This window comes from Lelliottia amnigena, from assembly GCF_019047465.1.
Classification (GTDB): Bacteria; Pseudomonadota; Gammaproteobacteria; order Enterobacterales; family Enterobacteriaceae; genus Enterobacter; species Enterobacter amnigenus.
The window spans coordinates 2,358,709-2,415,231 of the sequence record NZ_CP077236.1 but is presented as its reverse complement, the minus strand read 5'-3'; the positions used below and the strand labels follow the sequence as shown (position 1 = coordinate 2,415,231).

General features: G+C 51.9%; 59 protein-coding genes (2 of these 59 cut by a window edge). 38 read left to right on the top strand and 21 right to left on the bottom strand.

The window, feature by feature from the left end; translation table 11 throughout:
• Positions 1–45, bottom strand: the start of a protein-coding gene (locus I6L74_RS11340; RefSeq protein WP_059180243.1) for a DUF1435 domain-containing protein. It extends 225 nt beyond the left edge of the window; 45 of the gene's 270 nt are visible here — the first part of the coding sequence; the start codon lies at positions 43–45; its stop codon lies beyond the left edge, outside the window.
• Between the two features lie 216 nt (positions 46–261).
• Between I6L74_RS11340 and I6L74_RS11335 the strand changes: the two genes are divergently transcribed.
• Both I6L74_RS11335 and fhuF read left to right on the top strand, forming a co-directional pair.
• Positions 262–1,326 (top strand): GGDEF domain-containing protein, encoded by a 1,065-nt coding sequence (locus I6L74_RS11335; RefSeq protein WP_059180210.1) that lies wholly within the window; start codon positions 262–264, stop codon positions 1,324–1,326.
• A gap of 97 nt (positions 1,327–1,423) precedes the next feature.
• A complete protein-coding gene (gene fhuF / locus I6L74_RS11330) occupies positions 1,424–2,212 on the top strand; it encodes a siderophore-iron reductase FhuF (protein WP_059180211.1) in 789 nt (262 codons plus the stop codon).
• A gap of 79 nt (positions 2,213–2,291) precedes the next feature.
• Here the strand turns inward: fhuF and I6L74_RS11325 are convergent, their stop codons facing one another.
• Entirely contained in the window at positions 2,292–3,635 is a 1,344-nt protein-coding gene (locus I6L74_RS11325) for a PTS sugar transporter subunit IIC (protein WP_059180212.1), read from the bottom strand.
• Positions 3,636–3,963: 328 nt separating this feature from the next.
• On the opposite strand from I6L74_RS11325, the gene I6L74_RS11320 reads away from it, so the two are divergent.
• On the top strand, positions 3,964–4,422 hold the full coding sequence (locus I6L74_RS11320) for a YbaK/EbsC family protein (RefSeq protein WP_059180213.1): 459 nt from the start codon (positions 3,964–3,966) through the stop codon (positions 4,420–4,422).
• Between the two features lie 45 nt (positions 4,423–4,467).
• Here I6L74_RS11320 and bglJ read toward each other — a convergent pair whose 3' ends face one another.
• Both bglJ and I6L74_RS11310 read right to left on the bottom strand, forming a co-directional pair.
• Complete coding sequence (bglJ, locus tag I6L74_RS11315) at positions 4,468–5,103, bottom strand: DNA-binding transcriptional activator BglJ (RefSeq protein WP_059180214.1); 636 nt, start codon at positions 5,101–5,103, stop codon at positions 4,468–4,470.
• A gap of 11 nt (positions 5,104–5,114) precedes the next feature.
• Positions 5,115–5,837 (bottom strand): LuxR C-terminal-related transcriptional regulator, encoded by a 723-nt coding sequence (locus tag I6L74_RS11310; protein ID WP_059180215.1) that lies wholly within the window; start codon positions 5,835–5,837, stop codon positions 5,115–5,117.
• A gap of 377 nt (positions 5,838–6,214) precedes the next feature.
• Here I6L74_RS11310 and I6L74_RS11305 point away from each other — a divergent pair, with 377 nt between their 5' ends.
• The 9 genes from I6L74_RS11305 to opgB all read left to right on the top strand — a co-directional run bounded on the left by I6L74_RS11305 (position 6,215) and on the right by opgB (position 13,704).
• Complete coding sequence (locus I6L74_RS11305; RefSeq protein ID WP_059180216.1) at positions 6,215–6,991, top strand: threonine/serine exporter family protein; 777 nt, start codon at positions 6,215–6,217, stop codon at positions 6,989–6,991.
• Positions 6,982–7,455, top strand: coding sequence for a threonine/serine exporter (locus tag I6L74_RS11300; protein ID WP_059180217.1), 474 nt, complete (start codon positions 6,982–6,984; stop codon positions 7,453–7,455). Before I6L74_RS11305 ends, I6L74_RS11300 begins: the two co-directional genes overlap by 10 nt.
• 66 nt (positions 7,456–7,521) lie before the next feature.
• Positions 7,522–8,163 carry a TetR family transcriptional regulator gene (locus tag I6L74_RS11295; protein WP_059180218.1) on the top strand — a complete coding sequence of 214 codons (642 nt, stop codon included), beginning with the start codon at positions 7,522–7,524 and terminating at the stop codon, positions 8,161–8,163.
• A gap of 41 nt (positions 8,164–8,204) precedes the next feature.
• Positions 8,205–8,657 (top strand): MarR family winged helix-turn-helix transcriptional regulator, encoded by a 453-nt coding sequence (locus tag I6L74_RS11290; protein WP_059180219.1) that lies wholly within the window; start codon positions 8,205–8,207, stop codon positions 8,655–8,657.
• 83 nt (positions 8,658–8,740) lie between these two features.
• A complete protein-coding gene (locus I6L74_RS11285; RefSeq protein ID WP_012015928.1) occupies positions 8,741–9,169 on the top strand; it encodes an organic hydroperoxide resistance protein in 429 nt (142 codons plus the stop codon).
• Positions 9,170–9,294: 125 nt separating this feature from the next.
• Positions 9,295–9,840 (top strand): primosomal protein DnaT, encoded by a 546-nt coding sequence (gene dnaT / locus I6L74_RS11280; RefSeq protein WP_059180220.1) that lies wholly within the window; start codon positions 9,295–9,297, stop codon positions 9,838–9,840.
• A complete protein-coding gene (gene dnaC / locus I6L74_RS11275; protein ID WP_012015926.1) occupies positions 9,837–10,574 on the top strand; it encodes a replicative helicase loader DnaC in 738 nt (245 codons plus the stop codon). Before dnaT ends, dnaC begins: the two co-directional genes overlap by 4 nt.
• 84 nt (positions 10,575–10,658) lie before the next feature.
• Positions 10,659–11,141, top strand: coding sequence for a YjjA family protein (locus I6L74_RS11270; protein ID WP_059180221.1), 483 nt, complete (start codon positions 10,659–10,661; stop codon positions 11,139–11,141).
• 271 nt (positions 11,142–11,412) lie between these two features.
• Positions 11,413–13,704, top strand: coding sequence for a phosphatidylglycerol--membrane-oligosaccharide glycerophosphotransferase (opgB, locus tag I6L74_RS11265; protein WP_059180244.1), 2,292 nt, complete (start codon positions 11,413–11,415; stop codon positions 13,702–13,704).
• A 60-nt stretch (positions 13,705–13,764) separates the two neighbouring features.
• Here the strand turns inward: opgB and tsr are convergent, their stop codons facing one another.
• Positions 13,765–15,429, bottom strand: a complete 1,665-nt coding sequence (tsr, locus tag I6L74_RS11260) for a methyl-accepting chemotaxis protein (RefSeq protein WP_059180222.1) — start codon at positions 15,427–15,429, stop codon at positions 13,765–13,767.
• A gap of 238 nt (positions 15,430–15,667) precedes the next feature.
• On the opposite strand from tsr, the gene I6L74_RS11255 reads away from it, so the two are divergent.
• The 4 genes from I6L74_RS11255 (at position 15,668) to yjiA (ending at position 20,199) form a co-directional block, all read left to right on the top strand.
• Positions 15,668–16,579, top strand: coding sequence for a helix-turn-helix transcriptional regulator (locus I6L74_RS11255; RefSeq protein ID WP_059180223.1), 912 nt, complete (start codon positions 15,668–15,670; stop codon positions 16,577–16,579).
• 203 nt (positions 16,580–16,782) lie between these two features.
• Positions 16,783–18,936, top strand: a complete 2,154-nt coding sequence (locus tag I6L74_RS11250; protein ID WP_012015921.1) for a carbon starvation CstA family protein — start codon at positions 16,783–16,785, stop codon at positions 18,934–18,936.
• A gap of 95 nt (positions 18,937–19,031) precedes the next feature.
• Positions 19,032–19,235 (top strand): YbdD/YjiX family protein, encoded by a 204-nt coding sequence (locus I6L74_RS11245; protein WP_059180224.1) that lies wholly within the window; start codon positions 19,032–19,034, stop codon positions 19,233–19,235.
• A 10-nt stretch (positions 19,236–19,245) separates the two neighbouring features.
• Positions 19,246–20,199 (top strand): GTPase, encoded by a 954-nt coding sequence (gene yjiA / locus I6L74_RS11240; protein ID WP_059180225.1) that lies wholly within the window; start codon positions 19,246–19,248, stop codon positions 20,197–20,199.
• 137 nt (positions 20,200–20,336) lie between these two features.
• Here yjiA and I6L74_RS11235 read toward each other — a convergent pair whose 3' ends face one another.
• The gene (locus I6L74_RS11235) at positions 20,337–21,707 is read right to left on the bottom strand and encodes an NAD-dependent succinate-semialdehyde dehydrogenase (RefSeq protein ID WP_059180226.1); all 1,371 of its coding nucleotides are present in this window, start codon (positions 21,705–21,707) and stop codon (positions 20,337–20,339) included.
• A 149-nt stretch (positions 21,708–21,856) separates the two neighbouring features.
• On the opposite strand from I6L74_RS11235, the gene I6L74_RS11230 reads away from it, so the two are divergent.
• A complete protein-coding gene (locus I6L74_RS11230; protein ID WP_059180227.1) occupies positions 21,857–23,155 on the top strand; it encodes a DUF445 domain-containing protein in 1,299 nt (432 codons plus the stop codon).
• Here I6L74_RS11230 and I6L74_RS11225 read toward each other — a convergent pair.
• From I6L74_RS11225 to I6L74_RS11210, 4 genes are all read right to left on the bottom strand, one after another.
• The gene (locus I6L74_RS11225) at positions 23,125–24,201 is read right to left on the bottom strand and encodes a DUF2955 domain-containing protein (RefSeq protein WP_059180228.1); all 1,077 of its coding nucleotides are present in this window, start codon (positions 24,199–24,201) and stop codon (positions 23,125–23,127) included. The genes I6L74_RS11230 and I6L74_RS11225 overlap by 31 nt on opposite strands.
• Before the next feature lie 2 nt (positions 24,202–24,203).
• Positions 24,204–25,268, bottom strand: a complete 1,065-nt coding sequence (locus I6L74_RS11220; protein WP_059180229.1) for an HlyD family secretion protein — start codon at positions 25,266–25,268, stop codon at positions 24,204–24,206.
• Positions 25,269–25,270: 2 nt separating this feature from the next.
• The gene (locus tag I6L74_RS11215) at positions 25,271–25,735 is read right to left on the bottom strand and encodes a MarR family winged helix-turn-helix transcriptional regulator (protein ID WP_059180230.1); all 465 of its coding nucleotides are present in this window, start codon (positions 25,733–25,735) and stop codon (positions 25,271–25,273) included.
• Positions 25,736–25,912: 177 nt separating this feature from the next.
• The gene (locus tag I6L74_RS11210) at positions 25,913–26,392 is read right to left on the bottom strand and encodes a carboxymuconolactone decarboxylase family protein (RefSeq protein ID WP_059180231.1); all 480 of its coding nucleotides are present in this window, start codon (positions 26,390–26,392) and stop codon (positions 25,913–25,915) included.
• Positions 26,393–26,496: 104 nt separating this feature from the next.
• On the opposite strand from I6L74_RS11210, the gene pdxR reads away from it, so the two are divergent.
• Positions 26,497–27,888, top strand: a complete 1,392-nt coding sequence (gene pdxR / locus I6L74_RS11205) for a MocR-like pyridoxine biosynthesis transcription factor PdxR (protein WP_059180232.1) — start codon at positions 26,497–26,499, stop codon at positions 27,886–27,888.
• Between the two features lie 100 nt (positions 27,889–27,988).
• On the top strand, positions 27,989–28,243 hold the full coding sequence (locus tag I6L74_RS11200; protein WP_059180233.1) for a DUF4282 domain-containing protein: 255 nt from the start codon (positions 27,989–27,991) through the stop codon (positions 28,241–28,243).
• A 50-nt stretch (positions 28,244–28,293) separates the two neighbouring features.
• Here the strand turns inward: I6L74_RS11200 and I6L74_RS11195 are convergent, their stop codons facing one another.
• Positions 28,294–28,455, bottom strand: a complete 162-nt coding sequence (locus I6L74_RS11195; RefSeq protein ID WP_072241945.1) for a DUF1127 domain-containing protein — start codon at positions 28,453–28,455, stop codon at positions 28,294–28,296.
• A gap of 176 nt (positions 28,456–28,631) precedes the next feature.
• Between I6L74_RS11195 and I6L74_RS11190 the strand changes: the two genes are divergently transcribed.
• A complete protein-coding gene (locus I6L74_RS11190; protein WP_059180234.1) occupies positions 28,632–30,047 on the top strand; it encodes an aminotransferase-like domain-containing protein in 1,416 nt (471 codons plus the stop codon).
• Positions 30,048–30,426: 379 nt separating this feature from the next.
• Positions 30,427–31,575 carry an integrase core domain-containing protein gene (locus I6L74_RS11185; RefSeq protein WP_059180804.1) on the top strand — a complete coding sequence of 383 codons (1,149 nt, stop codon included), beginning with the start codon at positions 30,427–30,429 and terminating at the stop codon, positions 31,573–31,575.
• Positions 31,576–31,855: 280 nt separating this feature from the next.
• Here the strand turns inward: I6L74_RS11185 and foxA are convergent, their stop codons facing one another.
• From foxA to I6L74_RS11170, 3 genes are all read right to left on the bottom strand, one after another.
• Positions 31,856–33,964 (bottom strand): ferrioxamine B receptor FoxA, encoded by a 2,109-nt coding sequence (gene foxA, locus I6L74_RS11180; protein ID WP_096759568.1) that lies wholly within the window; start codon positions 33,962–33,964, stop codon positions 31,856–31,858.
• A 121-nt stretch (positions 33,965–34,085) separates the two neighbouring features.
• Positions 34,086–35,063, bottom strand: coding sequence for a helix-turn-helix transcriptional regulator (locus tag I6L74_RS11175; protein WP_059180035.1), 978 nt, complete (start codon positions 35,061–35,063; stop codon positions 34,086–34,088).
• An 86-nt stretch (positions 35,064–35,149) separates the two neighbouring features.
• Complete coding sequence (locus I6L74_RS11170) at positions 35,150–36,271, bottom strand: ribosomal protein uL16 3-hydroxylase (RefSeq protein ID WP_059180034.1); 1,122 nt, start codon at positions 36,269–36,271, stop codon at positions 35,150–35,152.
• Between the two features lie 204 nt (positions 36,272–36,475).
• Between I6L74_RS11170 and I6L74_RS11165 the strand changes: the two genes are divergently transcribed.
• Entirely contained in the window at positions 36,476–36,772 is a 297-nt protein-coding gene (locus tag I6L74_RS11165) for a hypothetical protein (RefSeq protein WP_059180033.1), read from the top strand.
• Between the two features lie 30 nt (positions 36,773–36,802).
• On the opposite strand, the gene I6L74_RS11160 is transcribed toward I6L74_RS11165, so the two are convergent.
• Together I6L74_RS11160 and I6L74_RS11155 are read right to left on the bottom strand one after the other, a co-directional pair.
• Positions 36,803–37,408: an ATP-dependent Clp protease proteolytic subunit gene (locus I6L74_RS11160; protein WP_059180032.1), complete on the bottom strand. Its 606-nt coding sequence runs from the start codon at positions 37,406–37,408 to the stop codon at positions 36,803–36,805.
• 64 nt (positions 37,409–37,472) lie between these two features.
• Entirely contained in the window at positions 37,473–38,243 is a 771-nt protein-coding gene (locus I6L74_RS11155; protein WP_059180031.1) for a DeoR/GlpR family DNA-binding transcription regulator, read from the bottom strand.
• Between the two features lie 85 nt (positions 38,244–38,328).
• Between I6L74_RS11155 and I6L74_RS11150 the strand changes: the two genes are divergently transcribed.
• From I6L74_RS11150 to trpS, 4 genes are all read left to right on the top strand, one after another.
• Positions 38,329–38,502: a hypothetical protein gene (locus I6L74_RS11150; protein WP_156421721.1), complete on the top strand. Its 174-nt coding sequence runs from the start codon at positions 38,329–38,331 to the stop codon at positions 38,500–38,502.
• Complete coding sequence (locus I6L74_RS11145) at positions 38,499–38,885, top strand: VOC family protein (protein ID WP_059180030.1); 387 nt, start codon at positions 38,499–38,501, stop codon at positions 38,883–38,885. The genes I6L74_RS11150 and I6L74_RS11145 overlap by 4 nt, the downstream gene beginning before the upstream one ends.
• A 43-nt stretch (positions 38,886–38,928) precedes the next feature.
• A complete protein-coding gene (locus I6L74_RS11140; protein ID WP_059180029.1) occupies positions 38,929–39,741 on the top strand; it encodes a GNAT family N-acetyltransferase in 813 nt (270 codons plus the stop codon).
• A gap of 197 nt (positions 39,742–39,938) precedes the next feature.
• The gene (trpS, locus tag I6L74_RS11135; RefSeq protein WP_059180028.1) at positions 39,939–40,943 is read left to right on the top strand and encodes a tryptophan--tRNA ligase; all 1,005 of its coding nucleotides are present in this window, start codon (positions 39,939–39,941) and stop codon (positions 40,941–40,943) included.
• Between the two features lie 19 nt (positions 40,944–40,962).
• Here the strand turns inward: trpS and I6L74_RS11130 are convergent, their stop codons facing one another.
• Positions 40,963–41,502 (bottom strand): helix-turn-helix transcriptional regulator, encoded by a 540-nt coding sequence (locus I6L74_RS11130; RefSeq protein ID WP_059180027.1) that lies wholly within the window; start codon positions 41,500–41,502, stop codon positions 40,963–40,965.
• A 636-nt stretch (positions 41,503–42,138) separates the two neighbouring features.
• Here I6L74_RS11130 and I6L74_RS11125 point away from each other — a divergent pair.
• The 6 genes from I6L74_RS11125 (at position 42,139) to qatC (ending at position 50,117) form a co-directional block, all read left to right on the top strand.
• Positions 42,139–42,840 carry an oligogalacturonate-specific porin KdgM family protein gene (locus I6L74_RS11125; protein WP_059180026.1) on the top strand — a complete coding sequence of 234 codons (702 nt, stop codon included), beginning with the start codon at positions 42,139–42,141 and terminating at the stop codon, positions 42,838–42,840.
• A gap of 70 nt (positions 42,841–42,910) precedes the next feature.
• Positions 42,911–44,620, top strand: coding sequence for a pectate lyase (locus I6L74_RS11120; protein WP_059180025.1), 1,710 nt, complete (start codon positions 42,911–42,913; stop codon positions 44,618–44,620).
• 385 nt (positions 44,621–45,005) lie between these two features.
• Positions 45,006–45,875, top strand: a complete 870-nt coding sequence (locus I6L74_RS11115; protein ID WP_059180023.1) for a phosphorothioated DNA-binding restriction endonuclease — start codon at positions 45,006–45,008, stop codon at positions 45,873–45,875.
• Positions 45,876–46,111: 236 nt separating this feature from the next.
• Positions 46,112–47,971, top strand: coding sequence for a KAP family P-loop NTPase fold protein (locus tag I6L74_RS11110; RefSeq protein ID WP_059180022.1), 1,860 nt, complete (start codon positions 46,112–46,114; stop codon positions 47,969–47,971).
• A 2-nt stretch (positions 47,972–47,973) separates the two neighbouring features.
• Complete coding sequence (gene qatB, locus I6L74_RS11105; protein WP_059180021.1) at positions 47,974–48,837, top strand: Qat anti-phage system associated protein QatB; 864 nt, start codon at positions 47,974–47,976, stop codon at positions 48,835–48,837.
• Entirely contained in the window at positions 48,834–50,117 is a 1,284-nt protein-coding gene (gene qatC, locus I6L74_RS11100; protein ID WP_059180020.1) for a Qat anti-phage system QueC-like protein QatC, read from the top strand. The genes qatB and qatC overlap by 4 nt, the downstream gene beginning before the upstream one ends.
• A gap of 228 nt (positions 50,118–50,345) precedes the next feature.
• Here the strand turns inward: qatC and I6L74_RS11095 are convergent, their stop codons facing one another.
• The 3 genes from I6L74_RS11095 to sid are packed head-to-tail and all read right to left on the bottom strand — an operon-like array spanning position 50,346 to position 51,903.
• The gene (locus I6L74_RS11095; RefSeq protein ID WP_059180019.1) at positions 50,346–50,912 is read right to left on the bottom strand and encodes a phage polarity suppression protein; all 567 of its coding nucleotides are present in this window, start codon (positions 50,910–50,912) and stop codon (positions 50,346–50,348) included.
• Positions 50,909–51,172 (bottom strand): ogr/Delta-like zinc finger family protein, encoded by a 264-nt coding sequence (locus I6L74_RS11090; RefSeq protein WP_059180018.1) that lies wholly within the window; start codon positions 51,170–51,172, stop codon positions 50,909–50,911. Before I6L74_RS11090 ends, I6L74_RS11095 begins: the two co-directional genes overlap by 4 nt.
• Positions 51,169–51,903, bottom strand: coding sequence for a capsid size-determining scaffold Sid (gene sid, locus I6L74_RS11085; RefSeq protein WP_059180017.1), 735 nt, complete (start codon positions 51,901–51,903; stop codon positions 51,169–51,171). Before sid ends, I6L74_RS11090 begins: the two co-directional genes overlap by 4 nt.
• 41 nt (positions 51,904–51,944) lie before the next feature.
• Here sid and I6L74_RS11080 point away from each other — a divergent pair, with 41 nt between their 5' ends.
• From I6L74_RS11080 to I6L74_RS11055, 6 genes are all read left to right on the top strand, one after another.
• On the top strand, positions 51,945–52,124 hold the full coding sequence (locus tag I6L74_RS11080) for a hypothetical protein (RefSeq protein ID WP_164841560.1): 180 nt from the start codon (positions 51,945–51,947) through the stop codon (positions 52,122–52,124).
• A 330-nt stretch (positions 52,125–52,454) separates the two neighbouring features.
• On the top strand, positions 52,455–52,721 hold the full coding sequence (locus tag I6L74_RS11075; RefSeq protein WP_059180016.1) for a helix-turn-helix transcriptional regulator: 267 nt from the start codon (positions 52,455–52,457) through the stop codon (positions 52,719–52,721).
• A complete protein-coding gene (locus I6L74_RS11070; protein WP_059180015.1) occupies positions 52,718–53,269 on the top strand; it encodes a host cell division inhibitor Icd-like protein in 552 nt (183 codons plus the stop codon). Before I6L74_RS11075 ends, I6L74_RS11070 begins: the two co-directional genes overlap by 4 nt.
• Entirely contained in the window at positions 53,266–53,493 is a 228-nt protein-coding gene (locus tag I6L74_RS11065; RefSeq protein ID WP_059180014.1) for a hypothetical protein, read from the top strand. The genes I6L74_RS11070 and I6L74_RS11065 overlap by 4 nt, the downstream gene beginning before the upstream one ends.
• Positions 53,490–53,810 carry a DUF5375 domain-containing protein gene (locus I6L74_RS11060; RefSeq protein ID WP_059180013.1) on the top strand — a complete coding sequence of 107 codons (321 nt, stop codon included), beginning with the start codon at positions 53,490–53,492 and terminating at the stop codon, positions 53,808–53,810. Before I6L74_RS11065 ends, I6L74_RS11060 begins: the two co-directional genes overlap by 4 nt.
• A 14-nt stretch (positions 53,811–53,824) precedes the next feature.
• Complete coding sequence (locus tag I6L74_RS11055) at positions 53,825–56,158, top strand: primase-helicase zinc-binding domain-containing protein (RefSeq protein WP_059180012.1); 2,334 nt, start codon at positions 53,825–53,827, stop codon at positions 56,156–56,158.
• Positions 56,159–56,318: 160 nt separating this feature from the next.
• On the opposite strand, the gene I6L74_RS11050 is transcribed toward I6L74_RS11055, so the two are convergent.
• On the bottom strand, positions 56,319–56,523 hold the end of the coding sequence (locus tag I6L74_RS11050) for a tyrosine-type recombinase/integrase (protein WP_059180011.1). Its footprint extends 1,055 nt past the window's final position; only the last 205 of its 1,260 coding nucleotides appear in the window; its start codon lies beyond the right edge, outside the window; it ends in the stop codon at positions 56,319–56,321.

Below are 56,523 nucleotides of genomic sequence, written 5' to 3'. Positions count from 1 at the left end.
CAACATGGTTTGCCCTCTCAACACGATAATGATAACCAATATCATATGATAGGTTTTCGCATTTGTCAGTCTATGTCGCAACAATCTCATCACCTTTACCTTTCCTGTAATGACAGGAAATGAGGAAGGTGATAAATTGCACACCTGTTAACTACACGTAACTATTTCCTGATTATTAAGTCCCTGATTATTTCTCAGTTTTACATTCAAATCGGCTGCCATTATTTTGATTTAATTAAGAATTAATAAAAACATACCGACATGACATCACAATCCTGGCGCTCATTACGCCACAAGAAATATCAGTTATCGTTACGTTTATTTTTATTCCTGAACGCCGTTTCAGCACTTTTTACTCTGCTGAACCCGCTGTACAACGTGCGTATGCTCACGCTCCCTGTCGTGTTAATTTTTACGCTCAGTGTGGCATTGCTTATCTGGCATTGGAGAAATAAAACCAGGAAGATCAATATTTCAGTGATTTCCCTGACCTTTGGTGGAATATGGGCATGGCATATTGCCTATAAATTTACGCTGGTCACGGAAGATCCTTTTACCTTTCTTTTATTGGGCTTATTAAGCGTTCTATTTATTGGCTCTCTGGCCTTCGCGAGTGATATAAAAGCATTTACGCTCCATTCGCTGCCGACTTTTGTCGTTTGCATGTGGTTTAGCCAGCATGAACACTGGCTGCGGGTCATTTACTCTCTCGCTCTCCCGATGGTTGGGATTGCCATCCATCACGTTATTCAAAAACGTAACGACCGCTTTGCACAACAGCTGTTGTATCGGCTCCTTGAGGAGCGTGAAACGCTGAACGACCTGAGTATGATGGACCCGCTGACAGGTTTGTATAATCGACGTGGGTTGCATAACCGCCTGGAAAATCTTCCGACGCTGGAGCAGGGAGAGCATTTCGTCCTGCTGCTGGATATTGATCATTTCAAGGCCTACAACGATCACTATGGCCATATGATGGGCGATCAGGCGCTGATTCGGGTTTCCGCCGCCATTCGTGATGCCGTTCGTTCGCGAGATATTGTTGCGCGCTTTGGCGGTGAAGAATTTATGGTGCTGTTAACCAGCGTTACCCTCGATCAGGCACGCCAGACCGCGGAACGTATTCGCCAGAAAGTGTACGACCTCAAGATCCCGCACATGTTTAACGAGAGCGTGGCAACCAATGTCACTATCAGTATCGGTATCGCTATTTTTGAGGGCGAAGATATCGAAGGTGCGCTCGGCAAAGCGGATAAAGCGCTGTACGAAGCCAAACACCAAGGGCGCAACAATATCCTTATAAGCCCTGAGCTTCTTGCCGAATAAACTCCATCCCCCTTGTACTGACAAAAGACTTGCGATCGGTTTTATCTATAGCTAGGATTGGCAATCATTATCATTTAGATTCCTATCCTATTCCGATATGGCTACTCATTCCGCACAAGTCGTTGATCCCATCATCTGGCGAGCCCGTCTTACCAGCGGGAGCACTGCGCTTGCGGATTCCATACGGGATACGATCACAGAAAACCGTGCCTACCTGCTCGATTTCATCAAATTCGATGAGCCACACCCGCATCAGGCAATGACACTGTCGCAATGGCAACGCCCGTCCGAGATGCAATCCCTGCTCGCGGCGTACTCCAACCATATTTATCGAAATGAACCCACTCTTGCGCGGGAAAATAAACCGTTACTTTCCCTGTGGGCGCAGTGGTATATCGGTTTGATGGTGCCACCGCTCATGCAGGCTTTGCTCACTCAGGATATTGCTCTGGATTTATCCCCGGAGCATTTCCACGTCGAGTTCCACGAGACGGGCCGAGCAGCGTGTTTCTGGATTGATGTTCATGAGGATCGCGTCGCGACGTTGCAATCGCCGCAGGAACGAATGGAAACGCTGCTAAAGCAAGCGCTTATTCCCGTCGTTGACGCGCTGGAAAAAACGGGTGAGATCAACGGAAAACTCATCTGGAGCAATACCGGCTATTTGATTCACTGGTATCTGAATGAAATGAAACCTTTACTGGGCGATGAAACCCTCGACACGCTACGCCAGTCCTGCTTCTTTGCAAAGCAGCTGTCAGATGGACGGGATAATCCTTTGTTCCGCACCGTCGTTCCACGCAATGGACTGTTGGTCCGCCGAACTTGCTGTCAGCGCTATCGCCTGCCAGATGTACAGCAGTGCGGCGACTGCACGCTGAAATAGGGCGTACATTGCGACGCGTTCTCCCAGAAGAATAGGACAAAACACAAAACGGCAACCTCGGTTGCCGTTTTGCTTTTCACTACGCCACCTGCTGACTCTCTTCCTCTGCACGTAATGCTTCCTCTGCTTCCTGCTGCAAAAGTTGCTTCTCATACACTTTGAAGAATGGGTAATAAATAATCCCCGAGACTAACGCGAGCAGTATTACCAGAAGTGCTGCACGGAAATCCCAACCTAACGCCCACGCTGCGCCCACTGGTGCAGGTGCGGTCCATGGTACAACGGAAATAACGCGACCAATAAGATCCAGCTTCATGGCTGCCCATGCAAGCACGGCGTTAACCATGGGTGCCAGCAGGAATGGAATAAAGAACACCGGGTTCATTACAATCGGCGTACCAAAAATTACCGGTTCGTTGATATTGAAAATACTTGGCACGACGCTCAGACGACCAATAGAACGCAGATGCGCAGAACGACTGCGCAAGTAACACAAGACCAGCCCCATTGTCGCGCCCGAGCCGCCAATGACGATGAAGAATGTCCAGAACGCTTCCATGAAAATATGCGGCAGTGGCGCGCTTTGCGCCAGCGCAGACTGGTTCATGCCAAGATTGGTCAGCCAGAACATTTGCAGCATCCCGGAGACAATCGCCGCACCGTGTATCCCGGCAAACCACAGTAAATGCGCGATCAGTACCGCCAGCAGAATGGCCGGCAGAGAATCGGCTGCGGAAACCAACGGTTTGAAGATAGACATGATGGCTTGCGGAATGAGCATATCAAACTGAGACTGGATAAAGAGGCTCAGCGGGTAAAGCGTGAGGACGACAACCAGCACAGGAATCAGAAGATCAAATGAGTTTTTGATCATCGGCGGAACCTGATCCGGAAGACGGATGCCAATATTATGCGCTTTCAGGAAGCGCATCATTTCGACGCAATAGATCGCCACCAGAATCGCTGTAAAAATCCCGGTCCCGCCCAGGCTATCAACCGGCATGGCCCCTTTTGTTTTTGGCGCTGCAACCAGTAAAAACGCCATTAAGGACAGCATCGCGCACATAAATGGGTCAAGCTGATGCGACTTAACGTAGTGCTTGCCCAGGTTATAAGCGATCGCCGCACAGATGTAGATGGACATAATGCCCATGGTCATATCAAACGGGGTGAGGATTTGCCCTTCAAACTGCTTCGCCATATCCAGCCACGCGCGCGCAAAGCCCCAGGTGGTGTCAGGTGAGAAAGGCGGGTAAGCAAAGACTAATAAGAATGAACCGACAATCATGAATGGCATCGCAGAAATAAATCCATCGCGGATGGCCATCACATGACGCTGGGAGGAGATCCGCCCGGCAATGGGACTGACATAGTTTTCGACAAATCGGAATATCAAATTAAACGCAGCATGGTTGGCAGACATAATGGTTCTCCTGTCAGATGATCAGTTCCGACGCAGACGCGTCATACGGTGTTCCATACATCATTTTTCACCACCTTGCTGGGTCATGAACCAGCGGCACAACAGGGACTGATTGTTTCATGATTGACTCTTATTATTGGATACAGGGGACGTTACACAGTCAGTATTAATCTCTCTTTCTCGCTCTGCAACCGGTTACTGTAACCGGTTTCCGTGATTGTGAAGGCGATCCAGAAATCGGGTGTCAGGGATATTTGTTACTTAAGAGATATTTACAGAGCATAATTTCTTATGACAGATTACGCAGGATAATTGTCAGGAGATAACAATGAGTTTGCAGTCCGTACAGCAATTTTTTGCTGACAATGCCCCCGATATTGATGTCATTGAGTTGAGCCAGAGCACAGCAACCGTTGCGTTGGCTGCCGCCGCCCATCACGTTGAGCCGGGGCAAATAGCCAAAACGTTATCGCTCAAAGTCAAAAATGAGGTGATTCTTGTCGTGGCGAAAGGTGATGCGCGCCTGGATAACAAAAAGCTGAAAGACACCTTTGGCGCAAAAGCGCGAATGCTCAGCAGCGATGAAGTGGTGACATTAACCGGGCATCCAGTTGGGGGTGTCTGCCCATTTGGGCTAGAAAATCCGCTGTCTGTTTTTTGTGACATCTCGCTCAAGCAATACGACGAAGTCCTGCCCGCGGCAGGGTCAATCCACAGCGCCGTGCGCATCAAGCCTGAACGAATGGCGGAACTCACGTCGGCTAAATGGGTTGATGTTTGCATTTAAACCGTTGCGCCAGGGATCTGGCGCAGGGGGGCCTTCGGTTTTGCACTATGAGTAAAATGGCGCAACCCATAAGGCGAACCGCGGCTTAACCTTCGGTAGATTCCTGAGAATGTCGGCGGCATCGAGAAGCCCAACATCAGAATTCACGCCCAGTTTTAGCATCGCGTTGTATTTATGCGCACGGATAGTTTTGATATTGCGCTCTAGCTGTACTGCAATTTCGGGGATGGAAAGACCCGACGACATGTAGCGCAAAACCGTCCGTTCCGTTGGACTTAACATCCTGGCGTGGCACCCATGCCAGTGGGTAAACGCATTGCTGTTAACTTCTCCCGTTTCACCCAGCAGAGCAATGAGCTGCCTTCGAAGATCGACCAGTGATGACGATTTGCTAATAATCCCGTGAAGGAGAGAGGGCGAAAGTTGGGCGATCAATCTGGCCTCAACCTCATCTCCCGCCAGGATAATGCGTTGTATAGCACCGTGTTTAAACGCAAGTTCGCGCATACAAACCAGACAATTTCGTCGCTCTTCGCGGGCGTCAGAAAGCGAATAGATCACCGAGAAAAAAGGAATATGCGAAAGGGCAGTATTAAAACTCTCAAAATTATTAAACAGATGCAATTGGTATTGGCGAAATGAGGCCATCATAAAAAGATGCGCCAGCCCAACAGCACTCATATTACAGGGATCTACGACAGCAATGTGTCTTCCTGCGGTATTTTTTTCCATTCCTTTGGTTCTCCATAGGCTGAAATTAAGTTTAACTCTCTCATTCCTTGTGAACTGTTGATCCATGCGTACATTTCAGCGTTGCCATGCAACGACAATCGGCGCATCGCACTATTTTTCTGAGCACTGATCGTCTTGTTACTTTTATTCAGTAAGGACGCGATTTGATTAATACCCCAACCTTTACCCAGAAGACGTAATACCTGACGCTCGGAAAGCGTCAACGTCACGGAAGGCTCATGCGCTTTATCAACTACCTGTGGCTCAGGAAGCAACAAGGCCTGACTTATCCGCTCAGCACGCTCGCGCCCTGCACTGAGGGCATCGATCACACCTTCAACTGGCCCCATATCCGACAGGAGCGTGCTCTCGGGACACATCAGCAACTCAATCGCCAGGGGGTACAGAGGCCGGGAGATTAAAAATACCCAGTGAATACCTTTATATTGACTCATTAATAAATAATATTGTTCTAGCGCCCCACGCGGATTAACGTATTCGCCAGAGATATCAGCAATGATGACGGCCGATCTTTTTACCTGCAAGCTTGTTAGTTCGTCTTGCGTTCGACAATAGGTCGTTTCATATTCAGGAAAATGCCTTGCCATCATGCATCCCAACCCCATTTGCACCATGGGGATTTTACTAATCACTATTGCAAATTTGCCCTTGACCGATGACATAGATTCTCCGATTCCTTTCTTCATCTATTATAAAGATATTTAAAGTCCAATTTGAGATATGATAAGGATATTTACCCCGAAATTACAACAGATATTATTTTACAAAGCACTTAATTATCATGACGACCTTAAACTGAATAGTAATATAGTACAAAAAATATATAACTTAATAGCATGGACATGAAATATTAAACAACAGTGGCTAATTAAGAAATTTTATATATAGACTTTTATTATTCACAAAATATATAAAATCTGTTTTACTCCTGTAACTGATTGCACAAATGTTGATCTGACTCAGAGCCAGAGCGCCCGTGGTTTGTGCTAAAAATAGGCATTCCAGACAATCTGGCAGTTCTCATATTTCAGGGTTTCAAATGCAGGCAGATCAGTCGTCACAACGCGCCATCACGCGACTCTGTATTCAGTGCGGTCTATTTCTATTGCAACATGGCGCGGAAAGTGCGCTGGTCGAAGAGCTCTCCACACGGCTAGGACTGGCACTCGGGATGGACAACGTCGAGAGTTCCATCTCTTCAAATGCTATTGTGCTAACCACCATTAAAGATGGGCAGTGCCTCACCTCAACGCGTAAAAATCAGGATCGCGGCATTAATATGCACGTGGTGACGGAAGTTCAGCACATTGTGATCATGGCTGAGCATAAGCTACTGGATCGGGATACCGTCGAAAAACGTTTTCATCAGATCAAACCGCTGCGTTATCCACGCTGGTTAGTGGTCGTGATGGTGGGCCTTTCCTGCGCCTGCTTTTGCAAACTCAATAACGGCGGCTGGGACGGTGCCGTCGTAACATTTTTCGCCAGCGCTATCGCGATGTACGTTCGACAGCTCCTCACCCAGCGACATATGCATCCACAAATTAACTTTTGTATCGCCGCGTTTGTGGCCACGACCGTCTCCGGTTTACTGTTACGCCTGCCCACGTTTGCCAACACGCCAACCATCGCAATGGCGGCCAGCGTGTTGCTTCTGGTGCCCGGATTTCCGTTGATTAACTCGGTCGCAGACATGTTCAAAGGGCATATCAATACGGGCCTGGCACGCTGGGCGATTGCAAGTTTACTCACCCTCGCCACCTGCATTGGCGTGGTAATGGCAATGACGCTGTGGGGGCTGCGCGGATGGGCATAATCGAGTTTCTGTTTGCACTGGCGCAAGATATGGCTTTGTCCGCCATTCCCGCCGTGGGGTTTGCCATGGTTTTCAATGTGCCGCATCGCGCCCTTCCCTGGTGTGCACTCTTGGGGGCCATCGGTCACGGGTCGCGGATGGTGATGATGACGGCCGGGTTTAACATCGAATGGTCAACGTTCATGGCCTCCATGCTGGTCGGCTGCATCGGAATTCAGTGGTCACGCTGGTATCTGGCGCATCCAAAAGTCTTTACTGTTGCAGCGGTGATCCCCATGTTCCCCGGCATTTCGGCTTATACCGCGATGATCTCGGCGGTTAAAATTAGCCATTTTGGCTACAGCGAACCGCAAATGATCCTTTTGCTGAGCAACTTCCTGAAAGCGTCATCGATTGTCGGCGCGCTCTCCATTGGCCTGTCGATCCCGGGTTTGTGGCTGTACCGCAAGCGCCCACGTGTATGAGATTTGTGTTATCGCGCTGCCATGGTGATAATCCCTGCATTCTGTTTGGCAAGGTAAGGAGAGGAAGTGGCTAACCCTGGCAGCGAATTCCCCGATCACAATGACGATTCCAGTTTGAAGGACAAAATTTTTCAAAGCGCGATCGCCCTGTTTGCTGAATACGGGCTGAACGGTGCGCGCATGGAACAAATTGCCGAGAAAGCCGGTACCACCAAGCGCATGGTGGTCTATCACTATAAAACCAAAGAAAATCTTTATCTTATGGCGCTTGAGTATGTTTATACCCAGATACGCGCCAGTGAAAAACAGCTCAGTCTGGCGGGCTTACCGCCCGTTGAAGCGCTGGTGCATTTGGTCGAAGCGACATTTGATTATCACGCCGATCATCCCGATTACATCCGAATTATTTGTATGGAAAACATGCAGCGCGGTCGCTTCATGCAGCAGTCCAGCTATTTGCGTCAGGTCAACCGCAGCGCGCTGGATTTACTCGACGCGATCCTGCGTCGCGGCAAAGAAAAACAGCTTTTTAATCAAACCGTTGATGCCCGTGATTTACACCGCCTGATCAGCAGTTTCAGTTTTCACTACGTCGCCAACAGTTACACCTTCACGCTGCTGTTTGAAGACGGTGCTGATGAACAGGCACAACGTCAGCACTATCGCAAAATGGCCGTTCAGGTCGCCCTGCGCTACACCTGCCCATAAAATCGCTTGCAATTAAATCGTGCACTATTTATATTGAACTCATGAAGACGAAAACGACCGACACCAACGCTGCGCTGTTGCTGGATAACCAGCTCTGTTTTGCCCTTTACTCGGCAAACCTGGCGCTCAATAAGCTGTACCGGCAACTGCTGGCGCCGCTTAACCTGACCTACCCCCAGTATCTGGTGATGCTGATTTTGTGGGAGCGGGATGACATCACGGTGTCGGAAATTGGCGAACGTCTGTTTTTGGATTCGGCAACGCTTACCCCGCTGCTGAAGCGACTGGAAAGCGCCGGTTTGATTGTACGCCAACGCTCACGCCAGGATGAACGCCAGGTTGCAGTTACGCTGAGTGATGAAGGCCGCGCACTGCAACAGCAGGCGCAGGATATTCCTCAGGCCGTTGGATGCGCCGCGCAATGTGATACTGAAACCCTGCTCGCACTCAAGCAACAGCTTGAACAACTGCGCCAGCAACTCCATCGCGCCTGAAGCTATAGTTAATACGTATTGATTTAATCATATATATCGCACGCTATTTAATAGCACACATAAAGTAAGATGAGGAATCTGCCATGTCTTTAGAAAAAGTTGTTTATACCGCCAAAGCCAAAGCCACCGGAGGCCGTGATGGCCGTGCGACCTCTTCTGACGGCGTTCTTGACGTCAAACTGGGCGTACCAAAAGAGATGGGCGGCATGGGGGGTGAAGTTACTAACCCAGAGCAGCTGTTTGCTGCGGGCTACTCTGCCTGCTTCCTGGGCGCGATGAAGTTCGTCTCTAACCGCGACAAAATTGCCCTGCCAAAAGACGCCTTTATCGAAGGTGAAGTGGGTATCGGGCCACTGCCAACCGGTTTTGGTATCGAAGCCAAACTGAATATTCACGTTGAAGGCATGGATCCAGCTGAAGCCAAAAAACTGGTTGATGCGGCACACATCGTTTGTCCATACTCCAACGCGACCCGTGGCAATATCGACGTCACACTGAATATCATCGCGTAATTCTGGTTCGCTACCCTCTCCTCTCTGGAGAGGGTAAAAGCCCCGCACGATCCCCTGCTTCGCCCTTCTTCTCTGTGCTACCATAAGCCCATATCACGCCCGCAGTCATCCAGTAGAGAAAGTGTATGTCCTCCAGAATTTTGACCACCAGCGTCGCTGGAATTGATGCTTTTATGCGCGATCCCCGCGGCGTCCTGAATAATGCCGAAGGCGGAACTATCGCCGTATTTGCCGACAATGCGCCGGCTTTTTACGCGATCACCCCCGATCGTCTGGCCCAGCTTTTGGAAATCGAGGCGCGTCTGTCGCGCCCGGCGAGCGACGTTGCTCTGGACACACAATTCTTTGAAGAACCCGCCCTTTCCCCTATTGCCATCCCGATGGGGAAATTCGCCATGTACGCAGGCTGGCAGCCTGATGCTGATTTCCAGCGGCTGGCAGGTCTGTGGGGCATCGCGCTCGCGCAGCCTGTGACGCCTGAAGAACTGGCCGCATTCGTGGCTTACTGGCAGGCAGAAGGCAAAGTGTTTCATCATGTGCAGTGGCAGCAAAAGTTAGCCCGCAGCGTGCAGATGAATCGCGCCAGCAACGGCGGGCAGCCAAAACGCGATATCAATGCCTTTTCCCAACCGGATTCACAGATCCCACACGGATTCCGAGGTGCTAAATGAAAAATGTCGGCGAGCTAATGAAGCGTCTGCAAAAAATGATGCCAGCCAATGTGAAGCCCGCCTTTACCACCGGCGAAGAACTGCTGGCCTGGCAGAAAGAACAGGGTGAGATTCGCGCTGCGGCACTGGCTCGCGAGAACCGCGCGATGAAAATGCAACGGACGTTTAACCGCTCCGGTATTCGTCCGCTTCACCAGAACTGTTCGTTCGATAACTACAAAGTGGAATCACAGGGGCAAATGAACGCCCTGAATTTATCGCGTCAGTATGTGGACGAGTTTGACGGCAACATCGCTAGCTTTATCTTTTGCGGTAAGCCAGGTACCGGCAAAAACCATCTTGCAGCGGCCATTTGCAACGAACTGCTGCTGCGCGGCAAATCGGTATTAATCATCACCGTCGCAGATATCATGTCGGCCATGAAAGACACCTTCACCAATCGCGAAACCACGGAAGAACAACTGCTTAATGATTTAAGCAATGTCGACTTGCTGGTCATTGACGAAATCGGCGTTCAAACGGAATCTCGCTATGAGAAAGTGATCATTAATCAGATCGTCGATCGCCGCTCCTCATCCAAGCGCCCTACCGGCATGCTGACCAACCACAATATCGACGAAATGACCCGTCTGTTGGGCGAGCGCGTGATGGATCGCATGAAGCTCGGTAATAGTCTGTACGTGATTTTTGACTGGGAAAGCTTCCGCAGTCGCGTGACAGGCAAAGAGTATTAAGACATTTCCAGGAATGGCGCACCTTTCAGCAGTATATACTGGTGCCCGTTCCTGCCCAATCTGGGCCCTTCTCGAGTCAATATCATGAAAAAAAATCGTCTTCTCAGCACCGCTTTCTGCGTCGTTTTGCTCGCTGGCACCGCACACGCCGCCTCATGGCAGGACTCGTTATCCAGCGCAGCCAACGAGCTGACCAAAGGCAGCAGCGCTGAAAGTGGTGGCCTGTCGGCGTCATCTCTCACCAGCCTGTTAGGTAACAGCAATCAGAGCCTGAGCGCAGGCACCATGAACAATGCTGCGGGTATTCTCGGCTATTGTGCAAAAGAGAAACTGGCATCGGTGACGGATACCCAGAACATCAAAAACCAGGTTCTGGGCAAACTGGGCATGGATACGCAAGAGCAGAAAAAAGACACGAACTACATGGACGGTATCCAGGGCCTGCTCAATGCGCAGAACGGCCAGCAGCTAAATCTGAGCACCCTGGGTGACTCTGCGCTGGCGAAAAAGGTGAAAACCAAAGCCTGCGATCTGGTGCTAAAACAAGGCGTTAATTTCCTCTCCTGATCCATCCCATTTTCTGCCACAACACGCCGTGTTTGCCAGGTTATCCTTGCGCCGCGGCGTCAGAGTCGGATTTTGCTTACTTGCCAGCGTCTCCTTCCCCTCATAGCGGGATGCGACGGCGTTCAAAATTTCCAATTTCTAAACCAAATCCTAACAACAGCACAATTTAGTGACACTAAAATTGCAGCTGTGTGACTTCGCTATTAAATTGGTTTCCCAAAAAGTCATCGGCTGGCCAGCAAAAAGACTGGCGCTATTGAGGATAATGCTGTTGTCAGAGTTTATATCCCTTACCCTTTTCCTGGCTTCCATTGGCATTTATGCGTGGAAAGCGGGCCGCAATACCTGGTGGTTTGTTGCCACGCTTCTGGTATTGGGCATTTTTATCGTTTTGAACATTACCCTGTACGCCAGCGATTATTTTACCGGTGATGGCATCAATGACGCCGTACTTTACACGCTCACCAATAGCCTGACGGGCGCAGGTGTGAGTAAGTACATACTACCAGGCGTAGGTGTCGCTGTGGCGCTGGTTGCGGTGTTTGGGGCGCTTGGGTGGATCCTTCGCCGTCGCCGTCACCATCCGCACCATGTGGGTTACAGTCTGCTGGCATTGATGCTGGCGCTTGGGTCGGTCGATGCCAGCCCGGCGTTTCATCAGGTGACCGAGCTGGTAAAATCCCAGTCGCGCGATGGCGACCCGGATTTCACCGCCTATTACAAAGAGCCCGCCAAAACCATTCCCAATCCAAAACTCAACCTGGTGTATATCTACGGCGAAAGTCTTGAGCGCACCTATTTTGATAACGATGCGTTCCCAAACCTGACGCCAGATCTCGGTGCACTTAAAAACGAAGGGCTGGACTTTAGCCATACCGCGCAACTGCCTGGTACGGATTACACCATTGCCGGCATGGTTGCGTCTCAGTGCGGTATTCCACTGTTTGCACCGTTCGAAGGCAACGCCTCCGCGTCGATGTCGAGTTTCTTCCCGCAGAATATTTGTCTGGGCGATATTCTGAAAAACTCCGGCTACGAAAACTACTTTATGCAGGGCGCAAATCTGCGTTTCGCTGGCAAAGACGTGTTCCTGAAATCCCACGGATTCGAACATCTCTATGGCGCTGAAGAGTTAAAAACCACCGTTGCTGACCCTACTTATCGCAATGACTGGGGGTTTTACGATGACACGGTGCTGGACGAAACCTGGAAAAAATTTGAAGAGCTATCTCAATCCGGTAAGCGCTTTTCTCTGTTTGCGCTGACGGTCGATACGCACCATCCGGACGGTTTTATTTCACGCACCTGCCAGCGCAAACGCTACGACATCAATGGAAAAGCGAATCAGTCATTCAGCGCCGTGACCTGTAGCCAGGAACATATCGCCGCCTTAATCAATAAAATCAAAGCATCGCCGTACTTTAAAAATACGGTGGTCGTGGTCTCTTCCGACCATCTGGCGATGAAAAACAGCGCATGGGATGCGCTGAACAAACAGGACCGCAGCAATTTATTCTTCGTCCTGCGCGGCGACCAGCCTCAGCAGGATGTCATTGCCACCAAACGGAATACCATGGATAACGGTGCCACGGTGCTGGACATCATGGGCGGCGACAACTTTATCGGGCTGGGGCGCAGTACTCTTTCCGGACAGTCGCTGTCAGAAGTGTTCCTGAACATGAAAGAAAAAATTCTGGCGTGGAAGCCGGACGTGATCCGCCTGTGGAATTTCCCGAAAGAAATGAAAGATTTCACCATCGACCAGCAGAAAAACATGATTGCGTTTTCAGGCAGCCAGTTCCGTCTGCCGCTGCTGCTGCGCGTCTCGGACAGCCGCGTCGAACCGCTGCCAGAAAGCGAATATTCTGCCCCGCTGCGCTTCCAGCTCGCTGACTTCGCCCCGCGTGATAACTTTGTCTGGGTCGACCGCTGCTACAAAATGGGCCAGCTCTGGTCACAGCCGCTGTCTCTCTCGACGGACTGGTGCGTATCCCAGGGTCAGTTAGGCGGTCAGCAGACGGTACAGCATGTCGATAAAGCGCAGTGGAAAGGCAAAACGGCGTTTAAAGATACGGTGATCGATACCGATCGCTACAAACGTAACGTCGATCTGCTCAAAGTGGTTGATAACGACATTCGCTACAAAGCAGACAGCTTCGTGTTTAACGTGGCCGGTGCGCCGGAAGAGGTGAAGCAGTTTAGCGGGATTTCTCGCCCTGAGTCGTGGGGACGCTGGTCAAACGCCCAGCTTGGCGACGAAGTTAAAATCGAATATGCCGAGCCGCTGCCCGAGAAATTCGATCTGGTGATCACCGCGAAAGCGTTTGGTCCGAATGCCAATAAACCCATTCCGGTGCGTATTGGCGATACAGAACAGATGCTGACGCTTGGCAATGACGTCACTACCACTACGCTGCATTTCGACAACCCATCGCGCAGCCGTACCGTTGTGATTATCCCGCCGGAGCCGCAATCGACTAACGAAGGCAATATCCTTGGGCATTCACCGCGTAAACTGGGGATTGGAATGGTCGAAATGAAAGTTGTGCGTAGCGACGGCTAGCGTTAATAAGAAAGCATGAGAAAGGAAAAGCGCCCTGCCTGAACAGGGCGCTTTTTTATATCAGAAGGTTTCCCAGTTTTCACCAGACGTGGTTGCCGCAGCTTTACGTGCTTTCACCGAGGCGACTGGCGTTTTAAGACCCGTCTGTTCACGCGATTTCATCTGATCCTGTTGAATACGGAACACCGCAACCGCCTGGGTCAGACGACTCGCCTGCTCTTCCAGTGCCGCAGCCGCAGCCGCAGATTCTTCGACCAGCGAGGCGTTCTGCTGAGTCACACGATCCATCTCAGCAACGGCCAGACCCACCTGGTCGATACCGCGGCTCTGCTCATCAGAGGCAGAGGCGATTTCGCCCATGATATCGGTCACGCGGGTGACCGCATTGACGATTTCACCCATCGTTTCACCGGCGCTTTCTACCAGCGTAGAGCCCAGTTCAACGCGACCCACTGAATCTTCGATCAGGCTCTTGATTTCACGAGCTGCCTGGGCGCTACGCTGTGCCAGATTACGCACTTCGCCAGCAACCACCGCAAACCCACGACCCTGCTCACCCGCACGTGCCGCTTCAACCGCAGCGTTCAGTGCCAGAATGTTGGTCTGGAAAGCGATTCCGTCGATCACGCTGATGATATCAGCAATCTTCTGCGAACTGCCGGCGATGTCACGCATGGTTTGCACCACGTTATCCACCACTTTTCCGCCTTTCTGCGCAGTCTCAGACGCGCTCAGCGCCAGATTGCTCGCCTGACGGGCGTTTTCGGCGTTCTGCTTCACGGTGGCGGTCAGCTGTTCCATGCTGGCAGCGGTCTCTTCCAGAGAAGCGGCTTGCTGCTCAGTACGAGAAGAGAGATCGTTGTTACCGACAGAGATTTCGCTGGCCCCGCTGTAAATCGCATTCGCGCCGTTACGCACATCACCCACAGTACTCACCAGCTCGCTCTGCATATGACGCAGAGTGTCGGCCAGCTGTCCCATTTCGTTAGTGCCTTCGACATCAATACGCTTCACCAAATCACCGCTGGCGATATGACGAATGCTGTCGATCAGACGGTTCAGCGGAGAGATAAGAGACTGCTTAATGCCCAGCCAGACGCTAACAATCACCACCAGCACGGCGATCAGCACGCTAATCAGCACCCAGATAGCCTGAGTGTAAGAGCTATTGCTGTCTGCGACGGCGGCTTCGTAGAGATGGTCGTTCTGCTGCAGATAATTCACATATTCTTTTTCGAAACCGTCCTGATAGCTCTGCGTCGGTTGATCGAAGAAGTCATTGATTTTACCCGCACCCAAAAGCTGGATCAGCTCGGCCAGCGCACCGTGATAAATATCGTAGTTACGCTTGATTTCCTGAGCAGCAGCATCGCTCTGACGCGGATCGCGCGGCAGGGCCTCGTAGTCGGCCCAGTTTTTTTCCGCCTGCTTCAGGGAAGTCGACGCAATCTGCATCAGATCGTTCACGGTTGCACCGCTACCGATATTGCTCTGATCCATCATGTAACGGATACCCGCGCGGTTCAGGGTATTACGTGTTTGCAGCAATGCAACCCAGCTGCCGTTAAGCGTGGACTGTTGCTGGCGAATAGTTTGAAGAACAGTGAAGTTTTCTTTGTCATGCTTCAGGGCATTAAAGAAAAGACCACCGGATGTCAGTTGTAAAAGGCCGAATATAGCCAAGACCAGCAACAAGCTGGTGACAATCTTGATACGATTTAACATGTTTTCTCTTTCCATCAGACAGATAACAGAATTTTCGGCCTGGATAGTGAAAACTTTAAGGAAATCGTGTTGATGATTTGCGTGACTACACGTCATTTCGCAAAAAAATATTAATGTTTATCCTAAATTGGGCCGTTATATATCCATAAGATAAATTTTTGCTTTGTGGCACTGACATATTCTGTCAGTGCCATTGGCATAATTCAGACCTTTTCATGTCAATAAACGGGAATAAATTATGACAACTCCTGCCCGGAGTCGCTCTGCTGAACGGCTCGTCGATATTCTTATGGAGCTGCATATAAACGGTGTTGTTCACCGCAGCGACCTGATGCAAAAATTTAAAATTACCGAACGAACGGTATATCGCGACCTGAATGCGCTCTCTCCAATTGTCCAGCACGCCGGTAACGGTCAATATCGTTTGATTCACGCCACACCAAGTTCTCGCGGCCAGGGGTTGCACAACGCCGTGGCTAACCTTCTGAATGCGGATAGTTTTTTTCCAGACAGAGGAGCGGCGTTCTGGCAGAACCTGGAAACGCGCGTGGAAGAGAACCATATTCTCATCCTCAACAATGATGCAGAACATACGGTACAAAAGGATATTCGCCTCTATCTGACGGCTATCGAGAAATCGATTAAAAACCGCAATGTTTGCCAGATGACATATAAAGACAAAACGCGATTGGTAAATCCCTACAAATTAATTAACAAAAAAAATATATGGTATTTACAAGCCACCGAAAATGGCAGGTTAAAATCATTTTCGTTGAGCCAAATAAGCTGGTTTGATATTCAGAAAGAGAGTTTTATTCTGGATCCGGACACGCAGGAATTACTGGAAAAAAATCTCGACCCCTGGGTCAGTGAAGAGACTTTCGAGGTGAAAATATTTACCAATAAGAATATCTCCCACTACTTTAAGCGCCGCGATTTGCTGCCTGAGCAAGAAATCGTGGCGGAAAGCCATGACGGGATCACTATCCACTGCCAGGCGGCGCATGAGAACCAGATCCTGCCGCTGATCTTCTACTGGCTGCCCAATATTCAGGTCTTAGAGCCTGAGTGGCTGCGGGTGAAGCTCTTCGAGACGCTCGACGGTTACCTGTCGACCGCCCACGCTGAATCACTGGAAGAAACACTGTGATCTCAATCACATAATACTGACCACTGGCGGCGAGACTTAACCACTCGCCCCTCGCTTTGACCGCTTAACGCCCGCAAACAACCACTCACCGATTTACCTTCCTTTACACGTGCGCAGATCTGGCAAGATCGTCTCAGCATTAATCAATACGTCCTCACAACGAACTCTGACCCCTTTTTACAGTTAAAAAACCAGGTCTAACTATGGATACTAAAAAACTTCTCAAGCACGTACCCTGGGCACTCCTCGGGATCCTCGGTGCGTTCTGTTTGGCCGTTGTTGCATTACGTCGGGGCGAACACGTCAGTGCCCTGTGGATCGTAGTTGCATCGGTCTCTGTCTATCTGGTCGCGTACCGCTATTACAGCTTGTACATCGCGCAAAAGGTCATGAAGCTTGACCCGACGCGTGCCACACCGGCGGTCATTAACAATGACGGCCTGAACTACGTTCCCACCAACCGCTATGTGCTGTTTGGTCACCACTTTGCCGCGATTGCCGGTGCGGGCCCGTTAGTCGGACCGGTGCTTGCCGCGCAGATGGGTTACTTGCCGGGCACGTTATGGCTGCTCGCAGGCGTTGTGCTGGCGGGTGCGGTGCAGGACTTCATGGTGCTGTTCATCTCGACGCGCCGTAACGGTGCTTCGCTGGGTGAGATGATCAAAGAAGAGATGGGCCGCGTGCCGGGCACCATTGCCCTGTTCGGCTGCTTCCTCATCATGATTATCATCCTCGCAGTGCTGGCGTTGATCGTCGTGAAAGCGCTGGCGGAAAGCCCGTGGGGCGTCTTCACCGTCTGTTCAACCGTACCGATTGCGCTGTTCATGGGTATCTACATGCGCTTCCTGCGTCCAGGACGCGTCGGCGAAGTGTCGGTCATTGGGATTGTCCTGCTGGTCGCCTCCATTTACTTCGGCGGTATTATTGCGCACGACCCGTACTGGGGCCCGGCGCTGACCTTTAAAGACACCACCATTACCTTTGCCCTGATTGGCTACGCGTTTATCTCCGCGCTGCTGCCGGTCTGGCTGATTCTGGCACCGCGCGATTACCTCGCGACGTTCCTGAAAATCGGCGTGATCGTGGGCCTGGCGATTGGCATCGTGATCATCAACCCGGAACTGAAAATGCCTGCGGTCACGCAGTACATCGACGGCACCGGGCCGCTGTGGAAAGGCGCGATGTTCCCGTTCCTGTTCATTACCATCGCCTGCGGTGCGGTGTCTGGTTTCCACGCGCTGATCGCTTCCGGCACCACGCCGAAGCTGATGGCCAACGAAACCGACGCACGCTTCATTGGTTATGGCGCGATGCTGATGGAATCCTTCGTGGCGATCATGGCGCTGGTGGCAGCGTCTATCATCGAACCGGGTCTGTATTTCGCGATGAACACGCCGCCAGCGGGCCTCGGCATCACCATGCCAAACCTGCATGAGATGGGCGGTGACAACGCCGCGCTGATCATGGCGCAGTTGAAAGACGTTAGCGCCCACGCGGCCGCGACCGTCAGCTCCTGGGGCTTTGTGATCTCGCCTGAGCAGATCATGCAGACCGCGAAAGATATCGGTGAACCGTCCATCCTGAACCGCGCCGGTGGCGCACCTACGCTTGCCGTCGGTATCGCACACGTGTTCCACAAAGTACTGCCGTGGGCGGATATGGGCTTCTGGTATCACTTCGGGATCCTGTTTGAAGCGCTGTTCATCCTGACCGCGCTGGACGCCGGTACCCGTGCGGGCCGCTTTATGCTGCAAGACTTGCTCGGTAACTTCGTGCCGTTCCTGAAGAAAACCGACTCTCTGGTCGCCGGTGTTCTGGGTACAGCGGGCTGCGTAGGCTTGTGGGGTTACCTGCTGTATCAAGGTGTTGTGGATCCGCTGGGCGGCGTGAAGAGCCTGTGGCCACTGTTCGGCATCTCTAACCAGATGCTGGCGGCAGTTGCCCTGGTGCTGGGCACGGTTGTTCTGGTGAAAATGAAACGCACCAAATACATCTGGGTGACCGTGGTTCCAGCCATGTGGCTGCTGCTTTGCACCACCTGGGCGCTGGGTCTGAAACTGTTCAGCACCAACCCGCAGCTGGAAGGCTTCCTGTATATGGCTAACCAGTACAAAGAGAAAATCGCGGCGGGCAGCGGTGACCTCACGGCTCAACAGATTGCCAACATGAATCATATCGTGGTGAACAACTACACCAACGCCGGTCTGAGCATTCTGTTCCTGGTCGTGGTTTACAGCATCATCTTCTACGGCATCAAAACCTGGATGAAAGTGCGTAACGCTGACGGCCGTACGGATAAAGAAACCCCGTACGTTCCGGTGCCAGAAGGTGGCGTGAAAACCTCTTCACACCACTGATCCGACACCCTCCCCTCTTCTTTTTGGAGAGGGTTGGGGTAAGGGGAAACATCGCCCGGCAGCCCCTGCCGGGCTTTTTCTATCTGGAAGGTGCAATGTTTGGTAACTTAGGCGAAGCAAAAAAATACCTCGGTCAGGCGGCAAAAATGCTGATTGGCATTCCGGACTATGACAACTACGTTGAACATATGAAGACCAACCATCCGGATAAGCCGTACATGACCTATAACGAATTCTTCCGCGAGCGTCAGGAAGCGCGCTACGGCGGAAGTGGAGAAGGCGGCGTACGCTGCTGCTAAAGGAGACACCATGACACCGATTGCCGTTACCCTCCTCACCGGTTTTCTCGGCGCGGGTAAAACCACCCTGCTGCGCCATATCCTGAACGAACAGCACGGTTTTAAAATCGCCGTCATCGAAAACGAATTTGGCGAAGTCTCCGTTGACGATCAGTTGATTGGCGATCGCGCCACCCAAATTAAAACCCTGACTAACGGCTGTATCTGCTGCACCCGCTCAAGCGAGCTAGAAGACGCGCTTCTCGATCTGCTCGACAGCCGAGATCGCGGCGACATTGAATTCGACCGCCTGGTCATCGAATGTACCGGCATGGCCGATCCTGGCCCGATTATCCAGACCTTTTTCTCTCATGACATTCTCTGCCAGCGCTATCTGCTGGACGGCGTGATCGCCCTGGTCGATGCGGTCCATGCCGACGATCAGATGAACCAGTTCACTATCGCGCAGTCGCAGGTGGGTTATGCCGACCGCATTCTGCTGACCAAAACCGACGTCGCGGGCGACAGCGAAAAGCTGCGTGAACGTCTGACCCGTATCAATGCCCGCGCGCCAATTTACACCGTGACGCACGGCGATATCGATCTGGCTCAACTGTTCAACACCAACGGCTTTATGCTGGAAGAGAACGTCACGTCGAAGCCGCGTTTTCATTTTATCGGTGACAAGCAAAACGACGTGTCATCGATTGTGGTCGAGCTGGATTATCCAGTAGATATCAGCGACGTGTCGCGCGTAATGGAAAATCTGCTGCTGTCGTTTGCCGACAAACTGCTGCGCTACAAAGGGATGCTGTGGATTGACGGCGAACCAAACCGCCTGCTGTTCCAGGGCGTGCAGCGCCTCTACAGCGCCGACTGGGACCGCCCGTGGGGCGATGAAACGCCGCACAGCACAATGGTCTTTATCGGGATTCAACTGCCGGAAGATGAAATTCGCGCAGCGTTTGCAGGCTTACGCCACTGACATTGACGCTGTCTATCACACAGCGTTTTCGGCCAAAGGTTTCAAACCGTGATAGCGGGTTGTGGTCGCGTTTATCTTTATGCTCCACAAAAAACGGGCGACATCTCTGTCGCCCGCGGGGTCACCACACTGAGAGGTTACTGGCGAACCACCACCAGCTTCTGGTTCACGAACTCTTTGATCCCCAGATCTGACAGCTCGCGTCCGTAACCGGAGCGCTTCACCCCGCCAAACGGCAGCTCGGCGGCGGTATCCGTCAGCCAGTTGATGTACACCATCCCGGTTTCAATCTGCGATGCCATTTTCTTCGCGCGTTCAATATCACGGCTAAACACCGCGCCGCCCAGCCCATAGTGCGAATCATTCGCCAGGCTGACCGCCTCGTCGTCATTTTTCACAACATAGACCTGCGCGACAGGACCGAAGAACTCTTCGAAATAGGCCGGGTTATCACGAGAAATATGGGTCAGGATCGTCGGCTCGAAGAAATTACCTTCACGCTGCACAGGTTTGCCACCAAAGTGTAGCTTCGCCCCATTTTTCACCGCCTCGTTCACCTGTTTGGTGAGCGTCTCCAGCGCATCTTTCGATGACAGCGGCCCCAGCGTGGTGCTTTCGTCAAACTGATCGCCCACTTTCACCTTTTTGAACGCATCGGTGAATTTCGCGAGGAATTGATCGGCGATTTTTTCGTGAAGAATAAAACGCTTCGCGGCGGTACACACCTGCCCTGCGTTGGCGAGTCGGGCATTGACGCCAATCTCCACCGCTTTTTCCAGATCGGCATCGTCCAGTACCACGAACACATCGTTACCGCCCAGCTCGAGCGTTGATTTTTTGATGTGCTTCGCCGCCTGTGCCGCCACCACGCTCCCGGCCTTTTCAGACCCCGTCAGGGCCGCACCCTGGACGCGCGGATCGGCGATAATAGTTGCGACCTGATCCGACGAGATAAACAGATTGGTCCACGCCCCTTCAGGCGCACCCGCTTCACGCACCAGATGCTCAAAGGCCTCAGCACAATGCGGTACGATACTGGCGTGTTTCGCGATCACCGGATTCCCCGCTGCAAGGTTGGGCGCCAGAACGCGCATCAGCTGATAGAACGGGAAATTCCACGGCTCAACGGCCATCACTACGCCGATGGGATGATGTTCCACCCACGCATCGCCGAGTTCCGTTTTATAGGTCACCGGAGCCAGAAACTGCTTCGCATTATCCGCGTAATAACGCGCGATTTGCGCACAGAGCTTCACCTCGCCACGGCTTTGCTCAATGAGTTTACCCATCTCCTGGCTGGCAATTTTAGCCAGCTCTTCCGTGCGGCTGTCGATCAGATCGGCCAATTTATGCAGCACAGGAAGCCGCTGGGAAATATCCCCTTTCGCCCATTCGGAATGGTACAGCCCATCGGCGGTTTTTAGCGCCGCTTCAACATCAGCGTCGGTATGAGAGGGGTACGCTTTGATAAGCTGGTTGTTAGCAGGATTCACTGTTTGATAAGCCATTTTGGTCTCCTTAATTTTCCGCTGAGGGGATTAAGGGTAGTCAAGATGACTGGCTTTTGACGTAAAGTTGGGTATATCCAGAGGTTTCTGATAATGGTCTGGATAACGTTTTTTGCACTTTCCCCACGCTCCGCTCTATCCTTAACCCTATGGAAAAATTAGCTGAACTTAAACGCGCCAAGCTGCTGGCGCTGTCGCTCCTGCTGATTGCAGTGGCCACTTTTATTGTCACCCTCTTTCTGCCGCAGACCTTCTGGGTGCGAGGCGTCAAATCTATTGCCGAGGCGGCGATGGTCGGCGCGCTGGCGGACTGGTTTGCGGTGGTGGCGTTGTTTCGTCGCGTGCCGATCCCGTTTATTTCACGTCATACGGCGATTATCCCGCGCAATAAAGACCGGATTGGCGACAATCTCGGCTTGTTCGTGCAGGAAAAATTTCTGGATACGCAATCATTAGTGGCGCTAATCCGCCGCTACGAACCGGCACAAATGATCGGCAACTGGTTTAGCCAGCCGGACAACGCCCAGCGGGTCGGACAGCATTTAATCCAGGTGATGAGCGGGTTTCTGGAACTCACCGACGACGGACGCATTCAGCGCTTACTGAAACGCGCGGTGCACAAAGCTATCGATAAAGTCGATTTTACCCAAACCAGCGCGGTAATGCTGGAAAGCATGACCAAAAACAACCGTCACCAGATTTTGTTGGACGCCATCATTTCCAAACTGATCACGCTGATTCAAAAGGAGAGCTCACGCGAATTTATTGCCACGCAAATCGTCCACTGGCTGAAGACGGAACACCCGCGCAAGTCGAAAATGCTGCCAACTGAGTGGCTCGGCGATCAGAGCGCCGAGCTGGTGTCGGACGCGGTCAATTCGATTCTTGATGACATCAGCCACGACCGCACCCATCAGATCCGCCAGGCGTTTGACCGCGCCACGCTAAAACTTATCGACAACCTGAAGAACGATCCGGAAATGGCGGCCAAAGGCGAGAACATCAAACACTATCTGAAAAATGACGAGGCGTTTAACCGTTATCTGGGCGAGATGTGGGCCGATCTGCGTGCCTGGCTGAAGGCCGATATGCAAAGCGATGACTCCCGCGTGAAACAGCGTATCGCTAACGCCGGACAGTGGTTTGGCGAAACGCTGGTCGCTGACGCCAGCCTGCGCGCCTCGCTGAACGAGCATCTGGAGCAGGCCGCGCATCGCGTGGCGCCGGATTTTGCGACGTTTCTGACGCGCCACATCAGCGACACCGTAAAAAGCTGGGATGCCAAAGACATGTCGCGCCAGATTGAGCTGAATATCGGTAAAGACCTGCAGTTTATCCGCGTCAACGGCACGCTGGTGGGCGGCACCATCGGCCTGATTCTGTTCTTGCTGTCACAGCTGCCCGCCGTGCTGTCACACTACGCGTCTTTTGGTGGCTCGATAACGTAACGCGTCGGTTCAAAACAGTTCAGAATCAGATGCACCAGGAACACCAGCGTCAACGTGGCCACCAGCGCCACGGTGACGGACACGATGCGGTACAAATCGCTAAACACCAGATCGCCATCCGGATGCATATTCTGTCCAAACATAATGCCGATGGTGGTGATACTGGCAAATCCCACGCCAGCGCCGACTTTTTCCATCACGTGCAGACGCGCACCAAATGCGAGCCCAAGGCCGATCAGCGGCATCATGAGCACCATATGGCTGGTGTGATCGTAGAGCAGCAGCTGCATCACCAGAATGTACAAGCAGCCCAGCACCACGCCGACCACGCGCCAGAGCGAGCTCATCACCGCGCCGCGATAGTGCATTGGGAATAAAATCAACACGCCCGCCATCAGCGCCGACAGAGAATCGCTCAGATCGCTTATCTGAAAAACGACGAAAATCAGCGTGGCGACCGTTCCGGAAAGCAAGGATTCGTGGCGCACGCGGGCGGCGTTTTTCTCGATCAGTGGCGGCGGCTTGCGCGGCTCAACGTCCGGCAGCAAATAGTGCATCAGCGCGCTCAGACACACCGCCATCACGCTGGCTTCGATATTTGAAAACAGCAAGGTATGCCAGTTGGTGCTGGGATAGCTCATAAAGTTCAGCATCACGCTCTGACACACCACGCCCATCGAACCAAACAGGAACAGCGGCCCCTGGCTCATAAAGCGAAAACGCATGACGTACAGGGCAAACACCACAAGCGTCATGATCAGCGGCCATTGCGACAAATAGCCGATGATAATCACCATTTCGATGCAGTTTATCGACGCGCTGAAAACAAATTGTTTTGCGACATGACGATTAAACACCGGCACCAGCGACAGCAGCATGATCGGATACACCACGTAAAACACGCCGTAGGTGGTGTTGTAAAAGCTCGAAATGCTCAGGGCAATCATGCCAGCAAAAACGATGCGCAACGTCTGGCGAAAATCATTGGCCGTATAGACAATATTGCCGTGCGGGGTAAACACCCGCGCAAGAGTGTTAATAGACATGATCAATAAACATAATGCAGTAGGCTGACGAGATGAATTTGCAGCCCCGAGAAGAAGCGTGCGAACGGCCCTTCGCTGTTATACAACTGCACGGTAGCGCGAGCGCCGGTCGGCAGATGTTTTGGCAGCGCTTCGTCCAGCGCGATGTGAATGCGCATACGCTGCGCGTCGCGTACCCAGCGATTAGAGGTTTCCGGCGCAGACAGCTCGCCGTTTACCGCCTCCTGCCCCGCCAGGATCCCGGCATCGCTGCTGGAAACATGTGCACGGAAAACGCGGCCCGGGAACGCATCAAATACCACGGCGGCGTCGGTCCCCTGATGCGTATGACGTAAACTTTTCTCGCGAAAATCGGCCACGATATCGGTTTGATTGTTCACCAGCGCCAGCGCCGCCGAGCCGGACGACGCGTAAAAGCCGGGGCTTAGCTGAACGTTACTCACCGTGCCATCGGCCTGGGCGTAGACTTTCGTCCAGCTCAGATCCAGCTCGGCCTCTTCCAGCGCATTGCGGTATTTTTGCAGCGTCACGTTACGCTTTTCATCCCGCTCGCCGCGCTCAATGCGCAGGTTATGGATGTTGGCGTCCAGATTCGCGACCGACTGCTCGCTGCTCTGCCAGGCGGTGCGAACGTTATCCAGATCCGCCTGCGACACGTTTTGCAGGGCGCTCAGTTTTTGATAACGCTCAAACGTGACTTTATCGTTACGGGCGGTGAGCTGCGCGGTTTTCAGGCTCGCCTGGGCGGCGACAATCTGGGCATCCAGCTGTTGGTTAGCGAGCCGAGCCTGCTCAAGCGCGATTTGCGCGGCTTCGACTTTATTGCGAAACGGCGTGGGATCGAGTTCAAACAGCACAGCGCCCCTATTCACCTGACTGTTATTGTGCACATGGACCGCCGCCACGTAGCCAGAAACGCGTGCAGAAACGGGCGTCACCACGCGCATCACGGTGGAGTCCGGCGTCAGCGGGATCCAGATATCGGCAACGATAAAATAGACAAACATCAGCAGGAAAGAGGCAATACTTACCCTTACCCAACGGGCAAACTTTTGTTCAGGAGTCATTTTTAGATCTTGTTATCTTCTTCGCGGATTGTCCGCAAATTGCAGGCGATTTGATTTAATGTTGCGCTGAAAATGTCGAGATGTTCAGGCGCAATATTTTGCGATACGCGAGTCTGAAATTCCTCAATCACACGCGTGAGGGTTTTCAGCACCGCTTTGCCTTCCGGCGTGAGTGTCAGCAGCCGGATGCGCTTGTCATAAGGCGATGTGGTGCGCAGCAGATAGCCCTGCTTTTCCAGCTGTGTAAGCGTGCGCATCAGCGGCGGCAGTTCGATACCCTGCACTTCCGCCAGCTCGCTCACCGAGACATTTTCCCCCAACTGCTCAAGCTGCATCATCACCGTCCAGCTCGACTGAGTTAACCCCGTATCGAGAATGGCGTCGTCAATCACCGCGCGCCACTGACGCACAATCATGGCCATCCGCATGCCCATCGGCCTGCGGCAGAACAGATCTTCTTCGCTCATGGGAAATCCTCTCATCACTCGCGGACAAGATAATAGTTATCAGGGTAAGTATCAAGAAACGAAGGGTGAAAGAGCAGGAATTGTGAAAGAGGCGAGAAAGGTGTGCGCGGTTCGCCCTCTCTATGAGGAAAGGGCGATTATCACTAATCGTGCGGACAAGATTTACATAATACCGACTTATTCCAGATTCGCTTTATTCAGTCCATACGCCACATCCATCGCGCCCGGCTCCATGCGCGAAGTGATGCCCAAACGGTTCCAGGCGTTGATCGCCACGATGGCAAAGTTCAGCTCGGAAATCTCGGTATCCGAGAAATGCTCTGACACGCTCCGGTATAACTCATCGCTCACCCCTTCCGGGGTAATTTGCGTCAGCGCTTCGGTGAACGCCAGCGCGGCTTTTTCACGGGCGCTGAACAGCGGCGATTCGCGCCAGACCGTCAGGTGATAAAGACGCAATTCACGTTCACCGGCAATTTTCGCCTCTTTACTGTGCATATCCAGACAGAAAGTACAGCCGTTGAGCTGGGAAACGCGGATGTCGTTCAGGTGCTTGAGCGCAGGATCGATGGATGTTTTGCCGATCGCCATGCTCAGGTCGGACAGCGCTTTAGCAAGTGCGGGAGTGGCTTTGTGGTGATTGACGCGAGTGCTCATGGTCTTTCCTCTTTTTTTTGTGCGGCATGTGTCATGCGATGGAGCAAATTTACGTCGTTAATGGCATAGTAAAAAGATACAAAATCCATAAAAATAGGTAGGACATGAAATCAGGCTATCACGATATTTACACCCGCTATCGCGACAACATCGCGCGTGGCGTGCTGAAGCCTGGCGATAAAGTGCCTGCCATTCGCGTGCTGGCCGAAGAGCTAAAAGTCGCGCGCAAAACGGTCGAAACGGCCTACGCCATTTTAATTGGTGAAGGCTATCTGGTGAGTCAGGGCGCGCGCGGGACGCGGGTCAATCCGGATCTTAATCTCCCTGCCAGCCAGAACGCCCCTCAGGATCAGACAACCGGAAAACTGCCCGAATCACTGATAAGCCAGCGTGAACGCACCGGTTTTCTGCGTCCCGGCATTCCGGCGCTGGACTGTTTTCCGTATAAGAAATGGCTGCTGCTGGCAGGTCAGGCGACGCGCTCAATGCGCCAGGAAGAGATGCTCAGCCCGCCCGTCATGGGCTGGTATCCGCTGCGTCAGGCGATCGCCAGCTACCTGAATATTTCGCGGGGTTTATCCTGTACGGCTGAGCAAGTGCTGATAACCAGCGGTTACAGCGGCAGTCTGCGTCTGATTCTGGATACGCTTGCCAGCCGTAGCGATAAGGTGGTGTTTGAAGATCCGGGCTATTTTATGGGTCAGCAACTGCTTAAACGTCTCGTTCCCCGCCTGCACACCGTGCCGGTAGATCGTTCTGGAATGGATACTGATTATCTGCTGCGCCACCATCGCGACGCACGGTTTGCCATCGTCACGCCTTCGCACCAAAGTCCGCTGGCAGTCACCCTTTCTCTTCCACGCAAGCAGCAGTTGCTCGACTGGGCGAGTCAGAATGACGCGTGGATTATAGAGGATGATTACGACGGCGAATTCCACTACACCCGCAAGGTGCTGCCATCATTGAAAAGTTTGGATCGCCACGATCGGGTGATTTTTATGGGGACGTTTAGCAAAACCGTGATGCCATCATTGCGCATGGGCTACGTGGTGATGCCCGTCAGCACGGTCGCGGCGTTTGCCGATTGCGCGGATATCGTCACCAGCGGTCAGCCGGTGTTGACGCAAAAGATCCTCGCAGCTTTTCTCGGCGATGGGCACTTTTTCCGCCATCTCAAAAAGATGCGCGCGCTGTATCAGCAGCGGCGCGACTGGATGATCGCCGCGCTCGATGACGTGTACGGCGATCGGTTTTTCACTGAACAAAACGATGGCGGCATGCACATTGTCGCCTTTTCGACCAAAGGCAGTGACGATCGCGAAGTCGCGCGTCTCTGGCAGCAGCATCAGCTTCAGGTCAATGCGTTATCCGAATGGTATCGCAGCTCCGGTAAACGTTATGGCCTGGTGATGGGCTATAACAATGTGCGCAGCTATGAAGAAGCGTTAATCCTTTTACGCAAACCGTTGGCTGAAACATTGCGTCTGTTAGAATGAACGCATCTACCCGGGAAATATTTGTAGGTGTGCGAGACCGTACATCACTTTATACTCTGCGCTCTTTTGTCGATATCGACTTTATTATAAGGACAATAAAATGAAATCAATCCTGGGATTTGATTACCTGCTCACACCGCGCGTATTAGTCTTTTTCTACTGGATCGCCATGCTGTTTATTCTGATTGGCGGCCTGTACTCCATGTTTACCGAACATCTGTTCACCGGCTTTTTCGGCATGATCTTCAGCCTGATTGGCTGTCGCGTGATGTTTGAATTAATTATGGTGGCATTTAAAAATAACGAATATCTGCGCCGCATTGCGGATAACACCAGCAAAACACCTGCAGAATAATATTCAGGCATTTATCTGCCACCGTGCAGATAAATGCCGTTCCCACTCTTTCACGCGTCATAACGGGTTAATCCGACATCCCGCAGCTGTTCGTCACTCATTGCCTGCAAAATACGTCGCGTTTGTTCGCGGTGACGCCATTTTTTAAATGCCCGCCAGATTAAAACGAAGCCAATAAACGGGCGAGCTGAACGATTTTCGTTAAATTCCATGATGATTTCCTCACGTTGCCAGAGGCCTTATCATCAACGAAATACCCGTCTGCAATACAGATTCAAAAACAACTTTTCTTTAACATACAGATCCGCTAAAACAGTATCTGAATGCCGTTTTCTGCGGCCATCTGTACTGGTTTGACAATCTGTATGGCAAAAACAAAGGATACAGCATGACGCGCTACCAACATCTGGCCAATCTCCTGGCGGAACGTATTGAACAAGGGCTGTATCGTAACGGCGAGCGTTTACCATCGGTGCGCGCATTGAGCCAGGAACACGGCGTCAGTATCAGTACCATTCAGCAGGCCTATCAGATTCTGGAAAATCTCCAGCTCATTACCCCGCAGCCGCGCTCAGGCTATTTTGTCTCACAACGCAAAGCCCAGCCCCCCGTGCCCGCCATGACGCGCCCGGTACAGCGCCCAGTCGATGTAACCCAGTGGGATGAAGTGATGATGCTGCTGGATGCTCGTGGCGATCGCGAGATGATCTCTTTTGGCGGCGGTTCGCCGGATCTTACCCAGCCGAGCCTGAAACCACTGTGGCGCGAGATGAGCCGGATTGCACAACATAATCCCTGCGAAATGCTGAGCTACGACATGCTGGAAGGACGCCAAGAGCTACGCGAGCAAATCGCACGCCTGATGCTCGACGGCGGTTCGACCGTTTCGGCAGATGAAATTGTTATCACTAACGGCTGTCACGGTGCGCTGTCGATCGCGCTGCTTTCTGTCTGCAAGCCGGGCGATATCGTGGCGGTGGAGTCGCCCTCATTCCACGGCACCATGCAGATGCTACGCGGGTTTGATATCAAAGCTATTGAAATCCCGACCGATCCGCAAACCGGGATCAGCATTGAAGCCCTGGAACTGGCGCTGGAGCAGTGGCCGATTAAAGCGGTGATTCTGGTGCCTAACTGCAACAATCCGCTCGGTTTTATCATGCCGGAAACGCGCAAACGGCAGGTTCTGGCGCTGGCACAGCGCCACGATATCGTGATTGTCGAAGACGATATCTATGGCGAGCTGGCAGCGGAATATCCGCGTCCGCGCACGATTCACTCTTTCGATATCGACGGCCGCGTGATCCTGTGCAGCTCGTTTACCAAAACCGTTGCGCCTGGGCTGCGCGTGGGCTGGATTGTGCCGGGTCGCTATTATGACCGGGTGATGCACATGAAATATGCGGCGGGCGGGTTTAACGTTCCGGCGACGCAAATGGCGGTCGCCGCGTTTATTCGCGATGGGCACTACCATCGTCATGTGCGGCGTATGCGCCAAATTTATCAGCAGAATATGGAAACATTTACCTGTTGGGTGCGCCAGTATTTTCCGGCGGAGATCTGCGTGACGCGCCCGCAAGGGAGTTTTTTACTGTGGGTGGAATTACCGGAACAGGTGGATATGGTCTGCGTCAGCAAACAGCTGTGCGCGCTGAAAATACAGGCCGCCGCGGGATCGCTGTTCTCCGCCTCAGGTAAATATCGCAACTGCCTGCGCATCAACGTTGCTCTGCCGGCAAACGAGAAAAACCGCGAGGCGCTGAAGAAAATGGGCGAGGCGATACATATTGCAATGGAGGAGTAAAGATGTGGCCTGATGCCTCAACCGTAGCGCTGGAGGCCGCAGTAATCTTCATTCTGAAGCAATGGAAATGGCTCATTTAACATAGAAAAATTACAGCGATGCTATGGTCCGGCTGTAAATCGTTGAGTCGTTGACCAAAGGCCGGGGCGACGCGCAGGGATGCGCGGAGAGGGCGTGACCTGCATGGATGCAGGATCGCGACCGACCCGAAAGCCGAAGGGAATAAGACGAAAGTACCGCGTAGCGGCGATTTTCTTGCCGGGAGCCGGGATTGTTAAGGGGGCGGCGATGTATGAACCGGTCACATGGGTAACACTTTAAACCGGGCACATGGGTAACAGGTTATAACAGTACGGTAAACATCTGACGGAGGTTTACCGTGCCCTGGACTGAGACTGTTACCATGCAACGTTTGCAGTTTGTCGCGGCCTGCCTTGAAGGCAACCTTCCAGTTGCCGAGGTATGCCGCCGCTTTAATATCAGCCGTAAGACCGGTTACAAGTGGCTGGCCCGTTTTTCACCGGATGATGCAGCCTCCCTGGCTGACCGCTCCCGGGCGCGCCATCACCAGAACTCAACCCCTGAACCCATGGTGCAGCTGTTGCTGGACACTAAACAGCAGCACCCGCTATGGGGGCCGGAGAAAATCAGGCAGCGACTGCTTAACCTGAATATCATCTGCGTGCCTGCGGCCAGTACGATTGGAGAGCTGTTTCGGGTTCACGGGCTGGTTAAAAAGCGTCGGCCTCCGGCTTTTAAATCCACACGTCCTCATGAACTACATACTGTCGTCCACCCCAATGAGGTCTGGAGTGCCGATTTCAAGGGTAAATTTACTCATACCGGCGGGCGCTGGTGTCATCCTTTCACGCTGACCGACAACTGTAGCAGGATAGTGCTGGCGTGCGATGCCACCTATATGCCTGACGGCCGGTTTGTCATTCCCTGCCTTGAACGGGTGTTCCGGGAATGCGGTATGCCGCAGGTGCTGCGTACGGACAACGGACCGCCGTTTGCCGGTGCTGGCCTGTGGGGGCTGAGCCAGATGTCCATCTGGCTGATTAAATGTGGTGTCCTGCCGGAACGTATCCGGCCGGGTAAACCCACGGAGAACGGGCGGCATGAGCGGATGCACCGGACCCTGAAGGATGCACTAAAGCGGCATACAAAGTTCACGTCCCTGGAAGAGCAGCAGGCCTGGCTGGATGCCTGGCGTAGTGAGTTTAATGACATTCGCCCCCACAAGGCGCTGGGCGGAAAAACACCCGGCTCGGTCTGGTATCCGTCAGAGCGCATCTTTACCGGCCCATGGAAGGCAATGCCGGTACCGGATGAGGCACGGACATTACGCGTCTCAGTAAAAGGCGATTTATGCTTTAACAGTACCCGGATATTTTTATCGGAGGCGCTGAGGGGAGAATGGATATGGATGAAGCAGGTCGAAGAAGATCTGGATGAGATAGGATTTGGTGAACTGATACTGGCCCGGTACGACAGACGAAATCATCGTATAATCCGGGCCGATTAAGTCAAAAAGTGTTACCTGTGTGACCGGTCAGATCTGTAACCCATGTGACCGGTTCATACACGATAGCCCCCTTAACACGTTCACCGTTTCAGGAACCACAGAGAAGAACGTGTCTGGAAGTGAACGGAATAACCTCCTGAGCAACATGCTCCCCCTCACCCCAGCCCTCTCCCTAAATGGAGAGTGAGTACAATGTGCAACCATCTCCTCAGCCTGTAAAGGGCAGGAACCCAGCTCTGAGGCCCGGCAGACGCAACGCCACCGGGCAACAGCTAACAAATCAGAACTTCCACGACACGCTGCCGACAATGCTGCGCTCGGCACCAAAGTAGCAATATGAGAGCGAGTTACACGCCGCCACGTAGCTTTCGTCGGTCAGGTTATTGACGTTAAGCTGCGCGCTCACACCCGTCAGCCCAACCTTCGACAGATCGTAGCCCACCGCCATATCCACCAGCGTATAAGACGGCAACGTATGCGTGTTCTGGCGATCGCTGGTCACACCGTTCACGTAACGCACGCCGGAACCTATCGTCAGGCCGTCCAGCGGACCGGTTTTGACATCGTAGCTCAGCCATGCGCTTGCCATATTGCGTGGGGCGTAAACCGCGCGTTTACCCTCTTCCTCTGGGCTGCTTTTCTTGTAACGAATATCGGTGTAGGTATACGCCGCCTGCATACGTAGGCTGTCAGTAAGCTGGCCAACCGCCTCAAGTTCTACGCCTTCAGATTCGATTTCGCCGATAGAACGATACGGATCGGTCGGCTCCTCTTTTGTGGCGATATTTTTCTGGTTGATGCGGAACACGGATGCGCTGAACTGACTGTTCATTCCTTCCGGCTCATATTTCACGCCCGCTTCCCACTGCTTGCCTGTCATTGGGTCAAGAATTTGGCCATTCTCATCGGCAAAACTGGTCGGCGTAAACGCGGTGGAATAGCTGATGTACGGCGCAACGCCATTATCAAAGAGGTATAACAACGCCGCACGGCTGCTGAAATTATTCTTATCCAGATCGCTGCGGGTATTATTCAGCTTATCAATATTCGAGACGCTCACCTGGTCATAACGCCCGCCGAGCGTCAAACGCCAGCGATCGATGGACATCTGATCCTGCAGGTAATAGCCGGTCTGACGCAGCTTATGTTTTTCCTGGCCATACATCGTTATGTAGTCTGGCTTCGCGCCGTACACCGGATGGAACGCATCAATTGCCGGGAAGCCACCGTAGTAGCCGGTGGTATTGTTGCTACGATCCTGATAATCCATGCCGATCAGCACGCGGTGATTGACCGCCCAGGTATCAAAGCTGCCGTCGACCTGGTTATCCAGCGTAATGGCATTCATTTTCTCGTCGGAACCGGAATAACCACGGTTAAGCTCAGTGTCATTCAGCCAGCCTGCGGCATACACCTGATTCAGCTCAACTTTGGTGTGCAGATAACGCAGTTTCTGACGCACAGACCAGCCGTTATCGAACATGTGTTCAATGTTGTAGCCCACCATGTTCTCGCGGCGATCGTATTTGTCGTAATCGTCCTCGCCTTCAAAGAACGTATTGGAAATTTTCTTGCCGTTATGGGAAACAACCGTACCGTCATAGGGTAAACCGGAGTGGCTGCCGCCTTCAGGATCGCGGTGCAGATAGGCCATCAGATCGAGACGCGTGTTATCGGTGATGCGCCAGGTCAGGCTTGGCATCAGCGCGTAGCGTTCTTCTTTCAGCGGATCGAACTGCGAATCGGCGTAACGCGTCATGCCGCTCAGGCGCACTGCCACGCGGTCGTTGTCGTCCAACGGGCCGGTAACGTCGAACATCGCGCCGCGCTGGTCGTTATTGCCGGCGAACAGTTTGACCTCACCGCCCGGATCGAACGACGGTTTGCGTGAGGTGAGCGCGACAATGCCGCCCGGCGATGAACGGCCATACAGCACCGAGGCCGGACCGCGCACCACTTCAATATTTTCCAGGAACCAGGGGTCAACCACCAGCGAGCTGTGGGAGTTGGTGTCGCCCATCATTTTTAGGCCGTCGAGATAGATGTTATCGAGGCTACCGTCGGAAAACCCGCGCAGTACGATGTAATCAAAACGATTCGACGCGCCAATCTGATTGCTGTAAACGCCCGGCGTGTAGCTCACCGCCTGACGCACGCTGGTTGCGCCCTGCTCTTCAAACTGTTCGCGCGTGACAATCGACACAGCCTGCGGCGTTTCGATATCCGGCGTTTCGAGTTTGGTCGCGCCACTTTGCATTTGCGAAGTGACCACAACGGTTTCGGTTTTTTGAGCATCCTGCGCCAGCAAAGGGAACGCAACGCTCCCGGTAACGCACCCTATCAGCAAGGCCAGCCGTGAATGAGCGAACATGAAAATCTCCAAAGGCATTTCTAATTGTTAATAAGAATTATTACCTTTTTGAGATCGCAAACAGCTATGCGCACCGCCAGGTTACGTATGCGCAATGACAAACCGCACGCGATGCATTCGCGCGAAAGGGGAAAGTGCGTTAGCCGCGCTGGCGTAAATCGCCGGGGGAGATGCCGTAGCGACGGCGAAACGCGGTAGAGAAATTGGTAGCGTGCTGATAGCCAGACATCCATGCCGCCTGCTGAACGCTGTGGCCTTCAAGCAGATAACGGCGCGCCAGTTCAAGACGGCAGTCACGCAGATAGTCGAATACCGTGCAGCCATACGCCTGGCGGAATTTACTGCGCAGGCTGCTCGGGCTCATCGCCGCCTGAGCCGCCAGATGTGCAAGCGTGAACTCCTGTTCCGGTGACTGTTCCAGCATCTGCCGGATATGTTCCAGACGCGCGCGTTCACCGGCCATCGGCAATGCGCGACAATTCACCTGCTGCTGCTGACGCTGATGCAAGCCGTGACCGAGCAACTGATACATCAGCCCTTCCAGCAGCAGCTTGCGCGATAGCGCACTTAAACCATGCTGCTGCGCATGCTGAATACCCGTCAGCACAAATCCCGGCACCTGCCAGACAAACGTCGGCGCATGCAGACACTGCCATTCCTGAAGCAGCGATTCCAGCAAACTCTCGCGCTGGGCATCGTTTGGATAGACGCCAAAAGAGAGCGTTTTCAATGTGCTATCGGCGGCGTGGCGTGCGCTCATTACCTGCTGCTCGCTTAAACACGAACTGAACGCCATCCCGGATCGCACCTGATATTCTTCGCCGTTCAGCGTCAACGTGACGCACCCTTCCAGCACCACCAGCATATACAGCGGGCTGCTGTGGCGGGAGGTGGTTTCATAGGGCTGAAGCACGCGCACATCAGAATGGGTTAACGAAATACCGGAGGAAAGAGTCATCTCTTCGACGTCGCCATGCAGCACCGGGCTGTTTTGGCTAGCCACATCGTTGAGGCGCGGAAAGTGATAATCAATGCCGTAGCGCTCGCCAAAACCGATAAAGTCTTCCACGCAAAACAGGCGCTTATTTGACGGATATGACGGCGAGGCAAGATTCATAGTGATGTTTGCGTAAACGGGAGACGGAGAAACCTTATCATTGCGACGGCGCAAAGGCTACGCCGTCGCCTATTTAGCGGAGCGGCTTACTCGTCGAAATACCAGTAACCCTGGTTAATCAGACTGGTCAGTTCGTCGATAAACGCCGGATTTTGCAGTGCGTCACCCAGTTCAGCCTGGCCAAACTCGGTGTAACGACACAGCACGTCGGCGGCTTTCGCATCTACAGTTTCGAGCTGTTCGCTGTTGATAAAGAAGCTGTCTCCGATGTTCAGCACGCGCAGGCCGCTCAGACGGCTCAGCGTTTCACCGCCCATCAACGCGTCCAGCACCTCTTCTGGCTCATATGCCGGTTCCGCCGCAGCGATATCCAGCTCGTGGCGCGGCGTAGAGACAAAGCTCCCGAACCATTTTTTGAAATCGTCCGGCTGGCTGATCATCTCGATCATCATGCTGCGCAGGCGATCGAGTTCGTACTGTTCAATGCGGCCAGGATGCGCGCGACAGGTCAGATCCGGATCGCTGTAGTGCTCGCCACCCAGATCGTTTTCCAGCGCGTAATCCGCAAAGCTGCTGATCAGATCGCGACCGTTCGGCCCACGGAAACCAACGGAATAGTTCAGCGCAGTTTCATGGGTAAAGCCGTCGTGCGGGAATCCAGGTGGAATATACAGAATATCGCCCGGTTCCAAATCTTCATCAACGATCGGTGTGAAAGGATCGACGTGCAGCAATGCCGGATGCGGGCAGAACTGACGCATCGGCAGCTTGTCACCCACGCGCCAGCGACGGCTCCCCATCCCCTGAATGATAAACACATCGTATTGATCGATATGCGGACCCACGCCGCCGCCCGGTACGGAATAAGAGATCATCAGATCGTCAAGACGCCAGTCTGGCAGTACGCGGAACGGACGCACCAGCTCGGCGGAGGGCATATGCCAGTGATTCACCGCCTGCGCCAGCAGCGACCAGCCGGTTTCACCGAGGCCATCGAAATGCTCGAACGGGCCGTTGCTGGCCTGCCATTGATTGTTGAAATGGGTCACCAGACGGCTATCCACCTCAGGCTCCATCGCCAGCCCTGCCAGCTCATCTGGCGTGATCGGATCGATAAAATTCGGGAAGGCATTTTTCAGCACAACGGGTTGTTTTTGCCAGTATTTTTCAAGGAATTCTGGCCAGTTGAGATTCAGTTGATACGCCATGGAAAGCACCAGTGAGATGAGAGACAGGCGCGATTATGAAAGAGCCGACGTTGGGCTGCCTTGTCGTGGGTCAAGTGGCAGCGAAAAGCGCATCTTCAGCCATTCGCATGACACACCGTGACAGTTTCATTCTTTATCGTGAGCGCCTGATTCACTGCGACTTATATCGTTAATTAATAAGAGAGTGTTTTGATGAGGTCAGATATGCACCCCTTCACCGAACTGCCAGTCACCGGCAACGTGCAAACCCTGATGAGCGTGTATGCGCGCAAAGAAAGTCCGTCGATTTTCTCACCTGTCGCGCGTGAGTTGCTCGCAGGAAGTCCGGTGGGTGTTCAGGGAGCGGTCGTGGGTGACGCGGTGGAAGGCAATGCGCACTGGTATCGCATCGACGAGGATGTCTATATTTGGGCGGGGGCATGTACACCGCTCGATCCTTATCCAGCCTTTCCAGAAAATACCAGAACGAACTGGATGGCCGTGGTGTTTGAGGTACGTTAGCGCCCGAACCGTGGGCGCTAACGGGAGCGATTAATCCAGCTTTAAATCATCATAATGTGTGATGATTTTGCCCACGATGCCGTAGTCCAGCGCCTCCGCAGGGGACATCCAGAAGTTACGGTCGGTGTCTTTTTTCACTTTTTCCAGCGGCTGTCCGGTCGCGTCAGAAATCAGTTTGTTTACGCGCTCCAGCATGCGGATGATTTCGCGCGCTTCGATTTCAATATCCGTCGCCTGACCGCGCACGCCGCCCAGCGGCTGGTGGATCATAAAGCGGGTATTCGGCAGCGCGTAACGATGCTCTTTTTTCGCCGCCAGGAAGATAGTGATCCCCGCGCTTGCGACCCAACCAGTGCCGATGACATGCACGTCCGGACGAATAAATTTGATGAAGTCGTGGATGGTGTCGCCCGCTTCAACGTGGCCGCCCTGGCTGTTGATATAGAGCTTGATCGGATCGTTGCTGACGCTTTGCAGCAGGATCATCTGAGTAATCACTTTTTCCGCCAGCGTCTGGTCAATTTCGCCAGAAATAATAATCGAGCGTGACTCAAGCAGCTTTTGCTGCAAAGCGCCCGTGCCGTTTTTGCCTTCTGCTTTATCCGTGTTATCGCGATCTTTCTGTGAGTAGTGCATTGTTCTTATCCTCGGCTCTTAGCGCTCAAAATCAGAGTGTAGCCTGTTTTGCCTGTCAAAGTCCTCAGGCGCACACAATGCGAACATCCTGAGCCGCAAACGCGTCTAAAACCGCGTTGTCCATACTCGCTTCGACGACCAGCACATCGATATCGCTGCTTTTCGCCACCACAAAGCGCGCCACGCCGGGGATTTTATCCGTCGTCAGCGCCACCAGCGTCTGACTGCTCTGTGCAATAACCATTTTCTTGAACTCACAGTCAGCAAAATCAAAGCCGGTCAGACCCGTTTCCGGATCCATCGCGCAGCCGCCAATAAAGGCCTGATCAAAAATAATGCCCTGGATCTGGCTCGCCGCCGTCGCGCACACCGTTCCGCCCGACGCACGCTGGATCTGTCCGCCGGTCATGATCACGTCGCACTGCGGATGACGCAGCAGTTCCGCCGCAATCGCCGGAGAATTGGTTACGATCGTCACGCTAAGATCGGCAGGGATCGCCTTCGCCAGCGCGAGATTGGTCGTGCCGGTGTCGATAAAAATACAACTCCCTGGCTTGATAAATGTTGCAGCTTTTTGCGCGATTGTGTCTTTTATTGCACTATTTTTCTGCTCACGACTAAAGAAATTTCCGGCATCCGGCAGCTGGAGCACCGCGCCGCCGTAGACTTTTTTGCAAATACCTTCTTTACTAAGTTCATGTAAATCACGGCGAATCGTATGTTCCGACACCCTCATTTGCGTCGCCAGTTCGGCGCATACCACTCTGCCGTTCTCCTGAAGGATCGCGCGGATCCGATCTTGCCGTTGTTCCGGAAAAGCAGCATAATCGAGCATAATAAATCCTGTTAAAATCCAAATCGAGCATCAATGCGCATAATGTTGCATGACGCCCGGCCTGTCAATCCACGGGAGTTTCCGTATGAAACTGACTCATCAGCCTCCGCAAATTGTCGCCAGTAAGCCCAATGAGGGTTTCTGGTTTCAGCCCGTTCAGGCAGAACGATCGCGCGAGAAAGTAGCGCAGGAAGAGCTGCCCGCCCGCCAGGTCGATCGCTACTCAACGGTTAACAGCAGACAACGAGGACAAATATGAACATTGCACACGTCGCACTCTGGACCCGCCATCTGGACGCGCAGGTTAAGTTCTGGGAAACGGTTTTTGCCGGCCAGAGTAATGAACGTTACATCAGCAAAAACCGCCCTGGGTTTGAATCGCATTTTATTACGCTAAGTGACGGCCCTACGATTGAGCTGATGGCATTACCGGAACTTGCTGACGCGCCGTCGGCTGCGGAATTTGTCGGCTGGGCGCATATTGCCATCAACGTCGGTGGCAAAGCGGACGTCGATCGGATGGCGGAAAACGCCCGTCAGAGCGGCACGTTGTTAAGCGCCCCGCGCATGACCGGTGATGGCTATTATGAAGCGGTGATTGCGGACCCGGACGGCAACCGGATCGAGCTGGTTGGCGAGTAATCCGCTACACTGACTGTCCATCTATCACGCAGGGACAATCGCCATGGGACTGACCACCGTTAGCGCGCTTCACTTCAGTTTTGCAGAACTTACCGACATTCTTGAGCGCTGCTTCGAGGACTATTTTGTGCCGGTATCGCTCACGCCAGACGCGTTTGCGCTGCGCTTTCGGGCAGAAGGAATGAGCGTGGAGGATTCCTGCGTATGGACAGTGGATGGCGAACCGGCAGCAATCGCCATTATTACGCGTCGCGCCAACGCTGCTCGGCTGGCGGCATTTGCGATTAGCCCTGCATTTCGCGGGAAGGGGCTGGCAAAACCCATGCTCGCACCTCTGTTTGAGACACTAAAAACGCGCGGTGTTGAACGATTTTACCTGGAAGTAATTGCGGAAAACACCGCTGCCGTTGCGCTGTATCAGTCGTTGGGTTTTCGCATCACGCAGGGCTTAAAGGGCTTTAAAAGTGCCGAAACGCAGAATGCGCCCGTGGCAGAACTCTTTTCCACTCCACCCGATGCGCTGCTACGCGCCGTCTTTCGCGCACCGGCTGAGCCCACGCCCTGGCTGCTTGATCCCCAGATGCTGACCGTTCTTCCCGGCAAGGTTTTGACGGACAACGCCGGAACCTGGGCCGCTATCACCACGCAGACCCCTGCCCCGCAGCTGCGCTTTCTGTTTGTTGAGCCGGCGATGCGAGGCCAGGGTAATGCGCGGCGAATGCTCCAGGAACTTAATGCGCGCTATTCAGGTCTTTTTACCCCCGTTGCGGTGCCAGGTTGTCTCGCGCCTCTTTTCACTGGAAGTGGATATCTGCCAGCGTCGATGGCGCAGCATGAGATGATTTGGGACCTCTGAGCACCGCTTTACCCCTGCGCTCAGCCATGGTACGGTAATTTGATGAATACACATTTCAGCGTCAATCCAATCAACCGCTGGTGGCTGCCTTCTTAAAGGCGGCCCAAATGTGTTTTTCCCATTTCCAATAGCCGCCGAAAGGCGGTTTTTGCGTTTCTAAAGACTCCTTTCGGCTTTTAAAAATGAAGGAGTCATTTATGCACACCAAAACCACTATTCTGACCGGCGATCGTCCCACCGGCCCTTTGCATCTCGGCCATTTTGTGGGCTCGCTGCGCCAGCGCGTGGCACTGCAACACGACTATCAGCAGTATGTTCTGGTCGCCGACCTGCAGGGTCTGACCGATAACGGCAGCAATCCGCAAAAAATCCGCGACAACATTCCTGAAGTGCTGGCTGATTATCTGGCGGCGGGCATCGATCCCACACTCACCACGATCTGCCTGCAATCCGCCCTGCCCGCGCTCGCCGAGCTGACCGCGCTGTACATGAACATTGTCACCGTCGCCCGCGTGGAGCGTAACCCGACGGTGAAAAACGAGATCGCGCAGAAAGGTTTCGCCCGCTCGCTGCCGGTCGGTTTTCTGGTGTATCCCATCAGCCAGGCGGCAGATATCAGCGCGTTCAAGGCCGAAGTCGTGCCCGTTGGTGACGACCAGTTGCCAATGATCGAGCAAACCAATGAAATCGTCCATAAGATGAATAGCCTGCTGCCCGCGCCCGTGTTGCGCCACTGCAAAGCCATGCTGAGCGACACCAGCCGTCTGCCGGGTATCGACGGCAGCGCCAAAATGTCGAAATCACTCGGCAACACGCTGCTCCTTTCCGCCAGCGAAGAGAGCATTCACCGTGCGGTGAGCGCTATGTATACCGATCCGAAGCATTTGAAGGTCAGCGATCCGGGGCAAATTGACGGCAATGTGGTGTTCACTTATCTCGACGCGTTTCACCCGGACAAAGCCAAAGTGGCCGCGATGAAAGCGCATTATCAGCAGGGCGGACTGGGCGACAGAACATGTAAAAATGAGCTGGAAGAGTGCCTGCAGGAGCTGATTGCACCCATGCGCGAGCGACGCGCGACCTATATTCAGGATAAAGGAACGCTGATGTCCCTGCTAAAAAAAGGCAGCGAGCGCGCGCACGACATCACCCAGCAGACATTGCGTGAAGTGAAGCTGGGGCTGGGCGTGCCGGTGTTTTAGCGCCTTTCGTCAGGAGCAGTTAATGGGAACGTATCGCGGTATAAAGCGAACAGAGCTCCATCAGGCTTTTCGTTCCCGTGCGCTTCATCAAGCCATTGCGCTGAACGCTCACGGTAGTAGGGCTCACGCCGCGGATCCGCGCGATATCATCGAGTGAATGTCCGCGCAGAATCAATCTCATGATCTGCTGTTCAGCGTTGGTAAATTTAAAGGTATCAGGCAGATAGCCTGAACTTTGATTCTGCGCCGACAGCAGGCTCATCACCTTAAGCGCCTGACGCAGTTCTTCGACCGTCAGCTTTTCTGACAGGCATAGCTTCATGAGCCCCGGAAACAGGCGGTTAAGTGAATCAAAGTACCGCTCGGAGGTGATAAATATAGAACAGTGATCCGGCGGGGTGGTGAAGAACAGAGAATACATTTCCTGAATATCCATTCCCGACGTGACATACACACAGGGGGGATCGCCGTTTGGTCCTACGTGCTGCTCCCGACGCAGTTGCTTCAGTACTTTCTCTACTCCATAAATGAATAAATGATCTTTTCCATAGATAGTCATTTTGAGGCTCCAGAGGTCACGACACTTTTTTATTATTCCGCCAATTCGTTTAACGTTTGTTTAACTTCACTCCCTGCTAAACGCTCGATGTGTCTTTCACGGTAATTTATGCCGATAAGTTTACGGTATTTTTCCATCGGTGTGTTGCCATTTATCCAGGAATAAATTTACCACACACTGCCGATATATCTTAAACTCGGTATTATAAATAATAGCAAAATCCAACAAAAAACCCATATCTTATTGTTTTAAAACATAAAATAATTATTAAGATTATCTTTATAAGCATGACCTTAAATAATCCAACGCCTCTTATTAAGATTCAGATCTCGATCTCAAAACACTATTTCATTTTGTGTAAAAGTTAATTCCACAAAATCACAGCCTTTACTAAAAACAACAACACCAGGGAATGACAGAATTATGTGTGGTGAATCCCCCTAAGCGGAGGGGTCATGCTGACATGAGGGAACCCTCAATGTATTTCGTTTTTATGGACGAATTGAGAAATCGGCGCTCAATTCACCGGGAGGCACCCGGCACCACACGCCCATTTTAATTATTACTTTTATCGACCCAACTGCTTAGTGGCAGAGAATATCTTATACCTTTGGAAAATAAAAATAGAGGATCTCTATGTTGCGCTCATTGTTATTATTTACCGTCCCTTTTATGAGTATTGCGGCACACGCAGTCACCTTTGATTATCGTCATGAAATGAACGACAGCGCCGGTAATAGTCATAAAGACAGGCTGTTAATGTCTCACCGCTTTGCCAATGGCTTTGGCTTATCCCTTGAAGGTAAATGGAAAGGTTCTCAGGATAAAGATAAAGCCTTTGATGAAACCGTCAGCAATGGCACCGAAGTGGTAGCAAGTTACGTATATAAAATTAATAATACCTTCCAGATTGAGCCGGGTTTCTCGCTGGATACCAGCTCGTCATCGAATAATTATCGCCCTTACCTGCGCGGTAAAGCTAACCTGACCGATGACGTCAGCGCCTCACTGCGTTATCGTCCTTACTATAAACGTAACTCCGGCAATATTGGCACCGCAAAAGACACGTCAGAAAACGGTTATAACTTAACGAGCGTGCTGTCGTGGAAATTCCTGAAGGATTACCAGCTCGACTACGAAATTGACTATAAAAAAGCGAACTCAGCGGGCGTGGTATTAGCCGACAGCGAAAGTTACGATTGGACGCATGATTTTAAACTCACCTATAAGTTTGATAAAAACTGGTCCCCGTATATGGCGGTTGGGAATGTGTCCGGCAGTAAAGTCACGGATGAAAGGCAAACGCGTTACCGCGTTGGTGTGAAATATTCATTCTGATGAACGTGTAATAATCTGGTGTCAATAAATAAGGGTTTCTTTAAACCCTTATTTTATTATGGGGACAATAATGAAGATTTCAAAAATAGCGCTGACGGTGGGTATTCTGAGCGTCTTCTCGTTTTCCGCTCTCGCACAGGACAGTGAGCGTTTGAGCAGCATTAAGCTGTTCGCGGACACGGTTCTCGATAAGGCTGGCGATCGATATGGACATAACTCGCCGCTGTTGGCAGACGGCGTGGATCCGCGCACAGGCAAACAGATGGAGTGGATCTTCCCGGACGGCAAAGCGGCGGTGCTGTCCAACTTCTCCGCCCAACAGAACTTGATGCGCGTCCTGGTGGGATTAACTCATCTGACCGGCGAGGCAAAATATAAACAGCGGGCCGAAGCGAATGTCCGTTATTACTTCGACCACTATCAAGATCCGAGCGGCCTGCTGCTGTGGGGCGGGCATCGTTTTATCGACCTGAGAACCCTTGAACCACAGGGCCCCAGTGAAAAGGAGATGGTTCACGAGCTCAAGAATGCCTATCCCTATTACGATCTGATGTTTGCTGTGAATGACAAAGCCACCGCGCGATTTATCAAAGCCTTCTGGAATGCGCACGTTTACGACTGGAAAACACTGGAAACCAGCCGCCATGGTGAGTACGGCAAAGCGATGGGATCGCTGTGGCAAAGCGACTTTGAGCAACAGCCACCGTTTTTTGCCACTAAGGGACTGAGCTTCCTCAACGCCGGGAACGATCTTATCTACTCCGCTTCGCTGCTCTATCAGTACGATCGTGACGCGGGCGCGCTGACTTGGTCGAAGCGCCTTGCCGAGCAGTACGTGCTGCCGCGCGATAAAAAAACTGGGCTGGGGGTTTACCAGTTTACGCAGGCGCTCAAGCGCGCCGACACCCTCGATGACAGCGATACCCACTCAAAGTATGGCGATCGCGCCCAGCGTCAGTTTGGTCCGGAGCTGGGCCTCGACGCACTGGAAGGCAATATGCTGCTGAAAGGCAGGACCAGCACACTCTATTCCGAAAACGCGCTGATGCAGCTGGCGCTGGCAAAACAACTGGGCAACGACGGTAACGATCTCAAAAAATGGACGCTGGATGGTCTGAGAGCCTTTGCCACCTACGCCTATGACGAGCCGACCAATACCTTCCGTCCGATGTTGGCCAATGGAACGGATCTCTCTGGCTACGTCTTAAAACGGGACGGCTACTACGGCAAAAAAGGCACAACACTGAAAGCCTATCCTGCGGGCAATGAATTCCTGCTTTCCTACGCCCGCGCCTGGACGCTCGAACCTGATCACGCCATCTGGCGCGTAGCACGCGGCATCGCCAAAGGCCAGAATCTTGGCGATATCGGTGAGCACGGCGATGCAAAACTCGCGCTGAACATGCAGACGGATAACCACGAGCCCTATGCCATTTTTGCGCTGATCGACCTGTGGCAGGCGACGGGGCAAAAAGCGTATCTGACGCTGGCTGATCGCGTGGGACAAAATATCCTCAACACCCAGCGCGTGAACGGCTTCTTCGTGGACGATCCGCAGGCTGAGTTTGCCAACATCGACCATATTGCGCCTTACGCACTGCTTGCGCTGGAAGCGGCTTTCAACAATAAATCGGACGCGGTTGCGCCGTTCCTGAACGGTGCGGGATTCACCGAAGGCGCTTATCTGATGTCGGACGGGACGGTTCGCTACTCCACCCGTGACGATGAGCTGTTCAAGCTTAAGCCGGGTGAACTGCTCAAGCCTAACGGCAAGAAGTAAACTCCTCCCCCATCACCCGATGGGGGAAATTTTTGCGTGGCGCTCCGCCAGCAGGGGAAAATCTCAGCACGTTTTCCCGAGTGAAGAGAAATCGCGACCTGCCGATCGGCAGGATCGACGAGCAGATTGCTGGCAACACACAGATCTCGAAGAAACCGAGTTAAAGAAACAGGTGCGTGAAATCAGCAAACCGCCATTGCACATGCAAAAGCAGGTTATGGATTTCATCGGGGTGCTATCTGCAAAGGTTGCAAAAAGCGGATAAATCAATGGAGGGAAGAAGGCGTCATTGGGTGCTTTTTTTATTCGTTGTGAGAAACCAGTAGGTTGATTGGATGGAGTTTCGCGAGCATCCTCGCAATTATTTAGCTTCTTATATAACGCGATGACGTCCAGCAAAAATCTAGAACAGGCAATTGCCAACATCACCATCTGGCGCAAGGGTGAACAACGTGCGCCGCATAAACCATTATTGCTTCTTTATGTTCTTGCAAACTATCAACGCGGCCACGCTCGCCTGTTTAACTACGGGACAGAAGTGCGCGATCAGCTGCATAGTCTTCTGGAACGTTTTGGTCCACAGCGTACCCAGTACCGGCCTGATATGCCCTTCTGGCGTCTTAAGGGTGATGGCTTCTGGGAACTTCAAAATGATGAACACTGTTCAACTGCGGGAAGCAAGCAACCGCCGACGCGAGAGTTGGTCGAATACAACGTCGCTGGCGGATTTGATGAAGAGCATTACGCGCTGCTGACGAAAAACAAATACCTCATCGGCTCACTGGCCCAGCAAATTCTGGAAGCTCATTTCCCTGAAAGTATCCAGGAAGAGATCGCTGAGGAAATGGATTTTGATATTCAGCAGATTCGCAAAGTTCGCGATCCGTTGTTCCGTCAGCAGGTGCTTCGCGCCTACAACTACGAATGTGCAATCTGCGGGTTTAATATGCGACATGACAATGCCTCCGTCGCACTTGAAGCGGCACATATCAAATGGAAACAGCATGGCGGTCCGTGTGAGATCTCAAACGGGCTGGCGCTATGCGCAATTCACCATAAGGCGTTTGATAAGGGTTCGATTGGGCTAGATGAAAATATGCAGGTGTTAGTGTCTGAGGCGGTAAATGGCGGCGGAATTGTTGAGCGGCTTTTCTGGGATTTTGCCGGGACACAGATTGCGCTACCAATAGTGAAAGGGAATTACCCGAAAGAGGGGTTTGTGGATTGGCATCGGCGGGAGGTGTTTAGAGGGTGAGTGCGAAGGCCGGACTCGAAAAACAAAGATAAAATACTGTATTAACTCACATTTAATATAAAGAACAAATACAAAGACCACCAAAATGACCCCTTATGACGAATCTCTCTAATGTCAGCCATAGAACTTTCAACGATTGCGTCATAAAACAATCATCTAATTCTCAAAAAATGTTGCAAGCTCTGAAATGCATTGGATAAGGTGAAGAAGTCACTTTTTGCCGATGGTATGGACACATGTGGAACGATGTTGAAACTGCGGATGATTTACTAAATTTTAAACTGATAGCTGGAATTGCTACACGTCTTGTCTTCGAGTCCGCCGGAGAGCCGGTATCCATTGGGATATCTGGCAAATGGGGAACGGGGAAATCATCCCTTGTCAAAATGATTGGGGAAAAACTCCAAAATGATAGTTCCAAAGATGACTATGTTTTCTTGGAATTCAACGCATGGCTGTACCAAGGATATGATGATGCCAAGTTAGCACTGCTACAATCGGTATCGGATAAAATATTATCAATTGCTAAAGAAAGAGAAACCTTTATTGATAAAGCAGTTTCTTTTGCTAAAAGAATTAATTATTTCAGAGCATTGAAGATTGCAGCACCTGCAATTTCTGGAGCGATCTTTGGAAGTGTAGTAGCTGGCCCAATTGGCGGGATTTTAGGCGTTGTAAGTGGTATTGCTTCAACGGGTAAAATAACCGAGGACGATGTAGGGAAACTGAAGGATGATTACTCAAAACTGGCACCTCAATTCAATGGAATATTAAACCCAGAACAATCCTCTTCATTGCCACGACAAATTGAAGAACTGAGAACCAGTTTAACCAGCTTGCTAAAAGAATTAAATATAACATTGGTAGTATTGGTAGATGACCTAGATAGATGCATGCCAAATACAGCAATATCTACTTTAGAAGCCATGAGATTACTTTTATTTGTACCCCAAACTGCTTTCATAATAGCAGCTGATGAAGGAATGATCCGCAGTGCTGTTCGTTCCCATTTTTCGCAAACTGATCTTGATAGCGATCTAGTCACTAACTACTTCGATAAACTAATACAAGTTCCTCTAAGGGTTCCGCGACTAAGCACTAATGATGTCAAAGCCTATGTAGTTATTCTTTTGTCAGAACTGGCTGTCCGCCACAATATTATTCCCAAAGAAGATGCTGAGTCAGCGAAAAAAATCATTTTAGAGAAAGCAAAGAAATCTTGGCAAGGGTTATTGACTAAAAAAGAGTTAAACGAAGCCTTTGGCAAGCACTCATCCGCACTTGAAAAAGAAATAACCATCGCCCTCGAAATTTCCGAAATATTATCAAGCACCAAAGAAATTGCAGGAAATCCACGCTTGATAAAAAGATTTCTGAACAACTTGATTATAAGACAACAAATAGCTAAGGAACAAGGGTTAGCAATTTCATTTGAAGCTCTTGTAAAAATGCAACTATTTGAAAGATGCGCCACAACAACTGCTTTCGAATATCTTGCGAGGGCTGTTACTGAGAGTGAAGATGGAAAGCCTATTTTTATTGCAAAATTAGAAAGAGAATTGCAAAGAGGAAATCCTTATGTTTCTCCCGACAACAGCTGGAGTAACCCATTTATTGAGTCATGGTTAGGCATTAAACCAAGTCTATCATCAATTGATTTAAGGCCATTATTATATCTCAGTAGAGAAAAATTCATTTCCATTTCAAGTATTGATGAAATTAGTGATGATGCAAGAGCGTTGTTAGAGTCAATACTAATATCCGATGATACTTTCGATATACTTTCACCACAGCTCTTAGAAATTGGCGAGACGGAGGCGGAGAAAATACTAATAAAACTCAAGGTAAAGTGTCGTTTAGAACAATGGAGCTTTGAGTATTTAAAAAAATGCCTGTTTGTAGTCTCAGGATATAGTTCTTTAAGCAGCGAGCTCACATCGCTTCTGAAAGAAATACCAGCTGATATACGCCCTGCACCTCTAATTCCTTTAATAGCAAAGTATCCGTGGGCAATGGAAATATTAGAGTCATGGGAGAAAGACCCTAATACAAATAAACCAGCATTGAATGCAATTAAATTGAAAGCAAGGAGATAAATATGGGTACTTCGACTTCTAGTTCAGGCTCTGGAGCTAATGTTCCATTCATTCCTCCATGGGAGGACAAGCTCCAAAGCCTACCGATAGGTTCGGGAGAAATAAGCTACCCGAACTCAGATGACGGGGAGGAGGTAGAACCACAGGAGCCCACGTCTGTTGAACATAATGAAAGCATTGATGGAATAGCACCACCTAGGAGATATGCCACTGCCAGGAGAGAATTACGGCATTATGCTGAGAGCTCAGATAAATCTCACTTCAGGAAAGCGGTTGGAAGTTTCTCAAAAGTAGGAAATGGCGGTGCAAAGAAAGCCTCACGTAAAATGAGGACATCAACACGCGCAGCGACTAATTTGTTATCATTATTACTATCTTTGAGAGAAGGTAATAATGAATCAGTTAAAAACTGGGCACAGAAATTATTAAAAAGTAACCCCTCCGCATCTGAGATTATTGATGCAATAATTTCAGAAACTACAACATCTGGGGGTACTGTCGATGAGGAGTCTATAAAAAATTCAATGTCATTTGCATTATCAGAGTTAATAAATAAAGATAAAGACATAGATCTTTTTCGCATGATTGACAGCAATATTTGGAATCTAATAGAGCTATACCTTTCCAATGAAGTTAAAAATAAACTGATTCATGAAATTGGGCAATTGTTTGAGGGATCAAAAAACATACCATCAAGCTCAATGAAAAATATAAACATGATGAGAAAATATCTTCAGTCAGAAATTTCAGAGCAAATATCAGAATTAAAAAAAGAAGTTCCTAATCCGAGCACTAAACAATTTCAAAAAATAATGGATAAAGCCCTCGAGAACACATTTATTGTTTATGAAGGAGCATTGCAATGAAAGTAGTATGCGCACCCGAAAAGCTTTTACCAGAGGTTTTAGAAGAAGGTACTGAGTATTTTTCTCTTTACACTATCCCCTCAAACAAAAAAATAGGTCATATAGCTCAAGACTGGAGGATAAGACTAAAAAAAATGGGTTTTCATCCTGATGTTGTGACTTGGGATTTTGTGACTATAGCAATGTCAGTTTGCGCCGCTGACCTAGCATGTTTAAGAAAAAAAACCGCTGATGGCTGGACTCGAGAGATTGAATTATCAATAACGGTTTGCAACAAAGACAATTGGATTCCACATCTTGATAAGCTACAGGATGCATTTCGTTTTTTAACAGGTGACTTTTGGGAAATAAAACTAAATGATGGCGGTGAACATCCTTTAGAGCCCTCCAAACTGACAACTTCCTCTGCGGACTGTATATCATTACTGTCTGGCGGGATGGATAGTTTAATTGGTGCAATTGATCTAACGGAAAATGGTCGCTCACCATGTTTTGTTTCACAAATGGCAAAAGGCGATTCTAAGAAGCAAATAGAATTTTCAGAAACGCTAAACGGTAAGGTACGTCATTACCAATGGAACCACAGAATAAAAGTCCCCCATGTAACTGAGCGCTCAACCCGTGGCCGCTCATTAATATTTATTTCGTACGGTGTTCTTGCTGCAACAATTTTAAAAACTAAAAATCCAGTTGAGTTGTACATCCCTGAGAACGGATTTATTAGCCTGAATATTCCACTTAACGAAGGTAGGTTCGGAAGTCTTAGTACAAAAACTACTCATCCCGTTTTTTTAGCTATCATTCAAGATATTTTTAACTCTTCTGGAATGAATATTTCAATTAAACGTCCTTATCAAGGATATACAAAAGGTGAGATGATTAGAAATTGCAAAAACCTTCCTCTTCTTCTTAACCACATCGGTAACACTACAAGCTGTGGCCGTTTTGGCTACTATAATTATCAACATTGTGGGCGGTGTGTCCCCTGCTTAGTTCGCCGAGCTGCATTCCTAAGCGCCGGAATATCAGATACAACCACCAATAAATACTATTTTGATGATATAGGAAATCCTAATTCAGAAAGAGAAAAAGGAGCAAATGATATTGGTGCTGTTGCCCGTGCCTGCTTACTTTTCAGAGAAAAGGGAATTAATGATGTTATAGGGGGAGCGCTCGCTTTCTCAAGTAAATCTACTGAGGGGCGGAAATTTTATTCTGATGTAGTTGAGAATGGGCTCAAAGAACTTGATGCTCTTCTAACAAAGCATGGAGTCCTATAAGTCTATTCAAATAGCGTTCCTCTTAGAATGCGCGCAATGCTCTCCCCGCCACGCCTGCCCGCTTAAGGGGCCGCTTTTAATGCAGGTGCATCAGCAGCCTCAGGCCGCGCCAGAGCTGGCGCTGGCGAGGGCGGCGGGGGTGTGTAAACGCATGCAAAACCATGCACCTTACGCATGCATGGCTTAATTCGGGGAAAATGGCGGGATTTACGGGGATTCTCTGACGGGCTACCGTGCGGCCAGTTCTGCACGTTTATTCACGTAATTCTGGTTTTGTGCAGGTGTATATTTCTCACGATTATCATCCCGCGAAGCCGCGTCAGGCCTGAATCCGATGGCCGTTAAAATGTCACTATCCTGCGCGGAATAATGAATTTTTTCACTGGCGGCGAGCCACACGGTCAGTGCTTCACGCAGGTAATCGACGGAGTGCTGCATCACGCAGCGAGTGACGGCGGGATTCTGGCTGTTATAAGCCATTAATTCAGGTGCAAGCGCGGCGGCCAGCTCTGCGCCGTGCGCCTGCATAAAATCATTCAGCCGGTGACGGATACTGATGCGCTGTACATTTTCATGTGAGCGAATATAGCGACCGGCCGCCTGATTAATTTCCCACTTTTTGACGTCGATAATATCGCGCAGGGTTTGCAGACTCCGGGGGCGTCTGTCATCACCGGTGGCGATGAGTTCGCGGTATTCGTTTTCGGCATCGGCCAATTCCTGCCTGCGGGTGAGCCAGGCGGTTTTATTATTCAGGCAGTCTTCAAAGGCCTGCTGTAGCGTCACGGTGGTCACGAGCGTTTCTCCTGATTATGGCGGAACGGTGAGCTGTAACAGCCCTTTACCATACGGGGCGACATCGGGATATCCGGCACGGTCTGAGGTGTAAAACTTTCAGGCGGTAACCGGATAATTTCTTCAATCGACTCGATGCTGCGAAAAGTGGAAGAGCATTCGATATTGGTGCACTGGTGATAGCGCTGTTTGACGTTATCCGAGAGATACCGGCTGGTGCGCGCGTGTGCCGCCTTTTTGCAGAACGGGCAGTGCATCATTCCAGCAGCCCCCGCATTTTCAGGTCAGCTTCACGCTCACGCAGTTTGTTAAAGTAGGCCTGACGCTGGCCGTTGGTCACTGCCACACCGTAATTCATGTGCGCCAGCGTCTCAGCCGACAGCCCGGCTTTAAACAGCACCGGCTCATCCGCCAGACGGATGTGACAGTCCTTCACCGCACGTTCAAGCCACGTTTTCACCTCCTGCATCACCGCTTTATCGGGTTCGACATAGCCCTGAATCCCCACGGTATTCGCGAGCGGGTTCCCCAGCGTCAGCATTTTCAGTTTCATCGCCCGGACAAGCGCCCCGCACGTATCACGCAGCGCGTTATCCAGCTCTTTTCCGGCGTATCCACTCAGCACATTGTGATGCGCCTGACGGTATTCTCTGGCCGAAATGTCACAGGAGGCTTTCAGGCGGTCGCTGTCATAAGCCAGGACCTCAGCCAGCCTGTCGCATTCCTGCGCCAGCTCACGGGAAGCCACACGCGCCAGATGCTGCTGTTTCAGCTCATCCGTCAGCAATGCCCCACCGGCACGAAAGGCCGCGCGCCATCCGCTGACCTCGCTGCCGCTTTCCTTTTCAAGCTCTGCTTTCTGCTCTTTGGTTCGGGTCATCGCCGTGGTGGTGTCATCCATCTGACGGGCGTTTTCGAGATGGGCGGCTCTGGCCGCGTCCAGTTTCTGGAATGCCGGTTTCAGGTAATCAGGAACAGTGGTGGCTTTCATGGTGTGTCTCCTCAGACGTGTCAGGTTGAGGAGATTCTGCCGTGCGCCACACAACAACTCGACTCATTGCCGTTGTGGCAGGAATGGTACAGACGGGACTTTTAAAAGCAGGCTTGCCAGAGAAAGGTCGCAGGAAAACCACCCTCTCTGTTTGTTTTTTTAGTATTAACTATTCACCTCTGTTCACCTTAAAGAAAAATATAAATAATACAGTAATTTAAAGGGTGAACAGTTGGGGGTCTGACTGTTCACCGTCTGTTCACCACTGTTCACCTGCCTCTTTTTCTTCGTCCTTTCCGCTTAGACTTTTTTACGATTAATAACTCAATATATATAAATAATAGTAATCATAAATTTGCCTCTGGATTATCAAGAATTGCCAACGATTGTCATTGATTGCCACTGTTTGCCATTCTCTTGTTAACAGTTTGTTGTGTAGTGAGTCGGTGCAAAAAGACTTGTTGCCCTGAGAGAAAATATTCACAAAATAGAGCGCTACCCGAGGCCGGACGGACACGACCGGCACTGTATGGACTTTATGAGGTAGCCCGATGCACACTGCTTTTTCTTCCCCGTCTTCTGCGCCTGTCGCCCCGCCAATGCCGTTTCCTGACGCCGTTCAGGAGCGCTTTATCCGCCTGCCCGAAGTACTGCACCTGTGCGGCCTGTCCCGTTCGACAATTTATGACCTCATCAGCCGGGAGGCTTTCCCGAAACAAATCTCGCTTGGCGGTAAAAACGTGGCGTGGGCGCAGTCAGAAATCACCGCATGGATGGCCGAGCGGATCGCCGATCGCAACCGGAGCTGTGACGCATGATGATAGCCGTTTTTCTCAAAGCCCCTTTTTCTGGCTTGCTTCTGTTCGCCGTTTCCAGGTATAGTTTTCCCGCTGTTGCAAAATCGACAGCCGGGCGTAGGAACCCGAGTTACTCAATGGCGACACCGGACGCGCCATGCGTCTTTTTTTACGTCGTCGCTCAGGCACTCCCATTTTTGGGGCCGTGGTGTTTTCACCGTGGCTTCTGTCAGATAATGGTGGTCCGGGCGGGGCAGCCTTCGGGCTGGCCGGTATTCATTGAGGCCGGTATTCCTACCCCCGTTCGGATCACCACCCATGAGCGTAGGAACTCTGGTGGTGGCATTTATCGCTACTCAATGGAGGTTGCCCCTATGGCTACAACCCTCACCCTGTCTCATCCTCAGTTTGTCTTCGTGTTTGCCGCCGTTCGCCGCGCAGACCGTAAACCCCGTATCTGTATGCTCCGCACTGTTGCCGGTGACGAGCACGCCGCACGTCTTTCCCTCGTTCGTGATTACATCCTCTCGTTTGCTGGCCGTCTGCCACTGGCGGAGGTGCACGCATGAAACACACCACCCTCAGCATCAAAGAACTCGAATGCCTTGAGCACCTGCGTAACGTCGGCCACTTTGTCAGCGCGATGATGCAGGAGCAGGACTGCACCACCCTCCGCTGCGACCCGGCGCAGCAGTCGCAGCTCAACTCCGTGATTTACCTGATGACCGCCCAGCTCGACGGCGTGGTCGAGCGCTGCAACCAGCGCTGGCTGACCGGGGAAGGTAACGTATGAAAAAGCCATTACCGCCTGTATTACGCGCCGCCCTGTATCGTCGTGCCGTGGCCTGTGCCTGGCTGACCCTGTGCGAACGTCAGCACCGCTACCCTCAGCTCACCCTCGATACGCTGGAAAGTGCTATTGCCGCCGAGCTGGAGGGATTTTATCTGCGCCAGCACGGCGAGGAAAAAGGCCGTCAGATTGCCTGTGCGCTGCTGGAGGATTTAATGGAAGCCGGACCACTGAAAGCCGCGCCGTCGCTGTCCTTTCTCGGGATGGCCGTCATGGATGAACTCTGCGCCCGTCATATCGATACGCCGGTTGTGCACTGAGGGAGAAAATAACGATGAAAATGAACGTAACGGAAACCGTAAAACAGGCGTGCGGCCACTGGCCGCGCATTCTCCCGGCGCTGGGCGTATCGGTCATCAAAAACCGCCATCAGGCCTGCCCGGTTTGCGGCGGCTCTGACCGCTTTCGCTTTGACGATAAAGAGGGGCGCGGGACGTGGTTCTGCAACCAGTGCGGCGCGGGTGACGGGCTCAAGCTGGTTGAAAAGGTGTTTGGTGTGTCGTCCGCTGAGGCCGCCGGGAAGGTGAGCGCCCTGACCGGCAGTCTGCCGCCGGTTGCTGAGGAAATTATTGCCGCCGCTGATGCTGAAACTGACGCCAGCCGCAAAGCCGCTGCCGCGCTTGCCGTGTCACTGATGGACAAAGCATGTACGGCCACCGGCAACGCCTACCTGACGCGCAAGGGTTTTCCTGCGCTTAATTGCCTGACGCTGACTACCACGCACAAAACCGGCGGCGTGACCTACCGCGCCGGTGATGCGGTCGTGCCGCTGCAGGACGAGACCGGCGCGCTGGTTAACGTTCAGCTCATTAACGCTGAGGGTCTGAAACGCACCCTGAAAGGCGGTCAGGTAAAAGGGGCATGGCACCTTATCGACGGGAAAAAAGAGGCGGGAAAACGCCTGTGGATAGCGGAGGGCTATGCGACCGCGCTCACCGTGCATCACCTGACCGGCGAGACCGTTATGGTGGCGCTGTCGTCCGTGAACCTCCTTTCTCTGGCGAGCCTTGCCCGTCAGAAACACCCGGCCTGTCAGATTGTGCTCGCTGCCGACCGTGACCTCAGCGGCGACGGCCAGACGAAAGCCGCAGCGGCTGCACAGGCCTGCGAGGGCACGGTTGCCCTTCCGCCGGTATTCGGTGACTGGAATGATGCCTTTGTGCAGCAGGGTGAGGACGCCACGCGCAAAGCGATTTACGGTGCCATACGGCCAGCGGCGCAAAGCCCGTTCGACACCATGAGCGAGGCGGAGTTTACCGCCATGAGTACCAGCGAAAAGGCGATGCGTGTGCATGAGCATTACGGCGAAGCGCTGGCCGTGGACGCCAACGGCCAGCTCCTGTCCCGCTATGACGCCGGGACGTGGAAAATTATCCCGACGTCAGGTTTTGCCCGCGACGTGGCCGGGTTGTTCCAGCGACTGCGCGCCCCGTTCTCGTCGGGGAGAATTGCTTCTGTGGTGGACACCCTGAAGCTGATTATTCCGCAGCAGGCCGCCCCGGCGCGCCGCCTGATTGGCTTCCGTAATGGGGTGCTCGACACCCAAAGCGGATTATTCAGCCCCCACAGTAAAGCGCACTGGCTACGCACGCTGTGCGATGTTGATTTTACCCCACCGGTAGAGGGGGAAATGCTGGAGGCGCACGCGCCGAATTTCTGGCATTGGCTCGACCGCGCAGCAGGCGGAAACGCTCAAAAACGGGATATTATTCTTGCTGCGCTGTTTATGGTGCTGGCGAATCGTTACGACTGGCAGCTCTTTCTCGAAGTGACCGGCCCCGGCGGAAGCGGAAAAAGTATTCTGGCCGAGATTGCGACCATGCTCGCCGGGAAGGATAACACTACCTCAGCTACTATCGAAACGCTGGAATCATCCAGAGAACGTGCGGCTGTAATTGGTTACTCGTTGATTATTCTCCCCGATCAGGAGAAGTGGAGCGGGGATGGTGCCGGTATAAAAGCCATCACCGGTGGCGATGCGGTCTCGGTCGATCCGAAATACCGCGATGCGTACTCCACTCATATTCCGGCAGTGATTCTGGCCGTGAACAACAACCCGATGCGCTTCACCGATCGCAGCGGTGGTGTGTCACGGCGGAGGGTGATTATGCATTTCCCGGAGCAGATCGCCCCGGAGGAACGCGATCCACAGCTGAAAGATAAAATTGCCTGTGAGCTGGCCGTCATTGTGCGCCAGCTTATGCAGCAGTTTAGTGACCCTATGACGGCGCGGACGTTGCTCCAGTCTCAGCAGAACTCTGCGGAGGCAATCAACATCAAACGTGAAGCAGATCCAGCCTTTGATTTTTGTGGCTATCTCGAAGCACTGGAACAGCCAAACGGAATGTATATGGGTAACGCCAATATCGTCCCACGACAGCCCCGCAATTACCTTTACCACGCCTATCTGGTCTACATGGAAGCCAACGGGTACAAGAATGTCCTGAGCCTGAAAATGTTCGGGCTGGGGCTACCGCTGATGCTCAAAGAGTACGGGGTGAATTACGAGAAACGACATACCCGGCAGGGGACGCAAACTAACATCACGCTGACGGATGAAAGCAATTCCGACTGGCTACCCAAGTGCGATGACACCCTCGCGATTTAACCTGATAAACCGGCGCAAGCCGGTTTTTTCACATTCAGGAGGCAAAGATGAACAATGGACTCTTCACTCCTCACCTTTTAATCACCCACTATCGCAATGATTTTAAAAGATAAAATATCATGATGAACAGAGTGAGTAGTTAAACAGAAAAAAAGTTTTTTTATGACTGATACTGCTTAGCAAACTCAAATGGTGTTATATGCGCGTTTGCATTGGCATCTAAATAATCAGCCCACCATTGCACCATCAACCTCCGCTCTTCCAAATGTTCTGCTTTATGAATGTACGCAGCCCGGACACCGTTTCTTTCCTGATGGCTCATTTGTCTTTCCACAGCGTCACGAGACCATAGCCCTGACTCAACT

Bases quoted from the DNA above. Each gene is read 5' to 3' on its own strand.
- bglJ (WP_059180214.1), bottom strand. From the start codon at position 5,103: ATGAGTGCTGTTGGGCTGGCGCATCTTTTTATGATGGCCTCATTTCGC.
- I6L74_RS11255 (WP_059180223.1), top strand. From the start codon at position 15,668: ATGACAACTCCTGCCCGGAGTCGCTCTGCTGAACGGCTCGTCGATATT.
- I6L74_RS11290 (WP_059180219.1), top strand. From the start codon at position 8,205: ATGAAGACGAAAACGACCGACACCAACGCTGCGCTGTTGCTGGATAAC.
- I6L74_RS11285 (WP_012015928.1), top strand. From the start codon at position 8,741: ATGTCTTTAGAAAAAGTTGTTTATACCGCCAAAGCCAAAGCCACCGGA.
- I6L74_RS11235 (WP_059180226.1), bottom strand. From the start codon at position 21,707: ATGGCTTATCAAACAGTGAATCCTGCTAACAACCAGCTTATCAAAGCG.
- I6L74_RS11310 (WP_059180215.1), bottom strand. From the start codon at position 5,837: ATGTCATCGGTCAAGGGCAAATTTGCAATAGTGATTAGTAAAATCCCC.
- dnaT (WP_059180220.1), top strand. From the start codon at position 9,295: ATGTCCTCCAGAATTTTGACCACCAGCGTCGCTGGAATTGATGCTTTT.
- I6L74_RS11075 (WP_059180016.1), top strand. From the start codon at position 52,455: ATGCACACTGCTTTTTCTTCCCCGTCTTCTGCGCCTGTCGCCCCGCCA.
- trpS (WP_059180028.1), top strand. From the start codon at position 39,939: ATGCACACCAAAACCACTATTCTGACCGGCGATCGTCCCACCGGCCCT.
- I6L74_RS11070 (WP_059180015.1), top strand. From the start codon at position 52,718: ATGATGATAGCCGTTTTTCTCAAAGCCCCTTTTTCTGGCTTGCTTCTG.
- I6L74_RS11305 (WP_059180216.1), top strand. From the start codon at position 6,215: ATGCAGGCAGATCAGTCGTCACAACGCGCCATCACGCGACTCTGTATT.
- I6L74_RS11175 (WP_059180035.1), bottom strand. From the start codon at position 35,063: ATGAATCTTGCCTCGCCGTCATATCCGTCAAATAAGCGCCTGTTTTGC.
- I6L74_RS11325 (WP_059180212.1), bottom strand. From the start codon at position 3,635: ATGTCTGCCAACCATGCTGCGTTTAATTTGATATTCCGATTTGTCGAA.
- I6L74_RS11165 (WP_059180033.1), top strand. From the start codon at position 36,476: ATGCACCCCTTCACCGAACTGCCAGTCACCGGCAACGTGCAAACCCTG.
- I6L74_RS11125 (WP_059180026.1), top strand. From the start codon at position 42,139: ATGTTGCGCTCATTGTTATTATTTACCGTCCCTTTTATGAGTATTGCG.
- fhuF (WP_059180211.1), top strand. From the start codon at position 1,424: ATGGCTACTCATTCCGCACAAGTCGTTGATCCCATCATCTGGCGAGCC.
- I6L74_RS11220 (WP_059180229.1), bottom strand. From the start codon at position 25,268: ATGACTCCTGAACAAAAGTTTGCCCGTTGGGTAAGGGTAAGTATTGCC.
- I6L74_RS11300 (WP_059180217.1), top strand. From the start codon at position 6,982: ATGGGCATAATCGAGTTTCTGTTTGCACTGGCGCAAGATATGGCTTTG.
- qatB (WP_059180021.1), top strand. From the start codon at position 47,974: ATGGGTACTTCGACTTCTAGTTCAGGCTCTGGAGCTAATGTTCCATTC.
- I6L74_RS11120 (WP_059180025.1), top strand. From the start codon at position 42,911: ATGAAGATTTCAAAAATAGCGCTGACGGTGGGTATTCTGAGCGTCTTC.
- I6L74_RS11230 (WP_059180227.1), top strand. From the start codon at position 21,857: ATGGAAAAATTAGCTGAACTTAAACGCGCCAAGCTGCTGGCGCTGTCG.
- tsr (WP_059180222.1), bottom strand. From the start codon at position 15,429: ATGTTAAATCGTATCAAGATTGTCACCAGCTTGTTGCTGGTCTTGGCT.
- I6L74_RS11155 (WP_059180031.1), bottom strand. From the start codon at position 38,243: ATGCTCGATTATGCTGCTTTTCCGGAACAACGGCAAGATCGGATCCGC.
- I6L74_RS11170 (WP_059180034.1), bottom strand. From the start codon at position 36,271: ATGGCGTATCAACTGAATCTCAACTGGCCAGAATTCCTTGAAAAATAC.
- I6L74_RS11060 (WP_059180013.1), top strand. From the start codon at position 53,490: ATGAAAAAGCCATTACCGCCTGTATTACGCGCCGCCCTGTATCGTCGT.
- qatC (WP_059180020.1), top strand. From the start codon at position 48,834: ATGAAAGTAGTATGCGCACCCGAAAAGCTTTTACCAGAGGTTTTAGAA.
- I6L74_RS11270 (WP_059180221.1), top strand. From the start codon at position 10,659: ATGAAAAAAAATCGTCTTCTCAGCACCGCTTTCTGCGTCGTTTTGCTC.
- pdxR (WP_059180232.1), top strand. From the start codon at position 26,497: ATGAAATCAGGCTATCACGATATTTACACCCGCTATCGCGACAACATC.
- foxA (WP_096759568.1), bottom strand. From the start codon at position 33,964: ATGCCTTTGGAGATTTTCATGTTCGCTCATTCACGGCTGGCCTTGCTG.
- I6L74_RS11320 (WP_059180213.1), top strand. From the start codon at position 3,964: ATGAGTTTGCAGTCCGTACAGCAATTTTTTGCTGACAATGCCCCCGAT.
- sid (WP_059180017.1), bottom strand. From the start codon at position 51,903: ATGAAAGCCACCACTGTTCCTGATTACCTGAAACCGGCATTCCAGAAA.
- I6L74_RS11335 (WP_059180210.1), top strand. From the start codon at position 262: ATGACATCACAATCCTGGCGCTCATTACGCCACAAGAAATATCAGTTA.
- I6L74_RS11150 (WP_156421721.1), top strand. From the start codon at position 38,329: ATGAAACTGACTCATCAGCCTCCGCAAATTGTCGCCAGTAAGCCCAAT.
- I6L74_RS11195 (WP_072241945.1), bottom strand. From the start codon at position 28,455: ATGGAATTTAACGAAAATCGTTCAGCTCGCCCGTTTATTGGCTTCGTT.
- I6L74_RS11065 (WP_059180014.1), top strand. From the start codon at position 53,266: ATGAAACACACCACCCTCAGCATCAAAGAACTCGAATGCCTTGAGCAC.
- I6L74_RS11130 (WP_059180027.1), bottom strand. From the start codon at position 41,502: ATGACTATCTATGGAAAAGATCATTTATTCATTTATGGAGTAGAGAAA.
- I6L74_RS11200 (WP_059180233.1), top strand. From the start codon at position 27,989: ATGAAATCAATCCTGGGATTTGATTACCTGCTCACACCGCGCGTATTA.
- I6L74_RS11215 (WP_059180230.1), bottom strand. From the start codon at position 25,735: ATGAGCGAAGAAGATCTGTTCTGCCGCAGGCCGATGGGCATGCGGATG.
- I6L74_RS11210 (WP_059180231.1), bottom strand. From the start codon at position 26,392: ATGAGCACTCGCGTCAATCACCACAAAGCCACTCCCGCACTTGCTAAA.
- yjiA (WP_059180225.1), top strand. From the start codon at position 19,246: ATGACACCGATTGCCGTTACCCTCCTCACCGGTTTTCTCGGCGCGGGT.
- I6L74_RS11190 (WP_059180234.1), top strand. From the start codon at position 28,632: ATGACGCGCTACCAACATCTGGCCAATCTCCTGGCGGAACGTATTGAA.
- I6L74_RS11055 (WP_059180012.1), top strand. From the start codon at position 53,825: ATGAAAATGAACGTAACGGAAACCGTAAAACAGGCGTGCGGCCACTGG.
- I6L74_RS11090 (WP_059180018.1), bottom strand. From the start codon at position 51,172: ATGATGCACTGCCCGTTCTGCAAAAAGGCGGCACACGCGCGCACCAGC.
- I6L74_RS11225 (WP_059180228.1), bottom strand. From the start codon at position 24,201: ATGTCTATTAACACTCTTGCGCGGGTGTTTACCCCGCACGGCAATATT.
- I6L74_RS11145 (WP_059180030.1), top strand. From the start codon at position 38,499: ATGAACATTGCACACGTCGCACTCTGGACCCGCCATCTGGACGCGCAG.
- I6L74_RS11250 (WP_012015921.1), top strand. From the start codon at position 16,783: ATGGATACTAAAAAACTTCTCAAGCACGTACCCTGGGCACTCCTCGGG.
- dnaC (WP_012015926.1), top strand. From the start codon at position 9,837: ATGAAAAATGTCGGCGAGCTAATGAAGCGTCTGCAAAAAATGATGCCA.
- I6L74_RS11160 (WP_059180032.1), bottom strand. From the start codon at position 37,408: ATGCACTACTCACAGAAAGATCGCGATAACACGGATAAAGCAGAAGGC.
- I6L74_RS11140 (WP_059180029.1), top strand. From the start codon at position 38,929: ATGGGACTGACCACCGTTAGCGCGCTTCACTTCAGTTTTGCAGAACTT.
- I6L74_RS11245 (WP_059180224.1), top strand. From the start codon at position 19,032: ATGTTTGGTAACTTAGGCGAAGCAAAAAAATACCTCGGTCAGGCGGCA.
- I6L74_RS11110 (WP_059180022.1), top strand. From the start codon at position 46,112: ATGTGGAACGATGTTGAAACTGCGGATGATTTACTAAATTTTAAACTG.
- I6L74_RS11115 (WP_059180023.1), top strand. From the start codon at position 45,006: ATGACGTCCAGCAAAAATCTAGAACAGGCAATTGCCAACATCACCATC.